Raw genomic sequence first — 54,249 nt, 5'->3', positions numbered from 1 at the left:
GGGCAGCGCATTGGCGATTTCGGACTATGCCAGTTATCGTCGGCCTTTGGCGCAGGTGATTTTCGTGACCAACACGACCTTTTTCTCGGACGGTTCGATTTTTCTGCATAGCCCCAATGCCTGCGCCTTCCTGCAAAGCGCCACCCCGCCCGAGGATCTCGCGGCGATGGTGGCACATTATTGCAAAGCTGGATAGCGTCAGAGATGAAAGGATCCATCCTGCTGACGAGTCGGACAATCCTTCCGGTGCGGCGTCACTTTTCCCGCCCATGCGGTGCCAGAAAGTCCAGAACCGGATTGATCGGGATGATCCGGTTCGGATTGATGGTCTGGTGGCTGAAATGATAGTGCCGCACGATGTGATCAAGATTGACGGTCCCTGCCACACCGGGAACCTGATACAACTCACGCGTATAGGCCCACAGGTTAGGGTAATCTATGATCCGCTTGCGGTTGCATTTGAAATGCAGGTGATAGACGGAATCAAAGCGCACCAGTGTCGGGAACAACCGCCAGTCGGCTTCTGTCAATCGGTCGCCCATCAGATAGCGATGTGATGACAGACGCTCTTCCAGCCAGTCCAGAGTATTGAAAAGGGGCACAACCGCCTCGTCATAGGCGGATTGCGTTGTGGCAAAACCCGCCTTGTAGACGCCGTTGTTGAACGTGTCGTAGATCCGCGCGTTCACTTCTTCGATGTCGTCGTGCAGTTCTTCGGGCCAGTAGTCATCATTGTTGCCGGTCAACCCGTCAAAGGCTGTATTCAGCATACGGATAATCTCGGCGCTTTCGTTGGATACGATCGTATCGCGCTTCGTGTCGTAGAGGATGGGCACTGTGACACGACCTGATACCTTGGGGTCGACGCGGGTATAGACGTCACGCAAGAACGGCAGGCCGAACAGGCGGTCACCCGTCGCACCCTGAAAATCGCTGGACAGGGTCCAGCCATCCGACAGCATGTCAGGATGCACGACCGATACCCCGATATGGTCGTCCAACCCTTTGAGGGCACGGAAAATCAGCGTACGATGCGCCCAAGGGCACGCAAGTGACACATAAAGGTGGTATCGGTCGCTTTCTGCCTCGAACCCGCCTTCGCCGGATGGCCCTGCACGGCCATCGGCAGTGATCCAGTTGCGAAACGCGGCGGTCGAGCGTTCGAACTTGCCGCCGGTCTTCGAGGTGTCGTACCATGTGTCGTGCCATTCACCGTCAACGAGGTGGCCCATGTCTTAATCTCCTTCTGTTGCCAAGAACCTAGGGGCAGCAGGTGCTGTCGCAAAGCCTGAGCCTCGCGCATCCGCCCTGCGTCAGCGCACAGTGCTTGCCCACCCTGATAGAACTGCTAGCTGGAGCGATGCACAGGAAAGGGACAGGCTTGCCGGTATTCGACAGCTATATGGTGGTGGACTGGTCCGCCAATGGCACATCCAAGACAGGGCGCGACAGCCTGTGGATTGCACGCCACGTGCAGGGTGGGGCGGTCATATTGGATAACCCGCCGACCCGTGCGGCCGCGATGACTTTGATCCAGTCACATCTTGAGGATGAGACAAGGCAGGCGCGCCGCGTGCTGGCAGGGTTTGACTTTGCCTTCGGCTATCCCGAAGGCCTGTCACATGCCTTGGCACCGGATGCCGACTGGCGCGATGTCTGGGCTTTCATGCACGCAAACCTCCGGGATGGCCCGGACAATGCCAACAACCGTTTCGATATGGCGGCTGTATTGAACCGGAGGTTTGACGGGCCGGGGCCTTTCTGGGGCAATGGCCTGTCCCGCGATATTCCCGAGCTGCCTCGCCGCAAACCGCAGGGATGGGGCGACAGCCTGCCCAGGAACCGGCGCCTTGCCGACCAGCTTGCCAAGGGCGCGCAGGAAGTCTGGAAGCTGAGCGGGGCGGGATCGGTTGGCGGGCAAAGCCTGACCGGGATTGCCGCATTGCAAGGGCTGCGCCACAGGGTTCCGCTGGCGGTGTGGCCTTTCGAGTCTGCCGAAAATAAGCACCTTCCGGTTCTGGCCGAGGTTTTCCCCTCGCTGGTTCCGCTTGATCCGGCGCTGCATCCTGTGCGCGACGCCGCGCAGGTGTCGGGACTGGTGACACGTCTGGCACAATGGGATGCAGAGGGACGCCTTGCGCGGATGCTGCAACGGCGCGAGTCCTTTCCCGATTCGGTGCGAAACCATGAGGCGATGATACTGGGTCTCGTGGAATGTTGACGCTGGCACGGGTCAGTCTGTCTGTAGAGTCAGAAACAGAAACCAGTCACAAGCCACCTTTTTCCCCGAAAATGGCCGTTTTTCGGTGATAGGTAACGGATTGGAAATGATGTGTCGTCAAAGCTTTACTTGACGATTTTCAACCATGCTTCATCCTGGGGATGAATGCGGATCGGGAGGACGGCATGACGACTTTTTTGTCCAGAGAATTGCGCGAGGGTCTGGCCGCCGCCCGCAAGCTTGCACAAAAACGCAGCAGCCGTCTTAGGATCGAAGTCGGGGGCAAAACCTATCCCGTGCTACGGGTGTGGGACAGCGGCTTTGCTATGGATCTGGACGATGCGCCGCATCTGCGCGGTCTGGTTGATCTTTACGACGGTGGCAAACACCTGTCGCAATGTCTGATCGTTGCGTCCGAAACGCAGGATGACGAGATGTGGTTCGATTTCAAGCGCAGCACGCCGGTTGCGGACAGGGCGGCACTTGATTTTGCCCGTGACGAGGCCGCGCCAGTCGCATTGATCGAACGCAGCTGAACGCTGCGCCGCCCTTTTTTCTTTTCTGACCTTTATTGCAGATCGCCAAAGGCTTTTTGCAAACGCGCGACCGCCTGTTCCACTAATGCGCGGGGCGTGGCCAGATTGAAACGCAAGAAACACTCGCCCCCGCGACCGAAAGTCGGCCCGTGGTTCACTGCGATATGTGCGCCCTGTTCCACACGGCGTGTGAATTCTGCCTGATCCATGCCGGTCCCTGAAAAATCGACCCATGCCAGATATGTTGCCTCCAGCGGCATCGAAGCCAGACCGGGGATGGCATTCACACCGGCATCGAAGATCTGGCGGTTGCCATCCAGATAGACCATCAGATCATCCACCCAGGCAGCGCCGGCGGGCGAATAGGCGGCTGTTGCCATATGCAGCCCGAAAGAGTTGGGTGACAGGCCAAGTGCCATCATCCGCCCCTCGAACCGTGCGCGCAAAGCGGGGTCGGGGATAATGACATTGCCGGAATGGCTGCCTGCGATGTTAAAGGTCTTGGTCGTCGCCGTCATCATCACCAGCCGGTTGCCGATACTGTCATCGACATTCGCCATGACGGTATGTTTAGCGCCCGGATAGACCAGATCATGGTGGATCTCGTCCGAGACAAGGATCAGATCGTGACGCTTTGCGAAATCGGCCACGCCTTGCAATTCGGCCTGCGTCCAGACCCGTCCGCCCGGATTATGCGGCGAGCACAGAATGACCATCTTGGCTGATCCGTCCATCTTGGCATCATAGGCGTCGAAATCCATCTCGTAGCGCCCGTCAGTGTTCACCAACGGGCATTCGATCACACGGCGTCCGTTGGCTTTGATGACCTTGGCAAAGGCATGATAGACTGGCGTGAACAAGACCACCCCGTCATCCGGTTGCGTGAAAGTGTCGACACACATCGCGGTGCCATTGACCAGACCATGCGTGGTGAAGATCCATTCCGGCTGCATCGTCCAGCCGTGGCGGTTCTGCATCCACCAGCAGATCGCGGCGCGATAGGCGCTGTCATCGCCAAAATAGCCGTAGACGCCATGATCCCGCATCTTTGCCACCGCGTTCTGGATGCAATCCGGCGCGACAAAATCCATATCGGCAACCCACATCGGAATCCCGTCTGCGGCGGGAACACCATAGAGTTTTTCCATCATGTCCCATTTGACAGAATGGGTGCCAAAACGGTCAACGGGTGTATCAAAGCTCATCATTGTCTCCTGTTTGCGAGGCAGAGTAACGCGCGACCGGACCTGTGCAACAGTCAACTGCGGCAATTCTCTTTGCTGCCGAGAGTTATCTATATGTTCTGAATAAATGCAATATATCAGGCAGAAATTTTATTTTTTGATAATAAATGAAAAACTTTTACTATCAATAACAACAATGGTAGAACAATCATCTTGCCGAAATGGTGGAGCAGTACGGTATGCAGTCTATTTTGCACCATTGCACCGCAATGGCCTGTATCCTATTTCGGCAGTCATGACAAAACGCCCGATCCTGATCCATCCCGACCCGCGCCTGAAAAAGGTCTCGGCCGCTGTGCCGGACCTGAATGATGATCTGCGCCGTCTGGCAGATGACATGCTGGAAACCATGTATGACGCTCCCGGCATCGGGCTGGCGGCGCCGCAAGTCGGTGTGAACAGCCGCCTGATCGTTCTTGATTGCGTCAAGACCGAGGGCGAGGCACCGCGCCCGCTGATCATGTTCAACCCCGAGATCATCGCCAGTTCCGACGAGCGCAGCACCTATGAGGAAGGTTGCCTGTCGATCCCCGAGCAATATGGCGAAGTCGAGCGTCCCGCCGAAGTGTCCCTGCGCTGGATCGACCGCAACGGCAACGAGCAGCAGGAAGATTTTGCCGGTCTCTGGGCCACCTGTGTGCAGCATGAGGTGGACCATCTGGATGGCAAACTATTCATCGACTACCTCAAGCCGCTGCGTCGCCAGTTGATCACGCGCCGGATGCAGAAGCTCAAACGGGAACGGGCCCGGGTGTGAGCGCGCTGCCGATCTTGCGCTGGCCCGACCCGCGGCTCTCGACCCTTTGTGATCCGGTGGCGGATCACCACGATCTGTCCGATCTGGTGCGCGATATGTTTGAAACCATGTATGACGCCTACGGGCGCGGTCTGGCCGCGCCGCAAGTCGGCGTGATGATGCGGCTTTTCGTGATGGATTGCGGCTGGAAGGATGGCGACATGACCCCGATGGTGTGCATCAACCCTGAAATTACGCGTGCCGAGGGCATGGTGTCCGGCAATGAGGGGTGTCTGTCCATCCCGGGTGTACTGGCCGAGGTGCAGCGTCCCGAGCGGATCAGGCTGCGCTATCTCGAAATGGATGGAACCGCGCAAGAGGTTGAACTTGACGGTTTCGAGGCGCGTTGCGCCCAGCACGAACTTGATCATTTGGACGGTCTTGTCACATTGGACCGCCTCTCGCCCGAAGCTCGGCGTGTGGTGGAGGCCTCCTATTCCGTCAGCTTTCCTGCGCGCCCCGCGTGACGGTCCGTCGTTGCATCCCCTGGCCTGATGCGCGTCTGCGAAATGCTGCCGCTGATGTGTCGGCCATTACGGATGATATCCGCGCGATCTGGGTCGACATGATCGACACGATGGAAGCCATGCCTGGCGTGGGCCTTGCCGCGCCCCAGATCGGCGTGATGCTGCGTCTTGCCGTTGTTGATGCCTCGGAAAAACGCGGGCAGGTGGTCCGTATGGCCAATCCCGAAGTGGTCCATGCCTCGGTCCAATTGCGCGATCATGATGAGGCAAGCCCCAACTTGCCCGGCGTATCCGCCACGATCAGCCGCCCCCGCGCGGTGCTGGTGCGGTTCCTGAACGCGCAGGGCCAGGTCGAGGAGCGTGATTTCGTCGGGCTTTGGGCCACATCGGTGCAGCACCAGATCGACCATTTGGCGGGCCGGATGTATTTTGACCACCTGTCGAAGACCAAACGCGACATGCTGATCCGCAAGGCAAGGAAGCGCGCATGAGGATCGTCTTCATGGGCACGCCCGCTTTTTCTGTTCCGGTACTTGATGCGCTGGTAAAGGCGGGTCACGAGGTTGTGGCGGTCTATTGCCAGCCCCCGCGTCCGGCAGGACGGGGCAAAAAGGAAATGCCGACACCGGTGCATGCCCGCGCTTTGGAATTAGGGCTGGCCGTGTATCATCCGGTCAGCCTGAAGAGCCCCGAGGCGCAGGCGGAGTTTGCAGCCTTCAAGGCCGATATCGCTGTCGTTGTGGCCTATGGCCTGATTCTGCCGCAAGCGGTGCTGGATGCGCCGGAACGCGGTTGCCTGAATATTCACGCCAGTCTGCTACCTCGCTGGCGTGGAGCGGCTCCGATCCATCGTGCGATCATGGCGGGCGATGCGGAAACAGGAATCTGTATCATGCAGATGGAGGCCGGTCTGGACACAGGGCCGGTTCTGTTACGAAAGGCAACACCGATCGGACCCGAAGAGACAACAGGGCAGTTGCATGACCGTCTGTCCGACATGGGCGCGCATTTGGTTGTCGATGCCTTGGCGCGTCTGGATGATCTTGTGCCCAAGGCGCAACCCGCTGCTGGCGTGACCTATGCCACGAAAATCGACAAGTCCGAGGCGGCTATCGACTGGACACACCCCGCCCCTGAGGTGGACCGCCACATCCGCGCCTTATCGCCTTTTCCGGGCGCGTGGGTGGATCACGACGGCCAAAGGATCAAATTGCTGGCCTCGCGGCTGGCGACCGGACAGGGCGCGCCGGGTGAGGTTCTGGATGATGCTCTGACCGTGGCTTGCGGAACGGGTGCAGTCCAGCTTTTGCGCTTGCAACGCGCAGGGCGCGGCGCGCAGGATGCAGCAGAGTTTTTGCGGGGTATGCCCTTGCCCAAGGGCACCCGGCTTGTGAAAGGATAGTCAATGTTTCCCACGATGATCGGAACAGTAGTGATTGCGGGAATCGTGGGCTATCTGTCTGAAAAAACAGGCTTCACGCGGAACGGATATCTGCAATCCATCATCATCTGTGTCGGTGGGGCGTTCCTGTTCTATTTTGTCCGGATCATGTTCGGGCTGAAGTTCGGCAGTCCCGGGTTCGATGCGATCCTGTCCTCGGTCGGGTCACTGATCCTTGTGCCAACCCACTGGCGTAGAAAGTAGGGGGGGTAGAACGTGCCTGTAATCTGGTTGCTTATCATCGGCGCAGCGGCGGGTTTTATCGCCACGCGGCTGATGCGGATCGAGGCTGATATCATCACGACGGTGGTGATCGGCATGGCGGGTGCCCTGATCGGCGGACTGGCCCTGCGTGCGCTTCTGGCGGTGCTGGGCTTTGGTGCCGGTCTTGTGGGGGCGGTACTCGGTTCGCTGGTGCTGATCTGGCTCTGGCAGCTTTACGCAGGGCGCAAATAGCCACAGCTTTGCGCGGATCGGACTTTTATCTTTGGACATTTGAAGTGGAATGAACGGCAGGTCAGAGCAGATCGGCCGCCTTTGCGAAGGCAAGCGCCTCGGTCGGGGCATGGCCCGTCTGTTGCACGGGGTCGAAGACCGCTGCAAGGTCCAGATCGGGAAAGGCTTCAGCCGCCAGATCAGCGAGATCCGCACCAGTCTCGCCAGCTTCCTTGCACATGGTCTTGATCGCCGCCTGTGCTTCGGGGCGGGGCAGGTGATTGGCCAGCGCAAAGCTGAGCGCTTCGGCATGAATCAGGTTCTGTGCCCCGGTCATCGCCGCCCGCATAGCAGCGCTATTCGGGCGCAGGGTCTGGGACAGGCTTTGCGCGTGGATCAGCGTAGCTGTTGTGGCAAGGCATAGCTGTGGGAGTGTAAGCCATTCAGTGAACCACGCCGCGCCATCGCGGTCCAGACGGTGCAATCCGGCCCCTTGGAGCGTGGCATTCAATCCGACAACATGGCGCGCCGTGGCAGCCATGACCGATGGCAGAACAGGGTTCTGCTTCTGCGGCATGGTCGAGGAGGCGCCCGCAGCACCGAGCGAGACTTCGCCAATGCCGGTCTGCGTCAGGATCAGCAGGTCTTCGGCCATTTTGCCAAGCGCTAGTGCCAGTTGTGTTTGCCAAGCTGCAAGGCGCAGGATCGGGGTGCGATCACTATGCCAGCTACGCTGTGGATCATGCAGGCCAAGTGCCTCGGCAATGCCCGCGCGAATCTCGGAAGCTTTTGGTCCAAGAGCCGCTGATGTTCCTGCAGCCCCCGAAAGCGAGACCCAGAGGCAGGATTGCCGCAAGGCGGGCAGTGCAGTCAGCAGATCAAGCAGCGGCGCGCCCCAATGGGCCACTGTGGCCCCGAAACTGGTGGGGGTGGCGTGCTGTCCATAGGTCCGCGCGGCCATTGGTGTCGCTGCATGGTCTGTGGCGAGTGTGCCCAGCGATTTGAGCGTCGCGACCAGCATCTTTTCTTGCAAGCAGAGCATCTGGCGCAACCGCAACATCAGGCCCGTATCCATGATATCCTGCGACGTGGCCCCCCAATGGGCATATTGCGCGTGTTCCGGTGCCTCCATTGCGGTGCGAAACGCGGCTACCAGACCGGGAACCGTTACACCGTTTTGCCCTGTTGGCGTTGCCAGTCCGGCCGGATCAATCTGCACCTCCATCGCGGCGCGGTGAATATAGGCCGCAGCAGTTTCGGGAATGACACCCAGCGCGCCTTCCGTCTTGGCCAGCGCCCCCTCGACCAGCAGCATGGCCCGCACTTCGGCACTGTCGGTAAAGAGACGATCCACCTCGCCTGCCGGAAACAGGCGGCTGTAAAGCGGGCTGTCGAAAACGGAGGCGGCCATAGCTCAACCTTTCGCGATACGTGTCAGCAGATCAGCCAGACCCGCGGGATCGGCGAAGAATGGCGAATGACCGGTTGGCATGGCATACACATCGGAAGCGGGCCAGCCTTGCGTCATCGTAAGCTGGTATTCGGGCGGGATCGTGCGGTCATCATCGCAGCGGATATAGCTGCGTTTGACGCGGGCATAGGCCGCACCCAGCCGGATCGGGGTTGTTTGCGGCGCAAGCGCCTGAAGGCACAGACGGGGCAGGGCAAATTCCACAGCTTCGGCGGGGCAGTCGTTGTAAAACAGCGAGGGGGCCTTGGCAGGATCGACATAAAACGCCAGCCCGTCCTGCGTTCTGAGAGCCGCATCCGCCATCGGTTGGCGCGGCGCTTCAGCCCGCATCTCGACCAGACTGCGGCCGTTCTGCGCGGCATAGGCACATAGATAGATCAGGCTTGCGATCTTCTGAGGGGCCATTTCGGCAGCAAGCGAGATCGGGAAACCCGCCATCGAGTGGCCGACCAGCGCCACAGGTGTATCAATCGCGTCGATGATTGCCTGCGCGTAGCGCTCCAGTGTGACCTCGCTGTAATGCGTCCTGTCTGCCCCATGCCCCGGCAGGTCGATGGCGCGGGCGGTATGACCGTGCGCCTCGAGTTGCGGTATCAGGTCTCGCCAGCACCACGCGCCGTGGCACGAGCCGTGAATCAAAAGGAAATCAGCCATTTAAAGATCCAGAAATACCGTTTCATTCTCGCCCTGCAGACGAATGTCGAAACGATACTGGCCCTCGCCGGTCTGCTTTGCAATTAAAGTCTCGACCCGTGGGCGCTGTTCGATCCGCGAGAGCAGAGGGTCACCGCTGTTATCTTCGTCCTCGAAATAGATGCGTGTCGACAGCCCGATATTGATGCCGCGTGCCACGATCCACAGGCTGATATGCGGGGCCTGCAGGCCGCCGGAACGATGCGGCACGGCGCCCGGTTTCACGGTCGTCAGCGTGAAAAGCCCGCTATCCTTGTCAGCAGCAAAGCGGCAAAAGCCGCTGACAGCGGGGTCTGCCTCTGCCTCACCCGCAAAACGCCCCGCCGCATCGGGTTGCCAGCTTTCGATCATTGCATCGCGCAGCGCCCATCCGGTACCGTCGATCACTGCGCCGGTAATGGTGATGATCTGACCCTTCGCACCTTGCGCGATGGAAGACAGGCCAAGATCTTCGGGGTAGACGCCGGGGATGCCCGCAAAACTGGGGATGCAGCCGATGTGCACATAGGGGCCTGCTGTCTGCGACGGGGTTTCCGTCAGGCTGTCAAGAGCTTGCACCATGCTTTACATCCCTTCCAGTTTATTCTCGAACATGGTCTGGCGGCGTCCGCGCAGCACGATGTCGAATTTGTAGGCCAGATAATCCAGAGGCCGCGAGCGGGACATGTCCAGCGGTGCGACAAGACGGTCAAGCTGGCCGCGATCCTTGATCGTGGCTGCAATCGGACAGCGGTTGATCAGGGGATCGCCCTCGAAATACATCTGGGTGATCAGGCGCTGGCCGAAGCTGTACCCGAAGACCGAGATGTGGATATGCATCGGGCGCCAGTCATTGGCGCGGTTGGGCCAGGGATAGGCCCCAGGCCGGATCGTCAGGAACTGGTAATAGCCATCTGCATCGGTCAGGGTGCGCCCGCAGCCGCCAAAATTGGGATCAAGCGGGGCAAGGTAGTTGTCCTTGACATGGCGGTAGCGCCCGCCTGCATTGGCTTGCCAGATCTCGACCAGGGTATGCGGCACGGGGCGCGCGTTCTCGTCCAGCACGCGGCCATGCATCAGAATGCGTTCGCCAATCGCGGGGCTGCCATCCTTCGAGAAGTTCAGGATCAGGTTGTTGTCCAACGGACCAATCAGGGAATGACCGAAGCGCGGGCCTGTTTCCTCGCTGGGGGTGCTTTCCATCGACAGAAGCGGCCATTTGGGCGAGCGGGGCACCGAGGTTTTATAATCGGGATCGTAGGGGACCGGATGGATTTGGCGCTGGCGGGGAATCAGCGGACCAAGGTCTGTGGTGTCAGTCATCGGATTGCTCCATCTCGGCATAGGTGGCTTTAGCCAGTTTCAGCGCATGATTGGCGCGCGGCACACCGGCATAGATCGCGACGTGCTGGAAGGCTTCCAGCACATCGCGTTTGCTGGCACCTGTGCGGGCGGTTGCGCGGATATGCATGGGGATTTCCTCGAAATTGCCGGTGGCGGCCAGCAGCGCCAGCGTCAACATCGAGCGTTCGCGCAAGGAGATCCCATCGCTGGCCCAGACATTGCCCCATGCGCCCTCGGTGATCAGCGTCTGGAACGCCGAGTCGAAATCGGTCTTTGCGGCTTCGGCACGGTCCACATGGGTGTTGCCAAGAACCTTGCGGCGTACCTCCATACCCTTGTCATAGCGGTCAGACATGGCCGGTATCCTGCATGAACTTGGTCAGTACAGCGGCAAATTCCTCCGGTTGCTCGACACAAGGCAGATGACCTGCCTTGCGGATCAGATGGAATTGCGAGCCGGGGATCAGGTCGACCGTTTCGCGCACCAGATCAGGCGGGGTCGATCCGTCATCCGACCCTGCGATCCCCAATGTCGGCAAGCGCAGGCCACTGGTGGGGGTGTAGAAATCCGTGCCCGAAATGGCGGCTGAACATCCGGTGTAGCCTTCGGCGGGTTGGCGCACCAGCATGTTGCGCCATGCGTGAAAGGCCTCGGTCTGCCGGAAGGGGGCCGAGAACCACCGCTCCATGATCCCGTCTGCCAGCGCTTCTATCCCGCCTGCCTTGACGGCTGCGATCCGGTCGTCCCACATCGCGGGCTGGCCGATCTTGGCCCCTGTGTTCGACAGCACCATCGCGCGGATCAGATCCATCCGCTTGACCGCCAGTCCCTGTGCGATCATCCCGCCGATGGACAGGCCCACGAAAAGCGCATTCTTGATCTCGAGATGATCCATAAGGCGCTCGATATCGCGCACCAGCGTGCCCATGCTATACGGGCCGGGCGTCAGTTCCGACAGCCCGTGCCCGCGCTTGTCATAGCGGATGTATTTCAGGTTCTGCGGCAGCAATGGCAGGATCTGGTCCCAGAGGCGCAGGTCCGTGCCAAGCGAGTTTGCGAACACCACGGGACGACCGGACAGGTCACCGTCAATCCGGTAGTGAAGCTTGAAATCTCCCAAATCTGCAATACGCATCAGTATGGTAATCCCACATAGTTTTCAGCGACAGCGCGCTGGGCCGCGGCCGAGGTTTCCAGATAGTCCAGTTCGGCTTCTTGCATGCGCTGCTCGAAAGGGGACTGGTCCGGAAAACGGTGTAGCATGGTCGTCAGAGACCACGAAAACCTTTCGGACTTCCAGACACGCGACAAGGCGCGCTCGGAATATTTCTGCACGCCTTCATCGTCGCCCTGATAATACTGGATCAGGCCTTCATGCAGGTAATGCACATCGCCGATGGCAAGGTTCAGACCCTTCGCGCCTGTGGGCGGCACGATATGGGCGGCATCGCCGACAAGAAACAACCGTCCCCAGCGCATGGGTTCGGCCACGAAAGACCGCAAGGGCGCGATGGATTTCTCGATCGAGGCGCCTGTGACAAGGGTTTCAGCAGCATCTGAGGGAATCCGGCGGCGCAATTCATCCCAGAACGCCTGATCGGACCACTGGTCCAGACTGTCGGTAACAGGGCATTGTACGTAATAGCGGCTCAGATTCGCATTACGCATGGAACACAAGGCAAAGCCGCGTTCGTGGTTTGCATAGATCAACTCGTGGCTGACAGGCGGCGTTTCGGACAGAACGCCCAGCCAGCCGAAGGGATAGACCCGCTCGTATTCGTGCAGCACCGTTGCCGGAATAGCCTTGCGGCAAGGCCCGTGGAACCCATCGCACCCGGCCACGAAGTCACAATCAATCCGGTGCTCTTTGCCGTCTTTCTGATAAGTGACGAATGGCTTTTCGGTATCAAGATCATGCGGTGCGACTTCCCGCGCCTCATGTATGATCACGCCATCTGCTTTTGCGCGTGCGTCATACAGATCGCGGGTCACTTCGGTCTGGCCGTAAACCATGACCTGCTTGCCGACCAGATGCTGGAAGTCGATACGAAATCCCCTGTTGCGAGCGGCCAGATAGGTGCCGCCATGGACAAAGCCTTCGCTGTCCATTCGACTGCCAACACCGGCCTTTCGCAGCATTTCGACGCTGCCCCATTCCAGCACGCCTGCGCGGATGCGGCCAAGCACATAGTCGCGGGTCTGGCGTTCCAGAACGACCGTATCAATACCGGCGTTGTGTAGAAGTTGTGACAGCAAGAGCCCAGAAGGCCCTCCGCCGATAATGCAGACCTGAGTACGCATGTGATCTCTCTCCCGTTCGAGGGGAAGAGAAACAAATATAGTTTACGATGTCAATTAGTTTGCGTCTGCCGGTAGGCGGGTGATCACAGGTTGAAAACAATGATCCCCGTCAGCACAAGCAACCCGCCCAAGGCGTGATGCAACCCGGGCGGCTCGTTCAGCGTCGACACCATCGAGACCAAAAGAACAAGACCGAGCGCAAAAAGTGCGAGAAGTCCGAGATGCCAGCCCGACGATGTATCGGTCATGGACGACTTGAGAAACAGTGAGGCAAAGGCATAACCGCCGAGGCTTGCCAAAACCAACAGAGCGCGATGGGACACAATAAAATTCTTCATGATAATCAGGACCTTCTGATGCAATTGCCCCGAAACAGGGCCGAATAAAAGACGTGGTGAATAACGTCAGCTTTGCATCCAAAGACAGATCCGCAAAGGCGGGAATACCTTACCTCTGGTTGTGGATAACTTCATGTCCGGTGCGGAATGGAACCGGCGCTCTTTCACGATTTCAAAGTTTTCAGGGCCTGTTCATAGATATCCAGATCCACGTTGCCGCCCGATGCGATTACAATGACGGCATCCCCTTCGATCTGGTCGCGCCGGAACAATGCCGCCGCCAGCGCCACCGCGCCACCCGGTTCGAGAACGATCTTGAGCCGCAAGAACGCCTGCGCCACGGCGCGCAAAGCCTCCTGATCGGTCACGACCAGTCCGGAACCACAAAGCCGTTGCATGATCGGAAAGGTCAAATCCCCCGGTTGCGGCGTCACGATGGCGTCGCAAAGACTTCCAGACATGCGGGCATTGCGCTGAATTGATCCGGCTGCCAGCGATTTTGTCGCGTCATCAAAACCGAATGGTTCGACGGGTCGCGCGCGCAGGCCCGGTGCATCGGCTTCCAGCGCCAATGCGATCCCCGAAGTCAGCCCGCCGCCACCGCAACACACCAGAACATCGGCAGTCTCGACACCTTCAAGACGTGCCTGTGCAGCGATCTCAAGCCCTGTTGTGCCTTGGCCAGCGATTACCTGCGGCTCGTCAAACGGCTTGATCAGGGTCAGCCCCCTGTCTTTCGCCATGGCTTCGCCGATGGCATCACGATCCTCGGTCGCGCGGTCATACAGAACCACCTCGGCCCCGAAGGCGCTGGTATTTTCGATCTTCAGGCGCGGGGCATCGGATGGCATGATGATCACGGAAGGCACCCCGTGCTGCGCCGCCGCCAAAGCGACACCCTGCGCGTGATTGCCCGATGAAAAGGCGATTACCCCGCTGGCGCGCGTGTCAGGATCAAGCGCCGAGACAGCGGCATAGCCACCGCGATACTTGAAACTGCCTGTATGTTGCAGACATTCGGCTTTGATGAAAACGCGCCGCCCCGCCAGATGGTCGATAAAGGGTGAGGATAGAAGCGGCGTGCGCCGCGCGTGACCCTCAAGCCGTTCCGCAGCGGCGCGGATCATCTCGATATTCATGCCATCTGCCCCAGCCAGCGATGCAACGCGTCCAGTGCTTCCGGCTCGTCAAGAAAGGGGATATGCGCCCTGTCGGGAACATGGGCAACGATCAGGCCGGGCATGCGCTGGGCCATTTGCGCCACGGTGTCGTGGCTCAGCAGATCCGAATTTGTCCCGTGGATCACGGCGGCAGGCAAGGGGCTGATCGCTTCGAACAGGGGCCACATATCGGGCGCGCCTGTTGCCCCCGCCGCCAGAACGGCGGCCCGAAGGTCGGGATCGTAATTGATCGCCACTCCCCGGGCAGTTTCCTGATGGGTATGGCCGACCTCTTTGCGCCAGCGTTCAAGCGGAACATCGGGGAAATTTGCCTCCATCGCCGATTTCCGCATCACTGCCAGATCATCAAGCGTGGCGGCATCGGGATTGCGGCCAAGATACTCCATGATCACCTCCAGCCCCTGCGGTGCGAGCACAGGGCCGATATCATTGAGGGCCACGCCCAGCAGACGGTGCTTTGCCGTGGCCGCCAGAACCATTGCGATCAGCCCGCCGCGCGATGTGCCAAGAACGGCGGCCTGTGCAAGACCCAGATGATCCATCAATTCCAGCACATCCTGCGCCTCGCGCGGCACTGTGTAGGTCAACGGGTCGGGCGACCACTGCGATTGACCACGCCCGCGGTAATCCAGACGGATCATGCGGATACCCGTCAGATGCGGTGCCACAAAATCGAAATCCCGCGCATTGCGTGTCAGACCCGAGAGGCACAGAACCGGAAGCCCGCTCCCCGTATCCTCGTAATGCAGGGAAAGCTGATCAGACGTCAGGAAATTGGGCATCAGCGGGTCACCAGATCGGGGATTGAGACAAGATCGCGCAGGATATGGTCGGGCTGTCCGGGAAGACGGTCGACCGGATCGCCTGCGCGGTTGACCCAGACGGTGGCAAAGCCGTAGGCGGCCGCGGCGCTTGCGTCCCAACCGTTCGATGATACGAACAAGACATGCGACTTGGCGCAGCCAAACCGCTGGATGACCATGTCGTAGACCTGCGGCGCGGGTTTGAAGATCCCGACCGATTCGACCGACAGCACATCGTCCAGAACCTCGCCCAGCCCTGCTGACTGCACGGCACCTGACAGCATTTCAGGGCTTCCGTTGGACAGGATCGCGGTGTTCATCCCAGCTTCGCGCAGTTTTGCCAGCATCGCTGGAACCTCGGGAAAGGCGCTCAATTGCCAGTAGAGCGCCAACAAGCGGTCGCGCAAACCGCTATCATCATCCAGCCCTTCGGATTCCAGCGCCCAATCCAGCCCGTCCTTCGTGACGCTCCAGAAGTCGGTATGGTCGCCAGTGATCGCGCGCAACCAGCTGTATTGCAGTTGTTTTTGGCGCCATTTCTCGGACAGGGCGGGCCAGTGCTGGGCGAAATCTGCGCGCCCTGGTTCGCTGGCAACCTGACGCGCTGCGGCCGCGACATCGAAAAGCGTTCCATAGGCATCGAATATACAGGTAGTGATCATAGGCTGACGCTGTCCTTTTCGTGACAGACTTGCACGGCTGCGGGCAGGGGAAAAGAGTTAATAAGCCCAAGATCGCAGAGATTGGACAGTCGGTTTGCAAATTCGGGATAGCCTCTATAACTTTGGAGGATGCAACCCGAGTACCCGTGCCCGAAAAGGGTGAAGCGGCCTCGAAAATTCATCAGTCCCAAATAGAAATGGAACAGCCATGACGCAGGTAAAACCGGGCGATACCGTCCGCATTCATTACACCGGAACCCTGTCGGACGGGGCCACCTTCGACAGCTCGCAGGGCCGCGACCCTCTGGAATTCGTGGTCGGCTCCGGCCAGATCATAGCGGGTCTGGATGCCGCGATACCCGGCATGGCGGTTGGTGAAAAGAAACTCGTCGAAGTGCCGGCAGATCAGGCCTATGGCCATTCCGATCCGAATGCCCTTCAGGCGGTGCCGCGGGCCGAAATTCCCGATGATATTCCACTGGACCTTGGCACGCAGTTGCAAGTCCAGACCCCGCAAGGGCAGGTGATGCCCGTCACCGTGGTCGAGGTCACCGAAACCGAGGTGACACTGGATGCGAACCACCCGCTTGCGGGCCGTGACCTTACCTTTGCTATCGAACTGGTCGAGATCGCCTGACGCGTTTCTAAAAAAGCGGATCGGATCAAGGCGCGGGATGCAATTGTCCCGCGCCTTTTCTATGATGTGCAGACACAGCCAAGGCCGGAGGCATGCCATGAGCAAACCCGACGACACGATCCTGCAGCGTATCCGCGAGTTGCAAGAACAACTCGAAACCGAATTCGATCATCGCCGCGCCGCGTTCCTTTACCACCTCGAGAATGGCCGCGTCTCTTTTGACGCGGAAGTGCGTCGTCAGCATCAGGCCTTCAAGGTGCAGTTGTCGGACTTCCTGCGCGAGGCGCGTCCGTTGGTGATTTTGACATCGCCTTTCATCTACGCGCTGATCCTGCCGTTCCTGCTGCTGGATATCTTTGTGACGATCTACCAGCGGATCTGCTTTCCGGTCTATCGCATACAACCCGTCCGGCGCGCGGATTACATCCGTATCGACCGTCATCATCTGGCCTATCTCAATGGTCTGCAAAAACTGAACTGTGTCTATTGCGGCTACTGCACGGGGCTACTGGCCTACATTCTGGAAATTGCCGGACGCACCGAGGCCTATTGGTGTCCCATCAAACACGCAGCACGCGTGGGCGAGCGTCATGCCTATTACGCACAATTTGTCGATTACGGCGATGCGGAAAACTTTCAGCCCGGTCTCAGGGCCAGCCGCGCGCGCGTGACCACCCTGCCACCGACCTGAGCTTCTTCTTGCTCTAAATATCCATGACCGCGTCATCGGCTTGGGAAACGGGATGATCTGTTGCGCAAATGCTTATCAGCCAGCCTCCAGCAACACGGCGCCTGCACGTCGACCGGCTTCGACGCATTCATGGGCTGCAATGCAATCCGCCAGCGCAAAGCGGGCATGGATCGCAGGAACCAGCCCGCCCTCGGCGTGAGCGCGGTGCAGAATGTCGATCGCCGTGGCGCGTTGTGCGGGATCAAGCAGATAGACCAGCACGATATCGACGGTAATCGCTTTGAACAGATAGTCACGAAAGGGTAGGACGGGTGACATCTGCAAGGCTGAACCATAGGCAGCAACTGTGCCGGTCTCGGCCACGACCTGCTCCAGCATGACCGCGTTCAGCCCGAATTCTACCTCCACGGCGCGGTCTACACCTTTGCCTTGGGTCAGTTCCAGCACCTGCGCAGCCAGATCGGGGCTGCGATAATCCAGAACGGTCTCGGCACCAGCCGCCCTCACACGGTCGAAGTCCGCGGGCGAAGCCGTGGCGATCACCCTTGCGCCACCCCAGCGCGCCAGTTGCACCGCGTTATTCCCGACAGCGCCCGCGCCACCAGAAACCAGCAGCGTCTTTCCCGCAACGTTGCCTCCGCCGAACACAGAATGCGCGGCCGTAAGCCCCGGAATGCCCAGTGTTGCTCCTTCTTCTGGGCGCATTGCCTCGGGCAAGGCGACGGCTTGACCAGCGGGCAGGGCGATCATCTCGGCGGCAGTCCCAAAGGGTCTGCGCCACTGGCCGTTCCAGATCCAGACCTTCTGTCCGATCCGCGCCCTGTCGACGCCTTCGCCCACAGCCTCGATAACGCCTGCACCGTCCGAATGGGGAATGATCACGTCAAAAGGCGGTTTGGTCATGCCGGGCCGCCCGCCAGCGCGGGATTTCACATCTGACGGGTTCACCCCTGAATGTGTCAACCTGACCAGCACTTCGTCCGCCGCCGGGTCCGGTGTGGGCAACTCGGTCAGACGCAGAACATCGACTGCTGCACCGAAGGCGGAATAGGCGATGGCTTTCATAATGCGGGCTTTCGTCGGGGCGAGATACAAAAACGCCCCACACAGGGGCGGGGCGAAGGGGATTTCTACACAGGCAAAGGCCTATTTCCGGCGCAACCGGATCACCACATCGACCGAGGCGATTTCAGCCCCGTCCGGTGCATTCGGGATGCGCGTGATCTCCAACTCCTCGCTCGGAGCATCGGTCAGGGTGCCGCTGTCTTCCCAGAAGAAATGGGGGTGGTCATGTGTGTTTGTGTCGAAATAGCTTTTGGTTCCGTCCACCGTGATCTCGTGCATCAATCCCGCATCGCAAAAGGCGCGCAGCGTATTGTAAACAGTGGCGAGCGAGACCTGCTCGCCATGATCCTGCACGGCCGCGAACAGGCTTTCTGCGGTGACATGCCGATGTTCGCCGTCACCAACCAGCAATGCCGCCAGCGCAACCCTTTGACGCGTGGGTCGCAGACCGGCAGTTGCCAGCCATGCATTTCCACGTTTCTGGGCCCGTTCTGTCTGGATATTATCCATCTTTGCGCTGTCCATCCTGGTCATCTTCACGTCATATCGATGTCTCGAATGTAATATAAAGCCCGCATGGGGGAAATTTCAATTGCAAACAGGGCAAAGCCAGGATGCGCCGTTAATGTGCGGGCAAGCCTGACTTGCCGCATCGACAGTGCCATATGCTTTTACCGAGGCCAATCTGCCTGACGGGCAGGCTTGCAAGGGCTTGCGGGCGGGTGCTAGAGGGGTCAAACTGAAAAAGCACCTTCGAAGACAGAAAAGGACCACACCTGCATGGCCCAGTTTCCGAACCGTTTCGACAAGGAAGATCTGCTGAAATGCGCGCGCGGCGAGCTTTTCGGTCCGGGCAATGCCCAGCTTCCCGAGCCGCCGATGCTGATGATGGATCGCATCACCGATATTTCCGGTGATGGCGGGCTGCATGGCAAGGGCCATGTGGTGGCAGAATTCGACATCACCCCCGACCTTTGGTTCTTTGCTTGCCATTTCCCAGGCAACCCGATCATGCCCGGCTGTCTGGGTCTGGACGGATTGTGGCAGTTGACAGGCTTCAACCTTGGTTGGCGCGGCTGGCAGGGACGCGGCTATGCGCTGGGCGTGGGCGAGGTCAAGCTGACGGGCATGGTGCGCCCCGAGCGCAAGCTGCTGACCTACAAAGTGGATTTCACCAAAGCGATCCAGACCCGCCGCCTGACTATGGGTGTCGCCGATGGGATCGTCGAGGCGGATGGCGAGGTGATTTATCAGGTCAAGGACATGAAAGTCGCGCTGAGCGAAAGCTGATCTTACTGCTTATCAATAAGAAGGAGGGCGTCTATGCGCCGCGTCGTCGTCACAGGTCTGGGGATCGTGTCCAGCATCGGCAACAATGCCTCGGAAGTTCTCGAGGCGCTCAAGGCGGGCCGCTCCGGTATCCGCGCCAACGAAGCGATGAAGGAGCACGGGTTCCGCAGTCAGATCGCGGGCGATGTGCGCCTTGATGTGGCCGAACACGTGGACAAGCGCACTCTGCGCTTCATGGGGCCTGGCGCTGCCTATGCCCATATCGCGATGGGACAGGCTATCGCCGATGCGGGCCTGACCGAGACGGATATCTCGAACGAGCGCACAGGACTTGTTGCAGGCTCCGGCGGCCCATCGACATCCTCGATGCTGGTGGCGCATCAGACCGTGCTGTCTAATGGCAGCCCCAAGCGGATCGGGCCTTTCGCCGTGCCAAAATGCATGTCGTCGACGATTTCGGCCAATCTCAGCACAGCCTATAAGATCAAGGGCATCAACTATTCCATCACCTCGGCCTGCTCGACCTCTCTGCATTGTATCGGGAACGCGGCAGAGCAGATCATGATGGGCAAGCAGGATGTGATGTTCGCCGGCGGCGGCGAGGAACTGGACTGGACTCTGTCCTGCCTGTTCGACGCGATGGGCGCGATGAGCAGCAAATATAACGACACGCCGGAACTAGCCTCGCGCGCCTTCGATGCGGATCGCGATGGCTTTGTCATCGCAGGTGGCGGCGGCATTGTCGTGCTGGAAGACCTTGATCACGCACTGGCACGCGGCGCGAAAATCTATGCCGAAGTGACCGGCTATGCCGCGACATCGGACGGACACGACATGGTTGCCCCCTCCGGCGAGGGCGGCGAGCGCGCGATGCGTCTTACCTTGGCCGGGCTGAACAAAGACCGCAAAGTTGGCTATATCAACGCGCATGGCACATCGACACCCGTTGGCGACGTAGGCGAGGTCGAGGCTGTCCGCCGCGTCTTCGGTCGCGGCACCATGCCGCTGATTTCCTCGACCAAATCCATGACCGGCCACAGCCAGGGGGCCACCGGCGCGCAGGAGGCGATCTATTGCCTGCTGATGCTGGAGCATGACTTCATCGCGCCCTCGATCAACGTAAAAACGCTTGATCCTGTGATCGACGCAGGCGAGATCGCCACAGCACGCATCGACAATGCGGGGCTTGATACGGTGATGACCAACAGCTTCGGTTTTGGCGGCACCAACGGCTCGATGCTTTTGTCGAAATATCACGGGTGATCTGACATGACAGGACAGATGGAGGGCAAACGCGGCCTTATCATGGGGGTCGCCAACGAACGCTCGATCGCATGGGGAATCGCCAAAGCGATGGCCGAGGCGGGGGCCGAGTTGGCCTTCACCTATCAGGGCGACGCCTTCGGCTCGCGGCTGAAACCGCTGGCGGAAAGCGTAGGCTCGGACTTCATGGTGGATGTGGATGTGACCGATGACGCCAGCCTTGATGCAGCGTTCGAGGCTTTGTCCGCGCGCTGGCCCACAATCGACTTCGTGGTCCATGCCATCGCCTTTTCCGACAAAAACGAACTGACAGGGCGCTTTTTGAACACCAGCCGCGCCAATTTCCGCAATTCGCTGGATATCTCCTGCTATTCGCTGATCGAGGTCGCCCGCCGCGCCCATCCGTTGATGGTCGAGAACGGTGGTACGATCCTGACGCTGACCTATCAGGGATCGAACCGCGTGACGCCCTTCTACAACGTTATGGGCGTAGCCAAGGCGGCACTGGAGGCCGCTGTGCGCTACCTTGCCAATGACCTTGGCCCCGAAAGTATCCGCGTCAACGCGATCAGCCCCGGCCCGATGAAGACGCTGGCAGGAGCCGCCATCGGCGGGGCGCGCAAGACCTATAAACACACCGACATGAATGCGCCCCTGCGATCTAACGCTACGCTGGAAGCGGTCGGCGGCACGGCGGTCTATCTGGCCTCGGATGCAGGTGCGTGCACGACAGGCGAGATCATCCGCGTTGATGGCGGATATCATGTGCTGGGCATGCCGCAGCCTGACAATATCTGAAGGTGCCGCGCGCTGCGGGGCAAGGACGCTCCGCGGGGGGATACTTGAGGCAAGTAGAATCTGGTATCGGGGGCAAGGGGATGACGGTTCTGATCGCGGGCGCGGGAATTGCGGGTCTGGCCATGGGCCTGACGTTGCACCAGTTGGGCATTCCCTTTCGCATATACGAGCGTGTCGGCGAGATGCGTCCCCTTGGGGTAGGCATCAACATCCAGCCCAATGCGGTGCGCGAACTCTACGATCTGGGTCTGCAGCCGCGACTGGACGCGATTGGCGTGCGGACACGGCAATACGGTTTCTATACAAAAACAGGTCTGGAAATCTGGGCTGAGCCACGGGGCCAGTTTGCTGGGTATACATGGCCGCAATATTCGATCCATCGCGGCCAGTTGCAGATGATGCTGCTGGACGAATTGCGCCTTCGGGCCGGTGCCGATTGCGTTGTGACTGGAGCGGGCGTCCTGCGCTACGAGACAAGGCCGCAATCGGTTCGCCTGATCCTGAGCGATGGAACCACGGCGGAGGGTGATCTGGTGATCGCTGCCGATGGTATCCGCTCGGCCATCCGCGCGCAGATGCTGCCGGACGAAGGCGAGCCGATCTGGAACGGCGCGATCATGTGGCGCGGCGTCAGCCGCGCGGCACCATTCCTTGGCGGGGCCGCGATGATCCTTTCGGGGCATGACACGCAACGTTTCGTGGCCTATCCGATCTCGGCCACCGACCCTGAAACGGGTCTGGCCGATATGAACTGGATCGCCGAGTTACGGGTCGATCCGGGCCGGACAATGGCCAAGGGCGACTGGAACAAACCTGCCGATCCCGCTGAATTCCTGCCCGCTTTCGAGGATTGGGACTTCGGCTGGGTCAACTGCCCCGAGATGATCCGCAATGTCGCGGGGCCCGTTTACGAATACCCGATGGTAGACCGCGAGCCGATGGCGCGCTGGACAGACGGGCGCGTGACCCTCACGGGGGACGCGGCGCATGCGACCTATCCCGTCGGCTCGAACGGCGCGAGCCAGGCGATCATCGACGCGCGCAAACTGGGCGCGGCACTGCGCGATCATGGCGTGACGCCAGCAGCGCTCGAAACCTACGAGGCCGAAATGCGCCCGCGCGCCGAAGGCATCCTGCGCGCCAATCGCGGTGCGGGGCCTGATGCGGTGATGCAGATGGTCGAGGACCGCTGCGCTGGAGTCTTCGACAAGATCGACGATGTGATCCCGCGCGCCGATCTGGCCGCCCATGCCGAGAAATACAAACGCTTGTCAGGTTTCTCTATCGACGTTCTCAATGCACAGCCTGCCATTCTGGGGCCGATGGACCGCGCGGCAGAATAAGGCTGCTATCTTAACTGGATACGGTTCCTCAGAACCATTGACCCGGCTCCATCAGTCCGAGGTCCAGCAACTGGCGCGAATGCCACTCGAACGGGGTGGCATTGTGCCAACGGAAGTTATGGATATCGAATGTCGATCCCGGATTTGACTTGAGCGCCTTGGCCGTCCGGAACGAACATACTGCCGCTGTGATATTGTGGTGCCAAGGGCAGGCGAAGGTATTGTATTCTTCGTCGTTGAAGGTGTGATCTTCGCGCAGTTCCAGCCCCGCCTTGGCACGGAACAGGGCGATCCTGTCGATCTTGCGGCGTGGGGCAGGGACATGTTCCTCATAGCGCCAGCGCAGGCCACCGAAGAAATCAAGCTGCCGCTCGCGCGGGTGATTATAATTGGCAGGGTCCGGCCGGGCCAGCGCGTAATAGCCGGATTTGTCCAGATGGGCATCCTCGATGCTGACCGCATTCGGATGGAGGTCAAGATCACCGGCATAGAGGTCGATGACATAGCACAGCATCGCGTCGCGCCGCTCTTCTGTATGAAAGGCCAGCATCTCGGCCACTGTGCGGCTTTCGCAGAACGGGTAGAACAGGTATTCTGCGTTGTAGCAGTAGAAAAACCATGTCCCCGGCGCGGATTTGATCAGGCTGTTGACGGTCGATGTGAGTATGTCGGGCGCCAATGTGTCTGTATCTATCCTGTGCAGCAGTGGGGACAGATCGTCAGGCAGATCAAAGGTTGCGGGCATAAAGACAAGCACAGTGGCAAAGCCCGCGTCCAGATGATGACGCAAGGTCGATGCAACCTCGATCTCGTCCTCGACGAAGATCAGGGCGACGGGACTATTGGCCAGAATCTTGCCGCTGCGCGTCAGAAAATCCTTGAGACTGGTATACCGCATCGTCCTGACATCGCCCTTAACATGAACTGACCGCTTTTTGGCGTGCAAGGTCCGCGAATTCCGTTCGCATTGCAAGAGACAGCGGTTCTGGTATAGCACGAGGCCGACCCCGACAGGCAGGACAGGTTCATGAGCACGCCCAAGAAACTCTATATCAAAACCTATGGCTGCCAGATGAATGTCTATGACAGCGAACGCATGGCCGAAGCGCTGGGCGGGTCGGGCTATGTCGAGACGCAGACACCCGATGACGCGGATATGATCCTGTTCAACACCTGCCATATTCGGGAAAGGGCTGTCGAAAAGGTCTATTCCGATCTGGGACGTCTGAAAGTGTTCAAGGCGGCGAAGCCTGATCTGAAGATCGGCGTTGCAGGTTGCGTGGCACAGGCCGAGGGGGCCGAGATCATGCGCCGCCAGCCGATGGTGGATCTGGTGGTAGGACCGCAGAGCTACCACCGTCTGCCCGAGCTTGAGGCCCGCACACGCAAGGGCGTGCGGGCGCTGGACACAGATTTTCCCGCTGATGACAAGTTCGAGACATTGCGCCACCGCCCCAAGGTAGCGCGCGGGCCGACTGCATTCCTGACAGTGCAGGAGGGCTGCGACAAGTTCTGTGCTTTCTGCGTCGTGCCCTATACACGCGGTGCCGAGGTCAGCCGCCCTGTAGAGCGTATCCTTGAGGAAGCGCGCAATCTGGTCGACCGCGGCGTGCGCGAGATCACGCTGCTGGGGCAGAATGTGAATGCCTATCACGGCGCGGGGACAGATGGCGACTGGTCGTTGGCACGGCTGATCTGGGCGCTTGATGAAATCGACGGGCTTGAGCGTATCCGCTTTACGACCAGCCATCCCAACGACATGTCCGATGACCTGATCGAGGCACATGGGCACTGCGCCAAGCTGATGCCCTATCTGCATTTGCCAGTGCAATCTGGGAGTGACCGCATCCTGAAGCGGATGAACCGCAGCCACACGGCCGATGATTACCTGCGCCTGATCGAGCGTATCCGCGCGGCCCGTCCCGATATCCTGATATCGGGTGATTTCATTGTCGGCTTTCCCGAAGAGACCGAAGAAGATTTCGAGCAGACACTGGCGTTGATCCGTGCGGTTGAATACGGGCAGGCCTATTCGTTCAAATATTCGACACGTCCGGGCACCCCGGCCGCAGAGCGCGAGCAACTGGTTGAGGACGTCAAGACAGAGCGGCTTTACCGTTTGCAGGCGCTTCTGGCCGAGCAGCAGCGGCGCGTTCAGGACCGGATGGTGGGGCGTGATGTATCAGTCCTGATCGAGCGGAGCGGGCGTCTGCCGGGGCAGATGGTTGGCAAATCCGAGTATCTCCATGCAGTTCACGTCGCGGATGCCGATGCGTCGGTTGACGCAGCAATCGGACAGCTTGCACGCGTCAGAATCACTGGCAGCGGCACAAACTCGTTGTCGGGCGTTTTGAAGTAGCAACTAGTTTCCGTCGGAATACCCGCTTTGGTTGCTTGGGCAGCCGTATGCAATCAACCGACAAGACCTTTTGTGACGAGTATGTAGCCCCTCCGCGCGCAATCGCTGGGATTTCTATGTATTGTCGCCGTGTTGGTCGCAATATGTTGTGGATTTCTCTTTCCACCGCTGTGATTTTTTGTCAGAGTATTTGGATTGGTGTGTGCGCCCTGCAGGTCTCCTGGCGGGTGAGTTTGTTAACGAGTTGTGATGGAGGCTTCTGTCAAGATGATCATCAAAGCTATGCGTGCGGCATTGGCCAGTGCGGCGGTGTCCGCTTTGGTCGTGACTGGACTGGTCAGCGAAGCCTCGGCCCAGCAAACCGTTCGCGGCGAACGTTATGTTCCCACGATCTGGATTGACCCGGATGGATGCGAGCACTGGGTTATGGACGACGGCGCGGAAGGCTTCATGTCGCCCCACCTGAACCGTCAAGGCAACCCTGTGTGCCATCGGGGCGAGGTTTGCGGCGTGATGCCCACAGACCAGTTTTTTGCGACTGACCGCGCGCAAATCTCCGCGCATGCCCGTGAAAGCCTGACATCGTTCTTCCGGCAGGCAAATGCACGGGCTTATCTGGTCCACGGGCACACCGACAGCCGCGCCTCCGACGAGTATAACATGAATCTCAGCCTGCGCCGTGCAAGGGCCGTGGCACAGGTGGCGCAATCCATCGGTGCCAATGTGATCGACATGCGCGGTTTCGGTGAGCGGATGCCGCGTGCCACGAATTCCACCGCTGAGGGCATGGCGCAGAACCGCCGTGTCGAAATCATCTGCCTGCGCTGAGGAGACTGGATATGACGTTTTTCAAAAGTGCAGTATTGCTGGGGGCGGCGGTTAGCCTGTCTGCCTGCACAGTAGGCCCCGACAAGACACGGGACCGCGGCTTTGACGCCAAGCATCTCAGCCAGCTTGTGGCCGGCGTCTGGGTCGACCCCAACGGGTGCGATCACTGGATCATCGACGATGGTGTCGAGGGGTATCTGTCACCCCGTCTTCAGCCCGATGGTGCACCTGTATGTTCCAACGTCGCCCCTCCGGGTACGGCAGTCGGGCCGTTCAAATCGGGTTCCCGCTTCGGCGACATCCTCTGAACTGACCCGAAAACACGAAATTATGCCGCAGGTTTTTGCCTGCGGCATTTTTTATTGCCGATCGGCCGGCAAAAAGACCATGGCGCTTGCGCAGGGGCGCACAACTTGGCACCCTTATCTCAGGTGACAGGGTCCGCCCTCTGCAGGCCCGCCCTCAGCTAGGAGACCTGCTTGGCCATAAATGTCCTGCCCCCGCCCTTCGACTCGTCATCTCAGATTGAACGACTGGCAGAATTTCCCGACAACCGTCTGCTGATAGATCTATGTGGCGAATATGACCGCAATCTGGCTGAGTTGGAGAAAAAATTGGAGGTGCAGATCCTGCGGCGTGGCAACCAGTTGGCTGTCTTCGGCGAGGCGACGGCCACAGCCAATGCGATAGATGTGCTGGAGGCGCTTTACGAACGGCTCGAATCAGGACGCGCGCTTGAGCAGGGCGATATCGACCGGCAGATCCGTATGGGTAATTCCGATCAGCCATCGGCTGACCAGTCGGGTGACCAGCTCGAAATGTTCCGCTCGGGCAGGGTCGAGATCAAAACCCGCCGCAAGCTGGTTGAACCCAGAACTGAAGCCCAGAAAACCTATGTACAAAACCTGTTTCAGAACGAACTTTGCTTTGGCATCGGTCCTGCCGGCACGGGCAAGACCTATCTGGCGGTCGCTGTGGGCGTGTCCATGTTCATCACCGGACAGGTCGACCGGATCGTTCTGTCACGCCCCGCTGTCGAGGCGGGCGAGAAACTGGGCTACCTGCCCGGCGATATGAAGGACAAGGTCGATCCCTATATGCAGCCGCTTTACGATGCGCTGAACGATTTTCTGCCCGGCAAACAGACCGCCAAACTGATCGAGGAGAAGCGGATCGAGATCGCGCCACTGGCTTTCATGCGCGGACGCACGCTCAGCAATGCCTATGTCGTGCTGGACGAGGCGCAGAACGCCACGTCGATGCAGATGAAGATGTTTCTGACCCGTCTGGGTGAAGGATCGCGCATGGTTATTACGGGCGACCGCACCCAGATCGACCTGCCGCGCGGCGTGTCGTCGGGGCTCGCGGATGCGGAAAGGCTGCTGAAATCCATCGACAAGATCAGCTTCAACTATTTCACCTCCAAGGATGTGGTGCGCCATCCGCTTGTCGCGGCGATTATCGAAGCCTATGAGGCAGATGGAACGGTCTGATTGTTCTTGCAATTACCGGCTGCAATCATCCTTGAGGACGCGGGGGCAATCCGCCCGCGCTGTGAAGAAGTGACATGCTAACAGACATACAGATCGAGGATGACCGCTGGAACCCAGCGGATCTGGCAGGTTTGGCCGAGCGTGCTGCGCGCGCCACGCTGGATCATCTGGGACTGGATCCCGATTTATACGTGGTTAGCCTGCTGGGTTGTAACGACGCGCGGATCGCGGTTCTGAACGCCGAGTTCCGAGGAAAGCCAGTGCCGACCAATGTCCTGAGTTGGCCGGCGCAAGATCTGGCGGCCGAGGAAGATGGCGAGGCACCTTACGTTCCCGATGATACACCGCAAGACGACCCTTTCGCCGTCGAGATCGAGGAAGACGGGATCGCCCTTGGTGATATCGCCATAGCGTGGGAAACATGCATGCGCGAAGCCTCGGAAGCGGGCAAGCCTTTCGCCGATCATGTGACCCATTTGGTGGTTCACGGAACGTTGCATTTGCTGGGATATGATCATCTGCGTGACAAGGATGCCACTTTGATGGAAACAATCGAGGTGGCGATACTTGGCAGAATGGGGGTCCCTGACCCATATTAGCAGTATCGGTGCGGGCACATTGCGCGTAACTGAATTTTTCAGGAAGCCACGCTTCCATATTTTGGAAAGGTAAAATGGGCGACAGTATAGACGGGTCTTCTGAGGCGGCGCGAAGCGCGCTGCCCAATCCAGAGACCGAAGGCACGGCATCGGGCGGGTTTTTTCGCCGGATCATCGGGGCGCTAAGCCCTTCGGACAGTACCGAAACGACCGAGGAAACCAAGGCACAAAATACTGCGCCGAAGCTTCATGAAGTGCATGACATTCTGAACCTGCGCCGCATGCGGGTCGAGGATGTGGCGATCCCGAAAGCGGATATTACCGCTGTTCCGGACACGATCACGATGGATGAACTGGTTGAGTTGTTCCGCGAAACAGGTTTGACGCGTCTTCCGGTCTATTCAGGCACTCTGGATACGCCCTTGGGAATGCTGCACCTCAAGGATTTCGCGCTCAAACATGGCTTCAACGGAAATTCCAGCGAATTCTCGCTCAAGCAGATGCTGCGCCCACTGCTCTATGTGCCCGCGTCGATGTCGATCGGCATTTTGCTGCAGAAGATGCAGTCGGAGCGCAAGCATATGGCGCTCGTGATTGATGAATATGGTGGTGTTGACGGGCTTCTGACGATCGAGGATCTGATCGAGCAGGTCATCGGCGAGATCGAGGACGAGCACGACACCGACGAGGACCAGTTCTGGTCGGTCGAAAAGCCGGGTCAGTATCTGGCGCAGTCCAAAACCCCGCTGGACGATTTCGAGGCCGAGATTGGCCTGTCGCTCACCGAACACGAGGATGTGGACGAAGAGGAAATAGACACGCTGGGCGGTTTGGTCTTCATGCTCGCAGGCCGTGTGCCGGTTCGTGGCGAGGTCGTGCAGCATCCTGCCGGTGTCGAGTTTGAAGTCGTCGATGCGGATCCCCGCAGGATCAAGAGGTTGCGGGTGCGTCTGCCGAATGCGTCTGCCGCCTGAAATGCATCCCGCCGGAATGCGTCTGCGCGGGCGCATTCTACTGGCTGTTCTGGCCGGTACGCTGGCCGCTCTGGGGCAGGCGCCGTTTGATTTGTGGCCGCTGTCCATTCTGGGCTTAACCCTGCTTTTCGCACTGATCCGCAATGCGCCGGACCCTCGCACGGCTGGCTGGACAGGCTGGGCCGCCGGTACGGGGTATTTCGCACTGGCCCTTTTCTGGATCATCGAGCCGTTTCTGATCCAACCGGAACGGCATGGGTGGATGGCCCCCTTCGCCTTGGTGGGCATGTCGGCAGGGCTCGCGTTGTTCTGGGCTGTGGCAGGCGCTGCAAGTCGCGCGCTTGGTGGCACAGTTCTGTCCCTGATCGCCATTTTCGCGGCTGTCGAAGTGGCACGCTCCTATGTGCTGACCGGATTTCCTTGGGCCTTGATCGGTCATGTCTGGATCGACACGCCTGTTGTGCAGTTGGCGGGTCTTGCCGGTCATCACGGGCTGACGCTACTGGCGCTGGGCGCTGGGGCCTCTTTACTTTTGTTGCTGACACCTTCGCGCCGGTGGTGGGGGGCAGGTGGTGTGGCCTTGCTTGGCGCTGCTGCAATCTGGGGTGGCATGATGTCGCATGGGGGGGGTGTTTCCCCCTCTACGGATGCAGGTGACACACTGGCTCAAGCGGCGGATCGTCCGGTGATCCGAATGATCCAGCCGAATATTCCGCAACACCTGAAATGGGATCGCACGATGATCCCGCTCTTTTTCCAGCGACAAGTCGATTTTACTGCGGCACTGGGACCGGACACTGACAGGTCACGTCCCGATCTTGTCATCTGGTCGGAAACGGCGCTGAGCGTTCTTCTGGAAAACGCCGAACCCGAATTGCTGGCGATCAGCCAAGCGGCGGCAGGCGTGCCCGTTGTGCTGGGTATCCAGCGCTTTATCGGGCAGCGCACGTATAATTCGGCCCTATACCTTGATCAAGATGGCGTGGTCCGCGGGATTTATGACAAGCATCATCTTGTACCTTTTGGAGAATACATGCCCTTCGGCGAGATCATGGCCCGCTTCGGGATACATGGAATGGCCGCCTCGCGCGGGGGCGGGTTCTCTGCCGGTCCGGGCCCGCGTCTGATGGATCTGGGGCCATTGGGTCGCGCATTGCCTCTGATCTGCTACGAGGCGGTTTTTCCCAATGCAGTCATCGACGCGCCTGAACGCCCTGACTTCCTGATGCAGATCACCAATGACGCGTGGTTCGGGGCTTTTTCTGGCCCCTACCAACATCTGGCCCAAGCGCGCTTGCGGGCGGTCGAGCAGGGCCTGCCTATGATCCGCGTGGCCAATACGGGTGTCTCGGCGATGATCGACCCCTTGGGTCGCGTCACGGCGCAAATCCCGCTGGGCGAGGCAGGCTGGCTGGACGCGGAACTGCCAGCGCCCCATGCCCCGACGTTCTATGCACGAACAGGCGAGGTGCCTGTGATCTCGGGGATTGCATTTCTTGTGCTGCTGTCCGTCGTCCAGTCGGTGATCCTGCGTCGCCGTAAAATAGGAATTGACGCTGGTTCGGGCGGGGCGTAACCACGGCGACACCCTCGTCACAACGGCTTCCTGGCGTGACGGGCTGAACCCAATGGAGCACTATTCATGTCACGACAGAACTATATTTTTACTTCCGAGTCCGTCTCGGAGGGACACCCTGATAAGGTCTGCGACCGTATTTCCGACGCGGTTCTTGATGCCTTCCTGAGCGAAGAACCCGAGGCGCGTGTTGCTTGCGAGACTTTTGCCACCACCAATCGCGTTGTCATCGGTGGCGAGGTTGGTCTGTCGGACCAAGCCAAGCTGGCCGAGTATATGGAACGCATCCCGGATATCGCGCGCGCCTGCATCAAGGATATCGGCTATGAGCAGGACAAGTTCCATCATGCCACTTGCGAGATAACAAACCTGCTGCACGAGCAATCCGCACATATCGCGCAGGGCGTGAACTCCAGCGGGGACAAGGATGAAGGCGCGGGCGATCAGGGCATCATGTTCGGATATGCTACGGATGAGACCGACGCGCTGATGCCCGCCCCGATCCAGTTTGCGCATGCCATCCTGCGCCGACTGGCTGAGGCGCGTAAATCGGGGGCCGAGCCTCTGCTACGCCCCGACGCCAAATCGCAACTTTCCGTTCGCTATGAAAACGGCGTGCCGGTGGGGGTCAGTCAGGTCGTGCTGTCCACGCAACATGCTGATGCCAGCCAGACCAGCGCCGTGATCCGCGATATTGTGGAACCCTATATTCGCCAAGTCCTGCCTGATGGCTGGATCGACGACGCAACGGAATGGTGGATCAACCCGACCGGTACCTTTGTAATCGGCGGTCCCGACGGTGATGCCGGGCTGACAGGGCGCAAGATCATTGTGGATACCTATGGCGGGGCTGCACCACATGGCGGCGGCGCTTTCTCTGGCAAGGACCCGACGAAGGTTGACCGCTCGGCCGCCTATGCTGCGCGCTATCTGGCCAAGAACATCGTCGCCGCCGGTATGGCCAAACGCGCCACGATCCAGCTTAGCTATGCCATCGGCGTCAGCAAACCGCTGTCGATCTATGTCGACACCCATGGCACCGGCGAAATCGAGGCTGCGGCGATCGAGACCGCAATCCCCAAGGTGATGGACCTGACCCCGCGCGGGATCAGAACGCATCTGTCGCTGAACCGCCCGATCTATGCCCGCACGGCGGCCTACGGCCATTTCGGTCGCGCGCCTGATGCGGATGGCGGCTTTAGTTGGGAGCGTACCGATCTGGCAGAGGCGCTGAAGAAAGCCGTCTGATCCGGAAATCTATTCAAACAAAGGCGGCGTGTCGAAAGACGCGCCGTTTTTCGTGGCGCTGGACCTGCCCGGTATCCGCCTGCTTGATGCTTTGACATGATCCCGCTAGGAGGCAGGCATGACAGAAGATAAACACCTCTCAGGGGCGCCGTGGCGCAACTTCTATGGTCGCTTCAAGGGCAAGACCATGCGCGACAGCCAGTTCCAGATGCTGGATGAGGATCTTGACGCGCTGTCGCCCGGTCCTGTCGGCTGGGAAGAAAACCCTGACCGTGTTCCGTTGGATCTGGAGGCGCTTTTTGCCGGGCGCGATCTGTGGCTGGAAATCGGGTTCGGTGCTGGAGAACACATGGTTCATCAGGCCGCGACCAATCCGGATGTGGGCATTGTCGGCTGTGAGCCTTTCCTCAATGGCGTGGCAATGGCTTTGGGCAAGATCCGCAAAGCAGGCGTCAGCAATATCCGCATCCATCCTGGCGATGTGCGCAACCTGTTCGACGTCTTGCCCGCAGCCAGCGTCGCGCGGGCCTTTCTGCTTTATCCCGATCCATGGCCCAAGAAACGCCATCACCGCCGCCGCTTTGTCACACAAGAACATCTGGAGCCTTTGGCGCAGGTCTTGAAACCCGGCGCGATATTCCGCGTGGCGACCGATATTCCCGACTATGTCCGCCAGACGCTGGAAGAAGTGCCCAAAGCGGGGTTCGAATGGCTGGCCGAAGGGCCGGAAGACTGGCGGAAAGCCTGGCCCGACTGGATTTCCACGCGCTACGAGCAAAAAGCCCTGCGCGAGGGACGCGTGCCGCACTACCTGACTTTTCGGCGGCGCTGATCCTGAAGCGCTTGGTCTATCGGGCTGGCCGCGCGCATGGATATTTTTTGCAAGAAGAAGCAGGGATGATGGACCGGACCTTTCCGCTGGGCTATCACGCGTCCAACCCGTTGTGAGGAGTGAACCGATGTCCGGTCATGGCGCCCCTGTTCCGATGATTTCTACCGCTTGCGGCCCGCTGACCGGCGAGGCGCATGTGCCGGGCGACAAGTCCATCAGCCACCGCGCGCTGATCCTTGGCGCGTTGAGTGTGGGCGAGACCCGTATCGAGGGCCTGCTGGAAGGCGAGGATGTGCTGGACACAGCCCGCGCCATGCGCGCTTTCGGGGCCGAGGTGGTTGAACATGGCGGCGGGCGCTGGTCGGTTTTTGGCGTGGGCGTGGGCGGTTTTGCCGAACCGGAACAGGTCATCGACTGCGGCAATTCTGGCACAGGCGTGCGCCTGATCATGGGGGCGATGGCGACCTCCCCGATCAGCGCGACCTTTACCGGCGACGCCAGCCTGAACAAACGTCCAATGGCGCGGGTGACCGATCCGCTGGCCTTGTTTGGCGCGCAGTCGGTCGGTCGGTCGGGTGGGCGCCTGCCCATGACGATTGTGGGGGCTGTCGATCCCGTGCCGATCCGCTACGCCGTGCCGGTCCCATCGGCGCAGGTGAAATCCGCCCTGCTGCTGGCAGGGCTGAACGCCCCCGGCCAGACCGTGGTGATCGAGCGCGAGGCGACGCGGGATCATACCGAACGGATGTTGGCAGGTTTCGGCGCGCAGATCGAGACCCGCGACACCGCGGAGGGACGAGAGATCACCCTGACGGGCCAACCCGAACTGGTGGCGCAGGATATCGTGGTCCCGCGCGACCCCTCAAGTGCTGCTTTTCCTGTTTGTGCGGCGCTGATCGTTCCCGGCTCGGATGTGCTGGTGCCCAATATCGGCCTGAATCCGACGCGGGCAGGGCTGTTCACCACCTTACAGGAGATGGGTGCCGACCTGACCTACGAGAACCTGCGCGAGGAAGGTGGCGAACCCGTGGCCGATCTACGCGCGCGTTTCTCGCCTGACCTGAAAGGGATCGAGGTACCGCCTGCGCGGGCGGCCAGCATGATCGACGAATATCCTGTACTGTCGGTTGTCGCGGCCTGTGCGACGGGGACAACCATGATGCGCGGCGTCAAGGAATTGCGCGTCAAGGAAAGCGACCGGATCGAGGCGATGGCGACGGGCCTGCGCGCCAACGGTATCGCAGTCGAGGACGGGCCTGACTGGTGGAGCGTGACCGGCATGGGACATGGCAACATTCCGGGCGGCGCGACTGTCGCCAGCCATCTGGATCACCGCATCGCCATGTCCTTTCTGGTGTTGGGCATGGTCACGGGCGCGCCTGTCGCCGTGGATGACGGCGGGCCGATCGCCACATCCTTTCCCGTTTTCGAGCCGCTGATGCAGGCCTTGGGCGCGCGAATCACGCGCGACATTGCATGAGCTACGGGCGCTACATCCGGGTGCTGACGGCCTTGACCGTGCTGGTCTATGTGCTGCTGCTGGGTGTGGGAATGATCTGGCTGCGTCCTGCAAGCGGAGGGCTGTTGCCGCCGGATGCATGGATCACCGGCTATGATGCCCTGCGACTTGGGGGCTGGCTTGACGCCATGGGAGAGCAGGGGCGCGCAATCTATCTCGGGCCGGTTTCGTGGCTCGATACCCTGTTCCCGCCGCTTCTGGGCGTGCTTCTGGCCAGTGCCATCTGGCGTCTGGGGCGGGGTTTTCTGGCGGTGGTGCCATTTCTCTACACTGCAACCGATCTGTGGGAAAACGCCGTTTTGCGCGGGATTGTCCAAAGCGGTGATCCGGGTCTGGCCGATCACGCCTCGGCGCTGACGCAGGGCAAATACGCGTTGCTGGCATTGGCACTGGCGCTGCTGTGGATGGTCTGGCGCGATTACCGGCACAACGGTCCGGTTTATTGAAGTCGGGTGCCGCTTGCGGTAGCGCTTGTCTAAAGGAGCCCTTTCAATGGCGTTCACAATCGCAATCGACGGTCCGGCGGCCGCGGGCAAAGGTACGATAAGTCGCGCTGTTGCCGCGCATTTCGGCTTTGCTCATCTGGATACGGGACTTTTGTACCGTGCCGTAGGGTGCCGGATGCTGGAAGGCGTCGATCCGGTTGAGGCGGCGCAAAGCCTGACCCAGACCGATCTGGACCGAAAGGATCTGCGCGGCGCGGAGGCGGCGCAAGCGGCCAGCAAGGTGGCAACAATTCCCGAAGTGCGCGCGGCGCTGCTGGATTTCCAGCGCGCCTTTGCCCGCAGGGCAGGGGGTGCGGTGCTGGACGGGCGCGATATAGGCACCGTCATCTGCCCCGAGGCCGAGGCCAAGCTTTTTGTGACCGCAAGCCCCGAGGTCCGCGCCCGCAGGCGGTATGCGGAACTGTCGTCTTCTGGTAGTAATATGTCCTTTGCCGAAGTTTTGCAGGACGTACACGAGCGTGACGCCCGCGACCGCGACCGCAGTACGGCACCCCTGCGCTGCGCCGATGACGCCGTGTTGATTGATACATCCGCGATGGATATCGGCGCTGCCATAGAAGCCGCGATTGCGGCAATCGACGCACGGGGATGAACGCGCAGCAGGCGGAAAGAATCGCAATAACCCTTGCCTGAGCAGCCCCAAGGCAGTATAGGGCGCACTGTCACCAAGGCATTAAAGGCCATAAAACAAAAGGCGGGCAGGGTCGGACGTTCCGGCCCTCTTGTGTTTTAGGGTAGCCACAAGACCAACTCCAAGACCGGCGGAGACAACCGCACGGCCAGAAAACAAAGTGTGAAAAGGAAATCAGAGACCACATGGCTCAGAACGCAACGATGGAGGATTTCGAAGCCCTCCTGAACGAAAGCTTCGAAATGGACACCCCCGAAGAGGGTTCGGTTGTCAAAGGCAAGGTCATCGCGATTGAAGCGGGACAGGCCATCATCGACGTCGGCTACAAGATGGAAGGCCGCGTTGATCTTAAAGAATTCGCAAATCCCGGTGAACAGCCCGACATCAAAGTCGGCGATACTGTCGAGGTTTTCCTCCGTCAGGTCGAGAATACCCGTGGCGAAGCTGTCATTTCGCGTGAAATGGCCCGCCGCGAGGAAGCTTGGGATCGTCTTGAAAAAGCCTATGCTGACGAAGAGCGTGTCGATGGCGCGATCTTTGGCCGCGTCAAAGGTGGCTTCACTGTGGATCTGGGCGGCGCTGTCGCGTTCCTTCCCGGCTCTCAGGTGGATGTGCGCCCCGTGCGCGACGCTGGCCCGCTGATGGGTCTCAAGCAGCCCTTCCAGATCCTGAAAATGGACCGTCGTCGTGGCAACATCGTTGTGTCGCGCCGCGCCATTCTGGAAGAAAGCCGCGCCGAACAGCGCGCCGAAGTCATTGGCAACCTGACCGAGGGTCAGACTGTCGATGGTGTGGTCAAGAACATCACCGAATACGGTGCGTTTGTTGATCTGGGCGGCGTTGACGGCCTGCTGCACGTCACCGACATGGCATGGCGCCGCGTCAACCACCCCTCCGAGATTCTGGCGATCGGCGAGACCATCAAGGTCCAGGTCATCAAGATCAACAAGGACACTCACCGCATCAGCCTGGGCATGAAGCAGCTTCAGGAAGATCCGTGGGATCTGGTCGCCGCCAAGTATCCGCTGGAATCCGTTCATACGGGCCGCGTGACCAACATCACCGATTACGGCGCATTCGTCGAACTGGAAGCCGGTGTCGAAGGTCTGGTCCATGTTTCAGAAATGAGCTGGACCAAGAAAAACGTGCACCCCGGCAAGATTGTTTCTACCTCGCAGGAAGTGGAAGTCATGGTGCTGGAAATCGACGCCGCCAAGCGTCGCGTGTCGCTGGGTCTCAAGCAGACCATGCGTAACCCGTGGGAAGTGTTTGCAGAAACCCATCCCGAGGGCACCGAGGTCGAAGGCGAAGTCAAGAACATCACCGAATTCGGTCTGTTCATCGGTCTTCCCGGCGATATCGACGGCATGGTTCACCTGTCCGACCTGTCATGGGACGAGCGTGGCGAGGATGCGATCCAGAACTACCGCAAAGGCGACATGGTTCAGGCCGTTGTCTCGGAAGTGGATGTCGAGAAAGAGCGTATCAGCCTGTCGATCAAAGCACTCGGTGGCGATAAATTCGCCGAAGCCGTGGGCGGCGTGAAGCGTGGATCGGTGATCACCGTGACCGTGACCGCGATCGAAGAGGGTGGCGTCGAAGTGGAATATGAAGGCATGAAATCCTTCATCCGCCGCTCCGATCTCAGCCGCGAGCGCTCCGAACAGCGTCCCGAGCGTTTCTCGGTTGGCGACAAGGTCGATGTGCGCGTGACCAACGTGGACAGCAAGACCCGTCGTCTGGGCGTGTCGGTCAAAGCCCGCGAGATCGCGGAAGAGAAAGAAGCCGTTGAACAGTACGGTTCCTCCGACTCGGGTGCATCGCTGGGTGACATTCTTGGCGCCGCGCTGAAAGGCGACAAGTGATCCCGACCTTCGGGTTGGTCTGACAATAAACGGAACGGCCCCGCTGCAAAGGCGGGGCCGTTTACTTTTGCGAATCAAGCGCGCGCGTCTGAATTAAAATCATGTCCTTGACCAGCGCTGCGCCGCAGCAAATCCGCGACACCGCGCCGAGGCGGGCCAATTGGCGGCAAGAATCTGCATGCTTATGTGTCCCGAACCGTCAAATATCTGATTTCGCACATCGTTCCTGTTTCGGGATGCGATCTTTGTTTCTATAGTCGGCGACAAGCTGCGAGAGACAGACGACTGCACCTGGGAGATATGACTGATGATCAGATCGGAACTGATTCAGAAGATTGCCGATGAAAACCCGCATCTGTTCCAGCGCGATGTGGAAAAGATCGTAAACACTATCTTTGAAGAAATTACCGATGCCATGGCGCGGGGTGACAGGGTGGAACTGCGCGGATTTGGCGCCTTTTCAGTCAAGAAGCGCGACGCCAGGATCGGGCGCAACCCACGTACCGGCGAAACTGTGCCAGTGGAAGAGAAGTTCGTGCCCTTTTTCAAGACGGGGAAACTGCTGCGCGACCGCCTTAACGGAAAGTGATCCAAGCCTATGCGTTACATCCGCTATGCCTTTTTGGTTAGCCTTGCCATCGTTCTGATTGTGGTTGCGACCGCAAATCGTGCCGAGGTGACGTTAAACCTGTTGCCTGAAACAGTGGCCGAACTGATCGGGTTTGGTGCCCAGATCACCTTGCCGCTTTTTGTGGTAATTTTTGGCGGTATCATTGCGGGTGTGCTGATCGGCTTTGTCTGGGAATGGTTGCGCGAGCACAAGCACCGCGCCGAAGCAGCCCGCCGCGGGCGCGAGGTCGAAACGCTGGAACGCGAGCTGCGCCGCGAGAAGCGCATGAAGAACGAAGGGCAGGACGACGTTCTGGCCTTGCTGGACGAAGCCTCCTGAACCGGTTATCCGCCAGACATGCGATGGTTGGGGTGTGACGGGGGCGGCATGACATCTGATATAAAGGTCAAAATCTGCGGTCTGACGACCGAAGAAGACGTGCATGCTGTGGCCGAGGGCGGCGCGACCTATGCGGGCTTCAACTTTTTCCCGCCCTCACCGCGCTATGTCGCGCCCGATTTGGCGCGCGATCTGGCCCTTGCCGCACCTTCCGGTCTGGCCAAGGTCGCGTTGGTTGTTGATGCCGATGATGCGACACTTGATGCACTTCTCGGCACTGTGCCGCTGGATATCCTGCAGCTTCACGGGCATGAAACGCCCGCGCGCGTGGCTGAATTGCGCCAGCGCTATGGCTTGCCCGTGATGAAGGCCATCGGCATCGCCGGCCCCGACGATCTGGAGCAGATCGACATCTATTCCGAAGTGGCGGACCAGTTGTTGATAGATGCCAAACCTCCGCGGGGCGCTATCCTGCCGGGCGGCAATGGTCTGACCTTCGATTGGAGGCTGCTGGCGGCGCGCAAGTATTGGACCAAGCCGTGGATGCTGGCGGGCGGCCTGAACGCGGACAACGTGGCCGAGGCCGTGCGCCGGACCGGAACTTTGCAGGTCGACGTCGCCTCGGGTGTGGAAAGCGCACCGGGAGTCAAGGACCGCGCTCTGATCGCGGCTTTCGTCGCGGCGGCCCGTGATGGCAATATTGTGAATGCGCCGCCCTCGCTGCGCTGACCGCTAAAAGCTGCTGCGAAATTCCACCCCAGATTCTTTTTGACGATTCGAGATTTCGGTATACCTTGGCATTCGAGGGACATGCCGGAAAACCGGATTAAGGCGCGAAACCTGCCAAATCCGTTCGATTTGCCTATGGCAGACGACGGCAAGACTGGCACCATCCGCTGGCATGGCCGTAGACATGGAAATGTCGCGGAGGGGATGCTGTGATTGATCAAAGACTCTTTCATTCGGCGCTGACAGCGGCGGAAAGACAGGCAGAGCGTTTGGAGACAGGAGTTGTCACCGAACTAGCCCGCGAAGTGGTGCGCCGTCTTGCTGAACATCCAAAACGCGCGCATCTGTCCGACCATCACGCCACATCGGCTGAGATCGACATGCTGGTTGGTGCGCTTCTGTCCGATAGCCATGCGGCCGCATCGGATATGCTGATCGGCTTGCAGGCCGACGGGCTGCCGCTGTCGGAGGTCTATATCGGCTATATCAGCGGCGCGGCCCGCCGCTTGGGACAGATGTGGGATCAGGACGAGATCGGCTTTCTTCAGGTGACGCTGGCGACCAGCCGTCTGACGGCGATTATCTGCGGTCTGAAAAAGATATTCTATGACCGCGAGGGCGGCCCGCTGCGCCGTGCGCTCTTCGCGGCCTGCCCCGGTGAAAGCCATGTGATGGGCGTGTCGATGGCCGCCGATTTGTTCCGTCGCGAGGGCTGGGAAATCGACCTCGAGATCGGGCAGGACCATGACGAACTTCTGATGGCGCAACATCTTGGGGCATATCCGGTGATCGGTCTTTCGGCGTCATCGGCGGCCATGATCATGCCGATGGCCAGATTCGTGCGCGCAGTGCGACTGCTGACGCCCGGAGCCCTGATTTATGTGGCAGGCGAGATCACGCATCTGCATCCGGATGTGGCTGTGACGGTCGGCGCTGACGGCTCTCTAACCGATCCGGTCTCGGCTATGGCGCAGATCACACGCGCCTTGTCCGACAACTGATACTGTCCGGACCGCATTTCGTCTGAATGTGGATTGGTCGCCTCAACATGACTGAAAACGCAAAAGGCGCAGCACAAGCTGCGCCTTCTTCTGTTTTTACCGTAAGCGGATTAGGGCATGATTGTCAGGTCGCGGATCATCCCGTCCAGCCCGTTCACGGTCCAGCTTTCGATGATCACACCTGTCTCCAGATCGACCGTGTGGATCGCATCGCCTGTACCCAGCCAAGCGGTGTTGGTGCCCTCGGCCGAGCCTGCAACGTCAAAGGACAGTGGGCCATTCGGCATCACACCCAGATCTCCGATGGTTGCCAATGTGCCGTCATTCGGCGCGGTCTGGCGGATCAGCGCATTCAGGCCGGCGTCGATGTCATACATTGCCGTGCTCTCGGGCTTGCCGAAGCTGTTGATATAGCCCACCGCGACGATCATCGGAGCGGTCTCGGCATTGGCATCCGCAGCGTCGAAATGCAGATCTCCGTCCACGGTCACCTCACCGGTATCCATATTCACACGGTGGTTCGTTGTGCCCGTCATAAAGCGCAAGCGGTCGGGAACGGGGTTCACATCCACGACAACGGGCATATCGCCCACCGGCAGCATCGTCGCCATCTGCGACAGTTGGGTCACGTCGCCGGAAGCGGGATCAATGGTGATGACGGCCTGATCGCTGGTGACACCGATGATCTGCGCTGTGGCTGCACGGTAATCGATCCCCAGAAGGGCAGTGCCTTCCAGTGTGACCGAGTTTGTGACCGTTGCGGTCGAGGTGTCGATCGTAACAATAGTGTTGTCTCCGACAAGACCGATAGCGGTCTGGGCGGACAAGGGGGCTGCAAATGCGGTGGTTGCGGCCAATGCCATGATGAATTTGGTCATTTCTTTATCCTCTTCGGTTACGTCGTAAATCCCCCCGGAGTTGAAGGAACAAACAAGTCACGGGATTGCCCTGCAGGAAGTTTCAAAAGCAGATGTCACATAAACGTGAGCATGAGCGCCGCCGGTGAAAAGGCTTGCGCGTGGCTTTACCGGACGGGGCAGAGGCGCTAGATACATGGCAATTCAAAGGAAGGTGCCACAGATGCCCGAAGACCTGATCAATTCCTTCATGACCGGCCCCGACGAGAAGGGCCGTTTCGGCCAGTTCGGCGGGCGCTTCGTGTCCGAAACCCTGATGCCCCTGATCCTCTCGCTAGAGGAGGAGTATGAGAAGGCCAAGACCGATCCCACCTTCTGGGCCGAGATGGACGACCTGTGGACCCATTATGTGGGCCGCCCCTCGCCGCTTTACTACGCGGACCGGATGACCAAGCATTTCGGCGGAGCCAAGATCTACCTCAAGCGCGACGAGTTGAACCACACCGGGGCTCATAAGATCAACAATGTGCTGGGCCAGATCATCCTCGCCCGCCGCATGGGCAAGACCCGTATCATCGCGGAAACAGGAGCCGGTCAGCACGGCGTGGCCACGGCCACCGTCTGCGCCAAGTTCGGGCTGAAATGCATTGTCTACATGGGCGCGCATGACGTCGAACGTCAGGCCCCCAACGTCTTCCGCATGCGCCTGCTGGGTGCCGAGGTTGTGCCTGTCACATCAGGGCGCGGCACCCTCAAGGATGCCATGAACGACGCGCTGCGTGACTGGGTGACGAATGTGCGCGATACGTTCTACTGCATCGGCACAGTTGCTGGCCCGCACCCTTACCCTGCCATGGTGCGCGACTTCCAGTCGATCATCGGCAAGGAAGTCCGCTGGCAACTGGCCGAACAGGAAGGCGAGGGGCGTCTGCCTGATACCGTGATCGCGGCCATCGGCGGCGGATCGAACGCGATGGGCCTCTTCTACCCGTTCCTTGACGATCCGTCCGTGAATATCATCGGGGTCGAGGCGGGTGGCAAAGGCGTGGACGAGACCATGCAGCACTGCGCCTCCCTCACCGGCGGCCGCCCCGGGGTGTTGCACGGCAACCGCACCTATCTGTTGCAGGACGAGGACGGCCAGATTCTTGAAGGCTTTTCGATCTCGGCAGGTCTCGACTATCCTGGCATCGGGCCCGAACATAGCTGGCTGCACGATATCGGCCGCGCCAAATACGTCAGCATCACGGATAAGGAAGCGCTTGAAGCGTTCCAGCTATCCTGCGCGCTGGAAGGCATCATTCCCGCATTGGAACCCAGCCATGCGCTGGCCCATGTCGCGAAGATCGCGCCGGACCTGCCCGCCGACCATATCATCGTGATGAATATGTGCGGACGTGGCGACAAGGACATTTTCACCGTCGCCAAACATCTTGGCTTTGACATGAAGGTCTGATTTTCGATTGTTTGAAGCACTTTGAAACCGGGAAGAGCATTCTTCCCGGTTTCACCTTGCCGAAAAATACTCGAATCCCGCCGCGGGCTACTCGGGCAAAGCGTGCCGGACAAGAACCTCCAGCGGGACGATCTCCAGCGCGCTTTGATGGGTCGCATCCAGATTGATGCGCGGCGCGCAGCCTTCCTCCACCGCTTGCAAGAAGCGTCCCGCGCAAAGGCACCAGTGATCATCCGGTCGCAATCCGGCAAAACCGAATTCGGGCCGCGGGGTAGACAGGTCGTTACCCACATACTTGGACCATGCCAGAAACTCGGCGGTCATGATGGCGCAGACTGTGTGGCTTCCCTGATCCTCGGCGCATGTATTGCAGTGACCGTCGCGGAAAAACCCTGTCAGCGGGTCCAGTGAGCAGGGGGCCAGCGCTTCGCCAAGCACATTGACGGATGCGTATTTGTCCAGAACCATGGCGACCTCTTTCGTTACATCGGGTTTGCATGCCTACATAGCATCGGCGATGCGGCGGAACATGGCAATGTTCTGCATATTGGCTCCGGGTGTTCGGAACCCCCTGTCTGCCCCGTTGGCAGTGATCACCACATTCAGGGCACGGTTCACGTAGATATACTGTCCGTAAATCCCGCGCGCGTAAAACTCGCCCTCGGGCGCATCGGGGGCCATCCACCATTGCAGCCCGTATTGTTCTGCACCTGGCGCAGTAGGGGCCGAAGGCTCGGTCGAGGCTGCGACCCAGTCGATCGGGACGATCTGTCGCCCGTTCCATTCACCCATTTGCAGGAACATCTGCCCAAACCGCGCGTAATCCCGCGTGAGCAGGTTCAGCCCGCCCAACACGAAAGCTGTGCCGAAACCGTCCGTCACATAGAGCGGATCGGCCTCAAGCCCCATCGGTGCGATAAGTTTTTCCTGCATAAGGTCCGGAATGCTGCGTCCGGTGGCACCTCTGATGATCATCCCGATCACATGGGTATCAATCGACACATATTGCCATTGCTGCCCTGGCTCTGTGAAGGTTTCGGTCAGACCCGTGGTAAAGTCGTCCATCGACTGGCCCAGTGCCAGCACACGCCCCATCCGGTTGATATCCGAGTTGAAGTCCAGATAGTCCTCGTTGAAGGTGACTCCGCTGGCCATTTGCAGCACGTTCAGGATGCTGGCCCCATGATAGGCAGTGCCTTCCAGTGAGGGGACGTATTTCGTGACCGGATCGTCAAGGCTGTCGACGGTTCCTTCCTCCAACAGGATCCCCATCAGCGCGGACAGATAGGATTTTGCCACCGACCAGCTGATCCGACGATCCGTTGCGGTGGTATCAAGATGATAGCTTTCATGGCGTATCACGCCATCTTTCAGAACGACAAGAGCGGTGATAGCCCGTTCGTCAATCCAGTCATCCATGCCCGCGGGTGGTGTGATATCAGCGCCGCGTGGCAAGGGGCTGACTGGCCCGTCGCCGCGCGACATCGGCTCGGTCAGAAACAAGCGGTCCATAGCGCTGAAATTGCCGACAATCTTCTCTTCCGCGAAAAGGCTGTTCACTGCCAGAAGGCGCGTGATCTCTTCGCGCTTCCAGAAACCCAGAACAGCGGCGGCCAGCACCAGCATCGCAAGCCCCCGCAGGGTCCATTTCAACAGGGAACGCATCGGCAATATCCTTTTGGCGGCAGTTCTTGGGGGAACAGGGTCAGCGAAAGCGGTCGATCAACCGCTCCAACGGATTGCGGGTGTCCGGTGCCGTTGCTGGCTTGGCAGCAGCAGGCGCTTGGGTTGCCGCAGGGGCCACTTTGGGCGGCTTTGCCGGTGCCATGCGTTGTGCCACGGCGTTCAGAAACTTCGGCCCTTCACCGGCGGCTAGCATCGGCGCGCCTTCCGCAATGCCGCGCATCATATCCTCCAGCCAGGTCTGATCTGCTTTGGTAAAATCCGACAGCACATAGCCCGCGACTCGGTCCTTGTGGCCGGGATGACCGATGCCCAGACGCACGCGGGCATAAGCCTCACCAATATGGCCATGGATCGACCGCAAGCCATTGTGCCCAGCATGCCCGCCGCCCTGTTTCAGACGGATCTTGCCGGGGGCAAGGTCCAACTCGTCATGGAAGACGGTCAGATCGGCCGGGTCCAGCTTGAAAAAGCGCATTGTCTCGGTCACGGACTGGCCCGAAAGGTTCATAAAAGTCTGCGGCTTGAGCAGCACGACGCGGTGGCCACCCATCTGCCCCTCGCTGACAAGGCCCTGGAATTTCGCCCGCCACGGCGCGAAGCCATGGGCCTCGGCAATAGCGTCAAGCGCCATGAAGCCGATATTGTGCCGGTTCCCCGCGTATTTCGTGCCGGGATTGCCCAGCCCTGCAAAGAGCTTCATTTCTGCCGCCTTTCCGTCCTGTGCGCTGGCCGCAAGATATTGACCTTGGTCAGCGTTTTCAATCTTATGCGCCCCCGACAGAAACCGCCAGCCAGCCCATCGCCAGCCCTCATTTTCCCAACTACTGGAGGCAGAGATGTCCTATTTCGCAATGAACCGTTTCAAGGTCCGCCACGGCCATGAGGATACCTTCGAGACCATGTGGCGCACACGTGAAAGCAAGCTGAACGACATGCCGGGCTTTGTCGAGTTCCGCCTGCTGAAAGGGCCGGATGGCGACGGCTTCCGTCTTTATACCTCGCATGTGCACTGGGCCAGCCGCGCTGATTTCGAGGGCTGGACCAAGTCGCAGGCTTTCCGTGACAGCCACAAGAACGCGGGCAACAGCACCACGCGCGACGCGCTGATGGGGCCGCCCCAGTTCGAGGGATTCGAAACGGTATTGCAGCAAGGCTGATCGCAGAAACGAATAAGGCGCGACCCGCAAGGGCCGCGCCTGTCACTGTCCCCGCTTTGCGGAGGGGCGCAATCACTCTTCGGTGTCGTCGCCGTCTTCTTCTGCTTCATCCTCTTCCACGCCTGCGGAACGCAGACCGGATGGGGCCGAGATGTTGGCGATCACGAAGTCACGGTCGATGGTCGCTTTGCTGCCTTCCGGCAGGGTGACAGCCGAGATCGTCACGGTATCGCCGATGTTCAGGCCGGCCAGATCAACAGTGATGTGATCCGGAATATCGCCAGCCAGCACGTTCAGTTCGACTTCGGGACGTACCACTGTCAAAACGCCGCCTTTTTTGAGGCCGGGGCATTTGTCGTGGTTGATGAAATCAACGTGGATGAACAGACTGATCCGGCTGGTGCGGCGCAGGCGCATCAGGTCCAGATGGGTCGGAAGATCCTTGACCACGTCGCGCTGCACATTGCGGCAGATCACGCGGACATCGTCGTGGCCGTCAACCTTGAGGTTGAACAGCGTCGACAGGAAACGACCCTGCTTGAGGCGCTTCAGAAGCGCGTTGAAAGGAATGTTGATTGCAACGGGATCAACCCCGCCACCGTAAACAATCCCCGGTACCATGCCGTCGCGACGTGCTTGACGAGCGGCGCCCTTGCCAGTCCCCGTCCGGACATGGGCGTGAAGATCAGGAAGCTCTTCAGCCATAATATCTCTCCAAAAGTTAGGGCAGGGATCCTCCAAGGCTGTATCCCCGCGTGAAGTCGCGCGTATAGACGCATTCCCCCCGCTTGAAAAGAGGGGAATCACATCCTTTGGGGCGCCTTTTTACAGGCACAACCAGCCGTTTTGCGCTGCATTACCCTGCCATCTTGCGGGATCACGACATGCGGTTACGCTTGCCAGCGGCCCTCAAAGTCCTCGGGGACCAGCAGCACGTCGCGGTTCAGTTCCGCCACGTTCCGTTTGCCGCACAGGGCCATCGAGACATCCAGCTCCTTGTGGATCACCTCAAGCGCCTTTGTGACGCCAGCCTCGCCCATCGCGCCCAAACCGTAGACGAAAGCGCGCCCGATGAACGTGCCCTTGGCCCCCATCGCGACCGCTTTCAGCACGTCCTGACCTGACCGGATGCCGCTGTCCAGATGCACCTCGATCTGGTCGCCCACGGCGTCAAGGATGGAGGGTAAAGCGCGGATTGAACTGATCGCCCCGTCAAGCTGCCGACCGCCATGGTTGGACACGACAATCGCATCCGCCCCGACGCTCAGCGCCATTTTTGCATCCTCGGCGTCAAGGATGCCTTTGAGGATGACCTTACCACCCCATTCTTCCTTGATCTTGGCGATCTTGCCCCAGTCGAGGCTTGGATCGAACTGCTCGGCTGTCCATGCGCCAAGGCTGGAATTGTCCGAAATCCCGTGCACATGGCCCACGATATTGCCGAAATGCCGCCGCTTGGCTGACAGCATCCCGATCCCCCAAGACCATTTGGTTGCAAGGTTCACCATCGTCGGAATGGTCAGCTTGGGTGGCGCGCTCAGGCCGTTCTTCAGGTCCTTGTGCCGTTGCCCCAGAATTTGCAGATCCAGCGTGATCACCAAGGCCGAACATTTCGCATCCTTGGCGCGTTGAATCAGGCGGCTGACATAGTCGGTGTCCTTCATGGTGTAGAGCTGGAACCAGAAAGGCTTGGAGGTGGCCTCTGCCACATCCTCGATCGAATTGATGGACATGGTCGACAGGGTGAATGGCACACCGAATTTCTCGGCCGCTCTGGCTGCTTTGATCTCTCCATCCGCGCATTGCATACCTGTCAGGCCGACAGGGGCCAAGGCCACCGGCATGGTGACATCCTGCCCGATCATCTGGCTGGCCGTGCTGCGGCCCGTCATATCCACAGCCACGCGCTGGCGCAGGCGGATCTGGTCGAAGTCGGATGTGTTTTCGCGGAAGGTCTGTTCCGTCCAGCTGCCGCTCTCGCAGTAATCGTAGAACATTTTCGGCGTTTTGCGGACGTAGATGCGCTTGAGGTCGGCAATGCTGGTAATCACGGGCATCAGGAAGGCCTTTCACGGATTGGTTAGCTTTTATTACCAATCGGCGGGAGGGCAGGCAATCGCTCATTTACGCTTGCAATTTAGTGCGACATCGAACTAATTAGAGCGACATCGTATCACTTTGGAGATTCGCCATGACTCTGTCCCGTCGAAAAACACTGGCTCTGCTGGGGGGTGGCTTTGTGCTTGCTGCTGCAGGTGGCAGCGCCTTTGCGGTCACGCGCCGCCCCGATCGTGCTGTAGCTCCTTGGGCGCAAGCCGGTGGCTATGACGACCCGCGCCTGCGCGCGCTCAGCTATGCCATTCTTGCACCCAACCCGCATAACCGGCAGCCGTGGATAGCGGATATCTCGACCCCTGACAGGGTGACACTTTTTGTCGATCCGAACCGTCTGCTGCCGCATACTGATCCGTTCAGCCGCCAGATCGTTATCGGTCTGGGGTGTTTTTTGGAACTGATGCAAATGGCCGCGGCCGAGGATGGTTATGCCGTGACCTTCGATCTGTTTCCTGATGGGTCGAACTCCGTGTTTCTGGATGCGCGCCCGGTGGCGGTGGCATATTTCAATGCCCGACCCGATATCGCACGCGATCCGCTCTTTGCTCAGGTACCCAACCGGCGCACGTTGAAAGAACCCTTCGATATATCCCGTGCGGTGGCGCCTGAACTGCTGACCGCGCTGGCAGCGCAAATGCGCCATGGCAGCATCGCGGGAGCAACGGCAGATTCCGCCACAGTCGCAGAACTGCGGAAACTGTCGCATGAGGCGCTGGTGATCGAGATCGAGACACCCCACACCTACCGCGAAAGCGTCGATCTTTTTCGAATCGGCCGCGCCGAGGTCGACGCCAACCCCGATGGGATCGACTTCAGCGGTCCATTGTTCGAGGCAATGCATCTCACGGGCCTTTTCACCCGCGAAGCGGCGATGGACAGGTCATCCGCCGCCTATCAGCAGGGCTTGGCCGCGGTCCTGGAAAATACGGACACCGCAATGGCCCATATCTGGCAGGTCACGCCCGACAATTCCCGCAGCGCGCAAATCGGCGCGGGCAGGGACTGGATGCGGCTAAATCTGGCGACGACAGCACTGGGACTGGGCCTTCAACCGCTGTCGCAAGCATTGCAGGAATATCCCGAAATGGCCGCGTATTACGAAAACATCCATGACAGGCTGGCACCTGATGGCGGAACCGTGCAAATGTTCGCGCGGTTGGGCTATGGTATCGCTACCGGACCCAGCCCGCGTTGGCCGGTGGAGAGCATAGTGAGAGATGGCGCATGAACAGGGCGGACCACCTTCGGGTCCGGGACATTACTTCGGGCTCTTGAACGAGATCGGAATCATCGAACAACTGTCCCGCACCTTGCTTGAGGCGCGATTGCCCGAAGGGTTGATCGCGCCGCATTTCACGGTGTTGAACCATCTGACAAGGGTCGGCGATGGACGCACGCCGCTGGAAATGGCCCGTGCCTTTCAAGTTCCCAAAACCTCGATGAGCCATACTCTTGCAGGTCTGGAAAAGCACAGACTGGTCGAAATGCGCCCCAATCCTGCCGACAAAAGATCAAAACAGGTCTGGCTGACGGATGAGGGCCGCATGGTGCGCGAGCAGACAATCGCGGCGCTGGCGGGTGATCTGGCCGATATGTCGCAGGTTCTGTCACCGCAGGATGTGGGGACAATCCTGCCAGTGCTGACGCGGCTGCGGGTCTGGCTGGACAAGCGACGCGATTCCGAAGACTAGGCCCGGATCCAGTTTAAGGCTCATTTCAAGTTCAGGCGCGATGCGCGCCATCCGCCAGAGAACGCACAAAAGCCAACACATCCGCGACGGCTCGTCCCTTGGCAAGCTCGGCCACGATGGCACTGCCTACAACGCAACCATCGGCCACGGATGCGATGCTTTGCGCGGCCTCGGGTGTCTTGATCCCGAAACCTACGATCAATGGCAGTTCGGTCTGCGATTTGATCCGTGTGACTTCCGGCGCGACATCCACGGCGCTGGCCTCGGCCGATCCGGTGATGCCCGTGATCGACACATAATAGACAAATCCGCTGGTATTCTGCAGCACCATGGGCAGACGTTTGTCATCGGTGGTCGGTGTTGCAAGCCGGATAAAGTTCAGCCCCGCCTTCTGCGCGGGAATGCACAATTCGTCATCTTCCTCGGGGGGCAGGTCCACCACGATCAGTCCGTCGATACCGGCAGTCTTGGCATCTTTCAAAAAGGTCTCGACCCCACGATTGAAGATCGGATTGTAATAGCCCATCAGCACGATTGGTGTCTTAACATCGCTTTTGCGAAACTCTGCCGCCATATCCAGCGTCTTTTGCAGCGTCTGACCCGCTTCGAGAGCGCGTTGTCCGGCAAGCTGGATAGTCTCGCCATCGGCCATGGGATCAGTGAAGGGCAGACCCATCTCGATGATATCCACGCCTGCATCCGGCAGACCTTTGATCAGTTCCAGCGAGGTGGCGTAATCGGGATCTCCCGCCATGACATAGGCCACAAAGGCCTTTTTCCCTTCGGCCTTGAGAGCGGCAAATTTGGCGTCGATCCGTGTCATGTGTGGCTGTCCTTCCCTGCGGTCGCCATCATGTGCCGCAAACGCGCGGTAAACTCAATGCTTGATACAGTCTGCGCCCTTGCCCCCCGCCCCCTGCCGCTTTAAGACCGGCCAACGACACAAAGGAGGCCGGTGATGGGTTTCAAGATGGGGATCGTGGGGCTGCCCAATGTGGGCAAGTCGACACTGTTCAACGCGCTGACCAGAACGGCCGCAGCACAGGCCGCTAATTTTCCATTTTGCACGATCGAGCCGAATGTCGGTGAGGTGGCCGTGCCGGACAAGCGTCTGGACAAACTGGCAGCGATTGCTGGCTCCAAACAGATCATCCCCACGCGCATGACTTTTGTGGATATCGCCGGTCTGGTCAAAGGCGCGTCAAAAGGTGAGGGGCTGGGAAACCAGTTTCTGGCCAATATCCGCGAATGCGACGCGATCGCCCATGTGCTGCGCTGTTTCGAGGATGATGACATCACCCATGTCGAGGGCCGTGTCGATCCTGTCAGCGATGCCGAGACCATCGAGATGGAACTGATGCTGGCCGATATGGAAAGCATCGAGAAACGCCTGCAAGGTCTCGTTCGCAAGATCAAGGGCGGCGACAAGGAAGCTGTGCAACAGGATATGCTGTTGCGCGCTGCCCTGACGGCACTCGAAGCAGGTCAGCCCGCGCGCACCGTCAAGGTGGATGCCGAGGACGCCAAAGCCTGGCGGATGCTGCAATTGCTGACGACGAAACCGGTTCTTTATGTCTGCAACGTGGCCGAAGCCGATGCGGGCTCCGGCAACGCCTTATCCGCCAAAGTGGCTGAAATGGCGGCAGCGCAGGGCAATTCGCATGTGGTGATCTCGGCGCGGATCGAGGAAGAGATCAGCCAGTTGGAGGATGACGAAGCCGAGATGTTCCTGTCCGAGATGGGACTGGAAGAACCCGGACTCGACCGTCTGATTCGTGCAGGCTATGCGCTGTTGCATCTGGAAACCTATTTCACGGTGGGCCCGAAAGAGGCGCGCGCCTGGACAATCCGTCAAGGCACGGCAGCCCCGCAAGCCGCAGGCGTCATCCATGGCGATTTCGAACGCGGCTTTATCCGTGCGGAAACCATCGCCTACAACGATTTCGTAACTCTGGGCGGTGAACAGCCCGCCAAAGAGGCTGGCAAGATGCGCGCCGAGGGGAAAAGCTACATCGTCAAGGATGGCGACGTGCTGCATTTCCTGTTCAACACCTGACGACCATATTTCGGCACGCGGCTTATCCGTAGGTGATCGCCGGCAGGCGCGGCTGGAATGTCCACCGCCACCGCAGAAAGCCGCCCCCGTCGGTTTTCTTGTCAGCCAATATTCTGCGGCCTATCTGACCAAAGAGAGGACGAAAGACGCTTGCAGCGCCTTGGCACAATCGCTAAACGGGTCGACGGAGATGTGGCCGAGTGGTCGAAGGCGCTCCCCTGCTAAGGGAGTAGGCCCGGAAGGGTCTCGTGGGTTCGAATCCCATCGTCTCCGCCACCAAATCACTGATAAACCTTTTGCTATCAATGCCTTGGTCGTGTTTCGAGTGTTGCCTGAGGTAACACACGAGGTTACACAAGCATGATTCTGCTGTTTGAATTCGGGGCCTACCGCGTCATGTGTAAGCATGTGCAAAAGAAGGGTAATACCTACTACTACCGTCGTCGTGTTCCTGAGGACGTGAGGACGATCTACAAGAACCTGGGCAAAGGCAAAGTGCACCAGCTCTTCTTCAGCCTGAAGACCGCTGACAAGGCCGAGGCAGCTAGGCGAGCCGATGTGCAGACCCGTCGTCTTGATGCTTTGTGGCAAGCCCACAGAGAAGGCCGCAAGGACGGCGCTGACCCTCAAATCTCTTTGGCAGTGCTATAGGCCGCTGACCTCGCTCCTGGGGACGGTGTGCGATATCCAGACAACCCGTTCCTATCTGTCTTTCAGGATATGATTATCGGGACACATGAGCCTCATGAGCCACCGCCTGTGGTATCGGCCCAAGACAAGCTGACTCTGGATATCCTCTACGGTGCCCCGGTTCCCAAGCTGTTGAGCGATGCCAAGGACAAGCATTTTGCGCTGGGCAAAGGACCGAAGGGAAAGGTTGCCAAAGATCAGTTTGAGAGAGCATGGGGTCTGCTGCTTGAAATCACGGGTGACATTTCCTTGGACCATCTCAAGCGGGAACACGGCAATGAATTCGTGAACAGGCTGATGAAGCGTGGTGTCGGGGCCGAAACGATCAAACGTTACCTATCTCAAGTGCGTCCTGTGATCACCACGGGTATCCTAGAGTTCGAACTGAACAGGACCAACCCGTTTGAACGCTTGACCATTCCCAACGCTGATGAAGCACAGCGCAAGCCGAGAAAGCCTTTCTCTAATGACCAGTTGCAAGCCATTCAGGCAGTCTGTAGGGCCGTGAACGATGAACGCCGTTGGGTTATTGCAATGCTGTCGGATACGATGGCCAGATTGGCAGAGATCGTGGGGCTGAAGAAACAGGATGTATATCTTGATGCTGATGTCCCTCATATCGTCATCCGCCCGAATGAGCTGAGAAGGCTCAAGAATAAGAACTCCGCTAGGGTCGTGCCTTTAGTCGGGGCCGCTCTCTGGGCAGCGCAGCAAGCTATTAGAACTGAGGGAGATTTCCTTTTCCAATCGTTGATCCCAAAGAGATCGACGGGAGACTTCAATGCCAACGGCATCTCTTCCGCGCTGAATAAATGGCTCAAGGACAACGAGTTAGCACACGCTGGGCAGACGCTGCATAGCTTCAGGCACACGATGAAAGACAGATTGAGGGATGTAGAAGCGCCAAAGGAGTTGAGTGACCGAATTGGCGGATGGGCTGGCCAGGGCGTAGGGGAGACTTACGGCCAAGGACACAGCCTCCCAGTGATGCAGCGGTATATGCTGCGAACGCTTCTTTGCTAGCGAGAAAGCGGTTGAAAGCTGGACGCCTTATTCAATCTAACGCTGAGAAAACCGCGCTGATCTAGCCAAGACAAGGCCGTGTCAAAGGGCTCTCGCTTTTTTCGTCACTCTAGACCGAACTTGCCAACAAGGCTGTCAGCACCTCGGCAGAAAGCCTCAGTGGTTGTCCCGTCGGTTGAAGGTGCCGTGTTAATTCTCAGCGCGTTTCGCGAGCAAGTGTCCCAGTCAGTCACCACTGCATCGGCCTGTAAGATTGCCTGTCCCCAAAGCGTAACCACAATCAATACAGCTTCACTCATTCTGACCTCCTTGCGCCTCTTTAATTACCATTAGCCTAGACATTAAAAACTACGATAGGCCAGTGATTTGCATTGATGAGTGTCAATAACGGTCCTCACTAGGAGAAGGAGCGACCTTCTTCGGCTGACGACATCGTCGTCGGTCAAAGGAAAACCCAAACACTAGTGAGACAATACATGCCCAAGATAACTCTTGCGGGCCTACGCTCAACCACGGCCCAAGACCTACTGAACCGCCCCTTCCAGCCGCGCAAAATGCTTCTCGATCCTTGGCTTCGGACCGAGGAGTCCTGTATCATCTGGGCAGCATCAGGGGTGGGCAAAACGATGCTGTCACTTAGTTTGGCCCTTGCGATTGCAGGAGGTGGCAAGCTGGGCGACTGGTACGCAGAGACCCCTTGCAAGGTCCTGTATGTTGATGGGGAAATGCACCTTCAGGACGTGAAGGATCGCTTGGTGACACTTTCAGGACCCAACCAAGGCATACTGTATCGCTCCCAGAAACCCACGGCGCTAAAGAACCTGATCATCTTGGCGCGACAAGACCAAGAACTAGAGGCACCGTTCTATGACTTAACTGACGAGGAGACGCACAGGGAACTGATAGCAAGGGTCAAGAAGGAAGGAGTAGACCTTGTAATCTTGGACAACTTTACGACCCTGTCTGAGGGTCTAGAAGATGAGAACGCTTCGGCTGCATTTAAAAAGGTGCAGGGCTTCTTCCTGCAACTTAAACGCTTAGGGGTCGCATCTTTGCTGGTTCACCATGCCAACAAATCTGGCCGAGAAATGAGAGGGTCCACAGCTCTTGAGACAACGTTCGAAGTCATCCTCGGCCTGACGAAGCCAAACATAGCCCGGATGGGTGAGGCAAGGTTCGTGGCTGAGTTCAGCAAGTTCAGGGGCAACGTCAGCACGCCCGGGTTAAGCCTCAAGTTGAGCCGGTGGCCCGTCTAGGCATCGGAAACGGTCTCTGCAATCGAAAGCCAACCGCTATCATAGGTAAACGTTCGGGCACGCCCAGCGGGATCTTGAATCTTCACCCCGATCGCTCCGGGTTTGTCGGAGTCCATCAACTTAAGTAAGGATGATGGTTATGACAAAAAGCAA

General features: G+C 59.3%; 63 protein-coding genes, 1 tRNA gene, 1 pseudogene and 1 riboswitch (1 of these 66 only partly in view). Of the genes and pseudogenes, 41 read left to right on the top strand and 24 right to left on the bottom strand.

All coding sequences use genetic code 11. The annotated features are described in order from the left end of the window. Positions 1–196: the 3' portion of a response regulator transcription factor gene (locus tag K7H22_RS15925; protein WP_230801872.1), read on the top strand. The gene continues 167 nt to the left of window position 1, outside the view; the window shows 196 of its 363 coding nt (coding positions 168–363); the start codon falls outside the window, past its left edge; it ends in the stop codon at positions 194–196. A 58-nt stretch (positions 197–254) separates the two neighbouring features. On the opposite strand, the gene K7H22_RS15920 is transcribed toward K7H22_RS15925, so the two are convergent. Beyond that, on the bottom strand, positions 255–1,232 hold the full coding sequence (locus K7H22_RS15920) for a glutathione S-transferase family protein (RefSeq protein ID WP_230801871.1): 978 nt from the start codon (positions 1,230–1,232) through the stop codon (positions 255–257). Between the two features lie 149 nt (positions 1,233–1,381). Here K7H22_RS15920 and K7H22_RS15915 point away from each other — a divergent pair, with 149 nt between their 5' ends. Together K7H22_RS15915 and K7H22_RS15910 are read left to right on the top strand one after the other, a co-directional pair. Continuing rightward, positions 1,382–2,221 carry a molybdopterin guanine dinucleotide synthesis gene (locus K7H22_RS15915; RefSeq protein WP_230801870.1) on the top strand — a complete coding sequence of 280 codons (840 nt, stop codon included), beginning with the start codon at positions 1,382–1,384 and terminating at the stop codon, positions 2,219–2,221. 185 nt (positions 2,222–2,406) lie between these two features. Beyond that, on the top strand, positions 2,407–2,757 hold the full coding sequence (locus K7H22_RS15910) for a hypothetical protein (RefSeq protein WP_230801869.1): 351 nt from the start codon (positions 2,407–2,409) through the stop codon (positions 2,755–2,757). Between the two features lie 32 nt (positions 2,758–2,789). Here the strand turns inward: K7H22_RS15910 and K7H22_RS15905 are convergent, their stop codons facing one another. Beyond that, a complete protein-coding gene (locus tag K7H22_RS15905) occupies positions 2,790–3,962 on the bottom strand; it encodes a MalY/PatB family protein (protein WP_230801868.1) in 1,173 nt (390 codons plus the stop codon). A gap of 274 nt (positions 3,963–4,236) precedes the next feature. Here K7H22_RS15905 and def (K7H22_RS15900) point away from each other — a divergent pair, with 274 nt between their 5' ends. Genes def (K7H22_RS15900) through K7H22_RS15875 form a run of 6 tightly spaced genes read left to right on the top strand, consistent with a single transcriptional unit; the run spans position 4,237 to position 7,161 of the window. Beyond that, complete coding sequence (def, locus tag K7H22_RS15900) at positions 4,237–4,758, top strand: peptide deformylase (RefSeq protein ID WP_230801867.1); 522 nt, start codon at positions 4,237–4,239, stop codon at positions 4,756–4,758. Continuing rightward, a complete protein-coding gene (gene def / locus K7H22_RS15895) occupies positions 4,755–5,264 on the top strand; it encodes a peptide deformylase (protein WP_230801866.1) in 510 nt (169 codons plus the stop codon). Before def (K7H22_RS15900) ends, def (K7H22_RS15895) begins: the two co-directional genes overlap by 4 nt. Beyond that, on the top strand, positions 5,261–5,755 hold the full coding sequence (def, locus tag K7H22_RS15890) for a peptide deformylase (RefSeq protein ID WP_230801865.1): 495 nt from the start codon (positions 5,261–5,263) through the stop codon (positions 5,753–5,755). Before def (K7H22_RS15895) ends, def (K7H22_RS15890) begins: the two co-directional genes overlap by 4 nt. Next, positions 5,752–6,666, top strand: coding sequence for a methionyl-tRNA formyltransferase (gene fmt / locus K7H22_RS15885; protein WP_230801864.1), 915 nt, complete (start codon positions 5,752–5,754; stop codon positions 6,664–6,666). The genes def (K7H22_RS15890) and fmt overlap by 4 nt, the downstream gene beginning before the upstream one ends. Positions 6,667–6,669: 3 nt before the next feature. Further along, positions 6,670–6,909 carry a hypothetical protein gene (locus tag K7H22_RS15880; RefSeq protein WP_230801863.1) on the top strand — a complete coding sequence of 80 codons (240 nt, stop codon included), beginning with the start codon at positions 6,670–6,672 and terminating at the stop codon, positions 6,907–6,909. Between the two features lie 12 nt (positions 6,910–6,921). Then, positions 6,922–7,161: a GlsB/YeaQ/YmgE family stress response membrane protein gene (locus K7H22_RS15875; RefSeq protein ID WP_230801862.1), complete on the top strand. Its 240-nt coding sequence runs from the start codon at positions 6,922–6,924 to the stop codon at positions 7,159–7,161. Positions 7,162–7,222: 61 nt separating this feature from the next. Here K7H22_RS15875 and K7H22_RS15870 read toward each other — a convergent pair whose 3' ends face one another. The 11 genes from K7H22_RS15870 to K7H22_RS15820 all read right to left on the bottom strand — a co-directional run bounded on the left by K7H22_RS15870 (position 7,223) and on the right by K7H22_RS15820 (position 15,913). After that, complete coding sequence (locus tag K7H22_RS15870; RefSeq protein WP_230801861.1) at positions 7,223–8,551, bottom strand: lyase family protein; 1,329 nt, start codon at positions 8,549–8,551, stop codon at positions 7,223–7,225. A gap of 3 nt (positions 8,552–8,554) precedes the next feature. After that, positions 8,555–9,265, bottom strand: coding sequence for an alpha/beta fold hydrolase (locus K7H22_RS15865; protein ID WP_230801860.1), 711 nt, complete (start codon positions 9,263–9,265; stop codon positions 8,555–8,557). Further along, the gene (pcaG, locus tag K7H22_RS15860) at positions 9,266–9,865 is read right to left on the bottom strand and encodes a protocatechuate 3,4-dioxygenase subunit alpha (protein WP_230801859.1); all 600 of its coding nucleotides are present in this window, start codon (positions 9,863–9,865) and stop codon (positions 9,266–9,268) included. Between the two features lie 3 nt (positions 9,866–9,868). Beyond that, positions 9,869–10,606, bottom strand: coding sequence for a protocatechuate 3,4-dioxygenase subunit beta (pcaH, locus tag K7H22_RS15855; protein ID WP_230801858.1), 738 nt, complete (start codon positions 10,604–10,606; stop codon positions 9,869–9,871). Continuing rightward, complete coding sequence (pcaC, locus tag K7H22_RS15850) at positions 10,599–10,982, bottom strand: 4-carboxymuconolactone decarboxylase (protein WP_230801857.1); 384 nt, start codon at positions 10,980–10,982, stop codon at positions 10,599–10,601. Before pcaC ends, pcaH begins: the two co-directional genes overlap by 8 nt. Then, positions 10,975–11,763, bottom strand: a complete 789-nt coding sequence (gene pcaD, locus K7H22_RS15845) for a 3-oxoadipate enol-lactonase (RefSeq protein WP_230801856.1) — start codon at positions 11,761–11,763, stop codon at positions 10,975–10,977. The genes pcaC and pcaD overlap by 8 nt, the downstream gene beginning before the upstream one ends. Beyond that, positions 11,763–12,929, bottom strand: coding sequence for a 4-hydroxybenzoate 3-monooxygenase (pobA, locus tag K7H22_RS15840; protein WP_230801855.1), 1,167 nt, complete (start codon positions 12,927–12,929; stop codon positions 11,763–11,765). Before pobA ends, pcaD begins: the two co-directional genes overlap by 1 nt. An 83-nt stretch (positions 12,930–13,012) precedes the next feature. Continuing rightward, complete coding sequence (locus K7H22_RS15835; protein ID WP_230801854.1) at positions 13,013–13,267, bottom strand: hypothetical protein; 255 nt, start codon at positions 13,265–13,267, stop codon at positions 13,013–13,015. 164 nt (positions 13,268–13,431) lie between these two features. Next, positions 13,432–14,406 (bottom strand): threonine ammonia-lyase, encoded by a 975-nt coding sequence (locus K7H22_RS15830; protein WP_230801853.1) that lies wholly within the window; start codon positions 14,404–14,406, stop codon positions 13,432–13,434. Continuing rightward, positions 14,403–15,230, bottom strand: coding sequence for an alpha/beta fold hydrolase (locus K7H22_RS15825; protein ID WP_230801852.1), 828 nt, complete (start codon positions 15,228–15,230; stop codon positions 14,403–14,405). Before K7H22_RS15825 ends, K7H22_RS15830 begins: the two co-directional genes overlap by 4 nt. Then, positions 15,230–15,913 (bottom strand): haloacid dehalogenase type II, encoded by a 684-nt coding sequence (locus tag K7H22_RS15820; protein WP_230801851.1) that lies wholly within the window; start codon positions 15,911–15,913, stop codon positions 15,230–15,232. Before K7H22_RS15820 ends, K7H22_RS15825 begins: the two co-directional genes overlap by 1 nt. Before the next feature lie 208 nt (positions 15,914–16,121). Here K7H22_RS15820 and K7H22_RS15815 point away from each other — a divergent pair, with 208 nt between their 5' ends. Together K7H22_RS15815 and K7H22_RS15810 are read left to right on the top strand one after the other, a co-directional pair. After that, positions 16,122–16,550 carry an FKBP-type peptidyl-prolyl cis-trans isomerase gene (locus tag K7H22_RS15815; RefSeq protein WP_230801850.1) on the top strand — a complete coding sequence of 143 codons (429 nt, stop codon included), beginning with the start codon at positions 16,122–16,124 and terminating at the stop codon, positions 16,548–16,550. A 97-nt stretch (positions 16,551–16,647) separates the two neighbouring features. Then, positions 16,648–17,241, top strand: a complete 594-nt coding sequence (locus K7H22_RS15810) for a hypothetical protein (protein ID WP_230801849.1) — start codon at positions 16,648–16,650, stop codon at positions 17,239–17,241. A gap of 75 nt (positions 17,242–17,316) precedes the next feature. On the opposite strand, the gene K7H22_RS15805 is transcribed toward K7H22_RS15810, so the two are convergent. Together K7H22_RS15805 and irrA are read right to left on the bottom strand one after the other, a co-directional pair. Then, complete coding sequence (locus K7H22_RS15805; RefSeq protein ID WP_230801848.1) at positions 17,317–18,306, bottom strand: NADPH:quinone reductase; 990 nt, start codon at positions 18,304–18,306, stop codon at positions 17,317–17,319. Positions 18,307–18,387: 81 nt separating this feature from the next. Continuing rightward, entirely contained in the window at positions 18,388–18,816 is a 429-nt protein-coding gene (gene irrA / locus K7H22_RS15800) for an iron response transcriptional regulator IrrA (RefSeq protein ID WP_230801847.1), read from the bottom strand. A gap of 270 nt (positions 18,817–19,086) precedes the next feature. Here irrA and fabA point away from each other — a divergent pair, with 270 nt between their 5' ends. The 4 genes from fabA (at position 19,087) to K7H22_RS15780 (ending at position 23,000) form a co-directional block, all read left to right on the top strand. Further along, positions 19,087–19,596: a bifunctional 3-hydroxydecanoyl-ACP dehydratase/trans-2-decenoyl-ACP isomerase gene (fabA, locus tag K7H22_RS15795; protein WP_230801846.1), complete on the top strand. Its 510-nt coding sequence runs from the start codon at positions 19,087–19,089 to the stop codon at positions 19,594–19,596. 33 nt (positions 19,597–19,629) lie between these two features. After that, entirely contained in the window at positions 19,630–20,859 is a 1,230-nt protein-coding gene (fabB, locus tag K7H22_RS15790; RefSeq protein WP_230801845.1) for a beta-ketoacyl-ACP synthase I, read from the top strand. Positions 20,860–20,865: 6 nt separating this feature from the next. Next, positions 20,866–21,657 carry an enoyl-ACP reductase FabI gene (locus tag K7H22_RS15785; RefSeq protein ID WP_230801844.1) on the top strand — a complete coding sequence of 264 codons (792 nt, stop codon included), beginning with the start codon at positions 20,866–20,868 and terminating at the stop codon, positions 21,655–21,657. A gap of 80 nt (positions 21,658–21,737) precedes the next feature. Continuing rightward, the gene (locus K7H22_RS15780) at positions 21,738–23,000 is read left to right on the top strand and encodes a flavin-dependent oxidoreductase (RefSeq protein WP_230801843.1); all 1,263 of its coding nucleotides are present in this window, start codon (positions 21,738–21,740) and stop codon (positions 22,998–23,000) included. Positions 23,001–23,028: 28 nt separating this feature from the next. On the opposite strand, the gene K7H22_RS15775 is transcribed toward K7H22_RS15780, so the two are convergent. Further along, positions 23,029–23,898: a hypothetical protein gene (locus tag K7H22_RS15775; protein WP_230801842.1), complete on the bottom strand. Its 870-nt coding sequence runs from the start codon at positions 23,896–23,898 to the stop codon at positions 23,029–23,031. A gap of 129 nt (positions 23,899–24,027) precedes the next feature. On the opposite strand from K7H22_RS15775, the gene miaB reads away from it, so the two are divergent. The 17 genes and pseudogenes from miaB (at position 24,028) to K7H22_RS15690 (ending at position 40,109) form a co-directional block, all read left to right on the top strand. After that, positions 24,028–25,359 (top strand): tRNA (N6-isopentenyl adenosine(37)-C2)-methylthiotransferase MiaB, encoded by a 1,332-nt coding sequence (gene miaB, locus K7H22_RS15770; protein WP_230801841.1) that lies wholly within the window; start codon positions 24,028–24,030, stop codon positions 25,357–25,359. Positions 25,360–25,626: 267 nt separating this feature from the next. After that, entirely contained in the window at positions 25,627–26,187 is a 561-nt protein-coding gene (locus K7H22_RS15765) for an OmpA family protein (RefSeq protein WP_230801840.1), read from the top strand. A gap of 11 nt (positions 26,188–26,198) precedes the next feature. Further along, positions 26,199–26,495 (top strand): hypothetical protein, encoded by a 297-nt coding sequence (locus tag K7H22_RS15760; RefSeq protein WP_230801839.1) that lies wholly within the window; start codon positions 26,199–26,201, stop codon positions 26,493–26,495. A 171-nt stretch (positions 26,496–26,666) separates the two neighbouring features. Beyond that, on the top strand, positions 26,667–27,680 hold the full coding sequence (locus K7H22_RS15755; RefSeq protein WP_230801838.1) for a PhoH family protein: 1,014 nt from the start codon (positions 26,667–26,669) through the stop codon (positions 27,678–27,680). A 74-nt stretch (positions 27,681–27,754) separates the two neighbouring features. Next, positions 27,755–28,279: an rRNA maturation RNase YbeY gene (gene ybeY, locus K7H22_RS15750; protein ID WP_230801837.1), complete on the top strand. Its 525-nt coding sequence runs from the start codon at positions 27,755–27,757 to the stop codon at positions 28,277–28,279. Between the two features lie 74 nt (positions 28,280–28,353). After that, positions 28,354–29,253 carry a hemolysin family protein gene (locus tag K7H22_RS15745; RefSeq protein WP_230801836.1) on the top strand — a complete coding sequence of 300 codons (900 nt, stop codon included), beginning with the start codon at positions 28,354–28,356 and terminating at the stop codon, positions 29,251–29,253. Continuing rightward, entirely contained in the window at positions 29,237–30,829 is a 1,593-nt protein-coding gene (lnt, locus tag K7H22_RS15740) for an apolipoprotein N-acyltransferase (protein WP_230801835.1), read from the top strand. Before K7H22_RS15745 ends, lnt begins: the two co-directional genes overlap by 17 nt. An 11-nt stretch (positions 30,830–30,840) precedes the next feature. Beyond that, positions 30,841–30,889: riboswitch (SAM-SAH riboswitch) on the top strand. A gap of 6 nt (positions 30,890–30,895) precedes the next feature. After that, on the top strand, positions 30,896–32,077 hold the full coding sequence (metK, locus tag K7H22_RS15735; RefSeq protein WP_230801834.1) for a methionine adenosyltransferase: 1,182 nt from the start codon (positions 30,896–30,898) through the stop codon (positions 32,075–32,077). 118 nt (positions 32,078–32,195) lie between these two features. Continuing rightward, a complete protein-coding gene (gene trmB / locus K7H22_RS15730; protein WP_230801833.1) occupies positions 32,196–32,909 on the top strand; it encodes a tRNA (guanosine(46)-N7)-methyltransferase TrmB in 714 nt (237 codons plus the stop codon). Positions 32,910–33,036: 127 nt separating this feature from the next. Then, positions 33,037–34,389: a 3-phosphoshikimate 1-carboxyvinyltransferase gene (gene aroA, locus K7H22_RS15725; RefSeq protein WP_230801832.1), complete on the top strand. Its 1,353-nt coding sequence runs from the start codon at positions 33,037–33,039 to the stop codon at positions 34,387–34,389. Then, complete coding sequence (locus tag K7H22_RS15720; RefSeq protein WP_230801831.1) at positions 34,386–34,874, top strand: hypothetical protein; 489 nt, start codon at positions 34,386–34,388, stop codon at positions 34,872–34,874. The genes aroA and K7H22_RS15720 overlap by 4 nt, the downstream gene beginning before the upstream one ends. A gap of 46 nt (positions 34,875–34,920) precedes the next feature. Further along, the gene (locus K7H22_RS15715; RefSeq protein ID WP_230801830.1) at positions 34,921–35,526 is read left to right on the top strand and encodes a (d)CMP kinase; all 606 of its coding nucleotides are present in this window, start codon (positions 34,921–34,923) and stop codon (positions 35,524–35,526) included. A 209-nt stretch (positions 35,527–35,735) separates the two neighbouring features. Further along, positions 35,736–37,430 (top strand): annotated as a pseudogene (rpsA, locus tag K7H22_RS15710) (30S ribosomal protein S1); the annotation flags it as partial. Positions 37,431–37,737: 307 nt separating this feature from the next. Then, complete coding sequence (gene ihfB, locus K7H22_RS15705) at positions 37,738–38,019, top strand: integration host factor subunit beta (RefSeq protein WP_230801829.1); 282 nt, start codon at positions 37,738–37,740, stop codon at positions 38,017–38,019. 9 nt (positions 38,020–38,028) lie between these two features. Then, the gene (locus tag K7H22_RS15700; protein WP_230801828.1) at positions 38,029–38,379 is read left to right on the top strand and encodes a LapA family protein; all 351 of its coding nucleotides are present in this window, start codon (positions 38,029–38,031) and stop codon (positions 38,377–38,379) included. 48 nt (positions 38,380–38,427) lie between these two features. Continuing rightward, positions 38,428–39,108: a phosphoribosylanthranilate isomerase gene (locus K7H22_RS15695; protein WP_230801827.1), complete on the top strand. Its 681-nt coding sequence runs from the start codon at positions 38,428–38,430 to the stop codon at positions 39,106–39,108. A 209-nt stretch (positions 39,109–39,317) separates the two neighbouring features. Continuing rightward, on the top strand, positions 39,318–40,109 hold the full coding sequence (locus K7H22_RS15690) for a cobalamin B12-binding domain-containing protein (protein ID WP_230801826.1): 792 nt from the start codon (positions 39,318–39,320) through the stop codon (positions 40,107–40,109). A gap of 110 nt (positions 40,110–40,219) precedes the next feature. Here the strand turns inward: K7H22_RS15690 and K7H22_RS15685 are convergent, their stop codons facing one another. Next, positions 40,220–40,987, bottom strand: coding sequence for a DUF4394 domain-containing protein (locus K7H22_RS15685; protein WP_230801825.1), 768 nt, complete (start codon positions 40,985–40,987; stop codon positions 40,220–40,222). Between the two features lie 202 nt (positions 40,988–41,189). On the opposite strand from K7H22_RS15685, the gene trpB reads away from it, so the two are divergent. Then, on the top strand, positions 41,190–42,422 hold the full coding sequence (gene trpB / locus K7H22_RS15680; protein WP_230801824.1) for a tryptophan synthase subunit beta: 1,233 nt from the start codon (positions 41,190–41,192) through the stop codon (positions 42,420–42,422). Positions 42,423–42,509: 87 nt separating this feature from the next. Here the strand turns inward: trpB and K7H22_RS15675 are convergent, their stop codons facing one another. Genes K7H22_RS15675 through pth form a run of 3 tightly spaced genes read right to left on the bottom strand, consistent with a single transcriptional unit; the run spans position 42,510 to position 44,808 of the window. Next, entirely contained in the window at positions 42,510–42,890 is a 381-nt protein-coding gene (locus tag K7H22_RS15675; protein ID WP_230801823.1) for a DUF2237 family protein, read from the bottom strand. Between the two features lie 33 nt (positions 42,891–42,923). After that, entirely contained in the window at positions 42,924–44,087 is a 1,164-nt protein-coding gene (locus K7H22_RS15670) for a serine hydrolase domain-containing protein (RefSeq protein WP_230801822.1), read from the bottom strand. 40 nt (positions 44,088–44,127) lie between these two features. After that, positions 44,128–44,808, bottom strand: coding sequence for an aminoacyl-tRNA hydrolase (pth, locus tag K7H22_RS15665; protein WP_230801821.1), 681 nt, complete (start codon positions 44,806–44,808; stop codon positions 44,128–44,130). Positions 44,809–44,944: 136 nt separating this feature from the next. Between pth and K7H22_RS15660 the strand changes: the two genes are divergently transcribed. Then, positions 44,945–45,265 (top strand): antibiotic biosynthesis monooxygenase family protein, encoded by a 321-nt coding sequence (locus K7H22_RS15660; protein WP_230801820.1) that lies wholly within the window; start codon positions 44,945–44,947, stop codon positions 45,263–45,265. 72 nt (positions 45,266–45,337) lie between these two features. On the opposite strand, the gene K7H22_RS15655 is transcribed toward K7H22_RS15660, so the two are convergent. Beyond that, the gene (locus tag K7H22_RS15655) at positions 45,338–45,970 is read right to left on the bottom strand and encodes a 50S ribosomal protein L25/general stress protein Ctc (RefSeq protein ID WP_230801819.1); all 633 of its coding nucleotides are present in this window, start codon (positions 45,968–45,970) and stop codon (positions 45,338–45,340) included. 185 nt (positions 45,971–46,155) lie between these two features. Beyond that, positions 46,156–47,322 (bottom strand): alpha-hydroxy acid oxidase, encoded by a 1,167-nt coding sequence (locus tag K7H22_RS15650; RefSeq protein ID WP_230801818.1) that lies wholly within the window; start codon positions 47,320–47,322, stop codon positions 46,156–46,158. A 134-nt stretch (positions 47,323–47,456) separates the two neighbouring features. Here K7H22_RS15650 and K7H22_RS15645 point away from each other — a divergent pair, with 134 nt between their 5' ends. Together K7H22_RS15645 and K7H22_RS15640 are read left to right on the top strand one after the other, a co-directional pair. After that, positions 47,457–48,608 (top strand): Acg family FMN-binding oxidoreductase, encoded by a 1,152-nt coding sequence (locus K7H22_RS15645; protein ID WP_230801817.1) that lies wholly within the window; start codon positions 47,457–47,459, stop codon positions 48,606–48,608. Continuing rightward, positions 48,598–49,071, top strand: a complete 474-nt coding sequence (locus K7H22_RS15640; protein ID WP_230801816.1) for a MarR family winged helix-turn-helix transcriptional regulator — start codon at positions 48,598–48,600, stop codon at positions 49,069–49,071. Before K7H22_RS15645 ends, K7H22_RS15640 begins: the two co-directional genes overlap by 11 nt. A gap of 31 nt (positions 49,072–49,102) precedes the next feature. On the opposite strand, the gene trpA is transcribed toward K7H22_RS15640, so the two are convergent. Next, positions 49,103–49,894, bottom strand: coding sequence for a tryptophan synthase subunit alpha (gene trpA / locus K7H22_RS15635; RefSeq protein ID WP_230801815.1), 792 nt, complete (start codon positions 49,892–49,894; stop codon positions 49,103–49,105). A gap of 135 nt (positions 49,895–50,029) precedes the next feature. On the opposite strand from trpA, the gene ychF reads away from it, so the two are divergent. From ychF to K7H22_RS15615, 4 genes are all read left to right on the top strand, one after another. Then, complete coding sequence (ychF, locus tag K7H22_RS15630; RefSeq protein WP_230801814.1) at positions 50,030–51,127, top strand: redox-regulated ATPase YchF; 1,098 nt, start codon at positions 50,030–50,032, stop codon at positions 51,125–51,127. 186 nt (positions 51,128–51,313) lie between these two features. Next, positions 51,314–51,403, top strand: a tRNA-Ser gene (locus K7H22_RS15625). Between the two features lie 84 nt (positions 51,404–51,487). Continuing rightward, positions 51,488–51,778, top strand: coding sequence for a DUF6538 domain-containing protein (locus K7H22_RS15620; protein WP_230801813.1), 291 nt, complete (start codon positions 51,488–51,490; stop codon positions 51,776–51,778). A 69-nt stretch (positions 51,779–51,847) separates the two neighbouring features. Beyond that, complete coding sequence (locus K7H22_RS15615) at positions 51,848–52,840, top strand: tyrosine-type recombinase/integrase (RefSeq protein WP_230801812.1); 993 nt, start codon at positions 51,848–51,850, stop codon at positions 52,838–52,840. A 104-nt stretch (positions 52,841–52,944) separates the two neighbouring features. Here the strand turns inward: K7H22_RS15615 and K7H22_RS15610 are convergent, their stop codons facing one another. Then, entirely contained in the window at positions 52,945–53,139 is a 195-nt protein-coding gene (locus tag K7H22_RS15610; protein ID WP_230801811.1) for a hypothetical protein, read from the bottom strand. A gap of 177 nt (positions 53,140–53,316) precedes the next feature. Between K7H22_RS15610 and K7H22_RS15605 the strand changes: the two genes are divergently transcribed. Beyond that, positions 53,317–54,096 carry an AAA family ATPase gene (locus K7H22_RS15605; RefSeq protein ID WP_230801810.1) on the top strand — a complete coding sequence of 260 codons (780 nt, stop codon included), beginning with the start codon at positions 53,317–53,319 and terminating at the stop codon, positions 54,094–54,096. Positions 54,097–54,249: the final 153 nt, after the last annotated feature.

It is taken from the genome of Seohaeicola saemankumensis (assembly GCF_021021435.1).
Taxonomy (GTDB): Bacteria; Pseudomonadota; Alphaproteobacteria; order Rhodobacterales; family Rhodobacteraceae; genus Seohaeicola.
The sequence above is the reverse complement of the archived record's forward strand: the minus strand, read 5'-3'. Positions and strand labels throughout refer to the sequence as shown.

Bases quoted from the DNA above. Each gene is read 5' to 3' on its own strand.
- pcaD (WP_230801856.1), bottom strand. From the start codon at position 11,763: ATGCGTATTGCAGATTTGGGAGATTTCAAGCTTCACTACCGGATTGAC.
- K7H22_RS15660 (WP_230801820.1), top strand. From the start codon at position 44,945: ATGTCCTATTTCGCAATGAACCGTTTCAAGGTCCGCCACGGCCATGAG.
- pcaC (WP_230801857.1), bottom strand. From the start codon at position 10,982: ATGTCTGACCGCTATGACAAGGGTATGGAGGTACGCCGCAAGGTTCTT.
- K7H22_RS15620 (WP_230801813.1), top strand. From the start codon at position 51,488: ATGATTCTGCTGTTTGAATTCGGGGCCTACCGCGTCATGTGTAAGCAT.
- ybeY (WP_230801837.1), top strand. From the start codon at position 27,755: ATGCTAACAGACATACAGATCGAGGATGACCGCTGGAACCCAGCGGAT.
- pobA (WP_230801855.1), bottom strand. From the start codon at position 12,929: ATGCGTACTCAGGTCTGCATTATCGGCGGAGGGCCTTCTGGGCTCTTG.
- K7H22_RS15745 (WP_230801836.1), top strand. From the start codon at position 28,354: ATGGGCGACAGTATAGACGGGTCTTCTGAGGCGGCGCGAAGCGCGCTG.
- K7H22_RS15615 (WP_230801812.1), top strand. From the start codon at position 51,848: ATGATTATCGGGACACATGAGCCTCATGAGCCACCGCCTGTGGTATCG.
- ychF (WP_230801814.1), top strand. From the start codon at position 50,030: ATGGGTTTCAAGATGGGGATCGTGGGGCTGCCCAATGTGGGCAAGTCG.
- K7H22_RS15775 (WP_230801842.1), bottom strand. From the start codon at position 23,898: ATGCGGTATACCAGTCTCAAGGATTTTCTGACGCGCAGCGGCAAGATT.
- K7H22_RS15640 (WP_230801816.1), top strand. From the start codon at position 48,598: ATGGCGCATGAACAGGGCGGACCACCTTCGGGTCCGGGACATTACTTC.
- K7H22_RS15880 (WP_230801863.1), top strand. From the start codon at position 6,670: ATGTTTCCCACGATGATCGGAACAGTAGTGATTGCGGGAATCGTGGGC.
- K7H22_RS15920 (WP_230801871.1), bottom strand. From the start codon at position 1,232: ATGGGCCACCTCGTTGACGGTGAATGGCACGACACATGGTACGACACC.
- K7H22_RS15815 (WP_230801850.1), top strand. From the start codon at position 16,122: ATGACGCAGGTAAAACCGGGCGATACCGTCCGCATTCATTACACCGGA.
- K7H22_RS15650 (WP_230801818.1), bottom strand. From the start codon at position 47,322: ATGCCCGTGATTACCAGCATTGCCGACCTCAAGCGCATCTACGTCCGC.
- K7H22_RS15720 (WP_230801831.1), top strand. From the start codon at position 34,386: ATGAGCTACGGGCGCTACATCCGGGTGCTGACGGCCTTGACCGTGCTG.
- K7H22_RS15655 (WP_230801819.1), bottom strand. From the start codon at position 45,970: ATGGCTGAAGAGCTTCCTGATCTTCACGCCCATGTCCGGACGGGGACT.
- def (WP_230801867.1), top strand. From the start codon at position 4,237: ATGACAAAACGCCCGATCCTGATCCATCCCGACCCGCGCCTGAAAAAG.
- fabA (WP_230801846.1), top strand. From the start codon at position 19,087: ATGGCCCAGTTTCCGAACCGTTTCGACAAGGAAGATCTGCTGAAATGC.
- K7H22_RS15785 (WP_230801844.1), top strand. From the start codon at position 20,866: ATGACAGGACAGATGGAGGGCAAACGCGGCCTTATCATGGGGGTCGCC.
- K7H22_RS15605 (WP_230801810.1), top strand. From the start codon at position 53,317: ATGCCCAAGATAACTCTTGCGGGCCTACGCTCAACCACGGCCCAAGAC.
- K7H22_RS15670 (WP_230801822.1), bottom strand. From the start codon at position 44,087: ATGCGTTCCCTGTTGAAATGGACCCTGCGGGGGCTTGCGATGCTGGTG.
- lnt (WP_230801835.1), top strand. From the start codon at position 29,237: ATGCGTCTGCCGCCTGAAATGCATCCCGCCGGAATGCGTCTGCGCGGG.
- fmt (WP_230801864.1), top strand. From the start codon at position 5,752: ATGAGGATCGTCTTCATGGGCACGCCCGCTTTTTCTGTTCCGGTACTT.
- miaB (WP_230801841.1), top strand. From the start codon at position 24,028: ATGAGCACGCCCAAGAAACTCTATATCAAAACCTATGGCTGCCAGATG.
- ihfB (WP_230801829.1), top strand. From the start codon at position 37,738: ATGATCAGATCGGAACTGATTCAGAAGATTGCCGATGAAAACCCGCAT.
- irrA (WP_230801847.1), bottom strand. From the start codon at position 18,816: ATGGATAATATCCAGACAGAACGGGCCCAGAAACGTGGAAATGCATGG.
- K7H22_RS15805 (WP_230801848.1), bottom strand. From the start codon at position 18,306: ATGAAAGCCATCGCCTATTCCGCCTTCGGTGCAGCAGTCGATGTTCTG.
- K7H22_RS15760 (WP_230801839.1), top strand. From the start codon at position 26,199: ATGACGTTTTTCAAAAGTGCAGTATTGCTGGGGGCGGCGGTTAGCCTG.
- K7H22_RS15810 (WP_230801849.1), top strand. From the start codon at position 16,648: ATGAGCAAACCCGACGACACGATCCTGCAGCGTATCCGCGAGTTGCAA.
- pcaH (WP_230801858.1), bottom strand. From the start codon at position 10,606: ATGACTGACACCACAGACCTTGGTCCGCTGATTCCCCGCCAGCGCCAA.
- K7H22_RS15830 (WP_230801853.1), bottom strand. From the start codon at position 14,406: ATGAATATCGAGATGATCCGCGCCGCTGCGGAACGGCTTGAGGGTCAC.
- K7H22_RS15645 (WP_230801817.1), top strand. From the start codon at position 47,457: ATGACTCTGTCCCGTCGAAAAACACTGGCTCTGCTGGGGGGTGGCTTT.
- trpA (WP_230801815.1), bottom strand. From the start codon at position 49,894: ATGACACGGATCGACGCCAAATTTGCCGCTCTCAAGGCCGAAGGGAAA.
- metK (WP_230801834.1), top strand. From the start codon at position 30,896: ATGTCACGACAGAACTATATTTTTACTTCCGAGTCCGTCTCGGAGGGA.
- K7H22_RS15910 (WP_230801869.1), top strand. From the start codon at position 2,407: ATGACGACTTTTTTGTCCAGAGAATTGCGCGAGGGTCTGGCCGCCGCC.
- K7H22_RS15865 (WP_230801860.1), bottom strand. From the start codon at position 9,265: ATGGCTGATTTCCTTTTGATTCACGGCTCGTGCCACGGCGCGTGGTGC.
- K7H22_RS15685 (WP_230801825.1), bottom strand. From the start codon at position 40,987: ATGACCAAATTCATCATGGCATTGGCCGCAACCACCGCATTTGCAGCC.
- K7H22_RS15610 (WP_230801811.1), bottom strand. From the start codon at position 53,139: ATGAGTGAAGCTGTATTGATTGTGGTTACGCTTTGGGGACAGGCAATC.
- aroA (WP_230801832.1), top strand. From the start codon at position 33,037: ATGTCCGGTCATGGCGCCCCTGTTCCGATGATTTCTACCGCTTGCGGC.
- K7H22_RS15695 (WP_230801827.1), top strand. From the start codon at position 38,428: ATGACATCTGATATAAAGGTCAAAATCTGCGGTCTGACGACCGAAGAA.
- trpB (WP_230801824.1), top strand. From the start codon at position 41,190: ATGCCCGAAGACCTGATCAATTCCTTCATGACCGGCCCCGACGAGAAG.
- K7H22_RS15765 (WP_230801840.1), top strand. From the start codon at position 25,627: ATGATCATCAAAGCTATGCGTGCGGCATTGGCCAGTGCGGCGGTGTCC.
- trmB (WP_230801833.1), top strand. From the start codon at position 32,196: ATGACAGAAGATAAACACCTCTCAGGGGCGCCGTGGCGCAACTTCTAT.
- K7H22_RS15700 (WP_230801828.1), top strand. From the start codon at position 38,029: ATGCGTTACATCCGCTATGCCTTTTTGGTTAGCCTTGCCATCGTTCTG.
- K7H22_RS15820 (WP_230801851.1), bottom strand. From the start codon at position 15,913: ATGATCACTACCTGTATATTCGATGCCTATGGAACGCTTTTCGATGTC.
- K7H22_RS15870 (WP_230801861.1), bottom strand. From the start codon at position 8,551: ATGGCCGCCTCCGTTTTCGACAGCCCGCTTTACAGCCGCCTGTTTCCG.
- K7H22_RS15675 (WP_230801823.1), bottom strand. From the start codon at position 42,890: ATGGTTCTGGACAAATACGCATCCGTCAATGTGCTTGGCGAAGCGCTG.
- K7H22_RS15835 (WP_230801854.1), bottom strand. From the start codon at position 13,267: ATGAAGAATTTTATTGTGTCCCATCGCGCTCTGTTGGTTTTGGCAAGC.
- K7H22_RS15780 (WP_230801843.1), top strand. From the start codon at position 21,738: ATGACGGTTCTGATCGCGGGCGCGGGAATTGCGGGTCTGGCCATGGGC.
- pcaG (WP_230801859.1), bottom strand. From the start codon at position 9,865: ATGGTGCAAGCTCTTGACAGCCTGACGGAAACCCCGTCGCAGACAGCA.
- K7H22_RS15715 (WP_230801830.1), top strand. From the start codon at position 34,921: ATGGCGTTCACAATCGCAATCGACGGTCCGGCGGCCGCGGGCAAAGGT.
- pth (WP_230801821.1), bottom strand. From the start codon at position 44,808: ATGAAGCTCTTTGCAGGGCTGGGCAATCCCGGCACGAAATACGCGGGG.
- K7H22_RS15825 (WP_230801852.1), bottom strand. From the start codon at position 15,230: ATGCCCAATTTCCTGACGTCTGATCAGCTTTCCCTGCATTACGAGGAT.
- K7H22_RS15905 (WP_230801868.1), bottom strand. From the start codon at position 3,962: ATGAGCTTTGATACACCCGTTGACCGTTTTGGCACCCATTCTGTCAAA.
- fabB (WP_230801845.1), top strand. From the start codon at position 19,630: ATGCGCCGCGTCGTCGTCACAGGTCTGGGGATCGTGTCCAGCATCGGC.